Below are 52,245 nucleotides of genomic sequence, written 5' to 3' on the forward strand. Positions count from 1 at the left end.
CTGGCCCGCCGGGCGCTGGCCCGCCGGGCGCTGGCCCGCCGGGCGCTGGCCCGCCGGGCGCTGGCCCGCCGGGCGCTGGCCCGCCGGGCCGGCACCGCTCGGCCGGATCCCGGCCTCAGCCTACCGGCGTCGAGGCGACCACCTCCGCGGTCATCGGCAGTTGGCGGACGCGCTTGCCGGTCGCCGCGAACACGGCATTGCCGATCGCCCCGCCGATGGTGCCGATCGTGGGCTCGCCCGCGCCCCAGGCGGGCTCCTCGGGCCGGTCGATGAGGATCACCTCGATCGGCGGTACCTCGTCGAAGCGGATCACCGAGTACTGCGGACCGGGATGGAACGACGAGGTGTCCCACACGACACTGGTGACGCCGGTGTGCGCGGTACCGGCCACCGGCCCATAGGCGACCTGCTCCTTCAGCGTCCGGCTGATGCCCTGCACGACGTTGCCCTCGATCTGGTTGCGCAGCCCGTCGGGGTTGATGATCAGACCGCAGTCGTGGGCGACGACCACCCGGGTGACCGCGATCGCACCCGTGGCCTGGTCGACCCGAACCTCGACGTAGGTCGCCACGTAGGCGAACTCGACCTCGTACTGGTGGAACGCGATGCCGGCACCGACGCCGTTCCCGCCGGCCGGACGCGCGTTCCACGCGGGCTTCAGCGCGGCGACCACGGCCTGCGCGCGGGAATCGCTGGCCAGCGAGTCGAGCCTCAGCTGCAACGGATCCCGCCCGGTCGCCGCGGCCAACTCGTCGAGGAACGACTCGTTGGCGAACGAGTTGGAGAAGCCACCGAGCGAGCGCAGCGCGGTCGTGCGCAGGAACCGGTAGGTCAGCGGGGCGGTGGCCCGGCGCGGATTGGCCGGGTCGGTGTTGAAGCTGCGCACGAGCTTGGCGTCGGTCAGGCAGTTGGCGAAGTCGTAGGTCACCGGGGCGTTGCGGCCGGAGGAGTCGTGGGAGTTGTCCGGCAGGTCGGCGGGCAGGAACCCGGTCAGCGTCCCGGCCAGCACGGTACCCGGGTTGTTGCCGCTTGGGCGGCTGTTGGCGGTCAGCGCGTAGAGGCGGTGGTGCCAGGCCACGACCTGGCCCCCGGTGATGCCCGCCTCCAGATCGTGCGAGGCAGCCTCGCCCAGCGGCTCCCAGCCGTTCTCGTCCTGCCGCGTCCACTGCACCCGGACCGGTTTGCCCACCGCCTGGGAGAGCAGGGCCGCGTCGGCGGCGGCATCGTCCGCGCCGTTGTGTCCGTAGCAGCCGGAGCCCTCCTCGTACCTGACGTACACCCGCTGCACGTCGTCGGCGGAGCCGAACAGCAGCGCGGCGAGCACCCCCCGAAGGCCGTACACGTTCTGGCTGCCCGACCAGATGGTGGCCTGGATGCCGGTGATCGGGTCGGGTACGGCGCGTACGTCGGCGACCGCGCACGAGGCGCCCATCGCGGCGTGCATCTGGAACGGGCTGAAGTACCGGGCGGTGATCTGCCGCTCCGCCGCGGCGAAGGCCGTGCCGAAGTCCCCGACGTTCTGGTCGGTGTAGTCCAGGTAGTGGTTCTCCGGCTTGCGCAGCTCCGCGTCCAGAGTCTCCTGCGGGGCCAGCGGCGGTCCCGGTTCCCACTGCACGACGACGCCGGTCGCCGGCGCCGCGGCCACCGAGGCGGCGTACTCGGACGTGGCCACGACGCCCACGAAGTTGCCCTTCTGGACGAGCTGGACGAAGCCGGGGATGGCCCGGGCCCGGGCGAGCGAGTCGGGCGTGATCGAGGAGAACGTCGAGTTGCGCCCCGTCGGTCGGATCACCTTGCCGTGCAGCATGTGCGGGACCACCACATCGCTGACGAACGCGAACGTGGCGTGTGCCTTCGCGGGCAGGTCGGCACGCGCGACGGGTTGACCGACGATCCGGTAGTCGGCCGGGGCCACGACCGGAGCGGCGTCGTCCGCGGTGAGCAGGATGTGCGCCTTGCTCAGCAGGTGGTCGTAGGTGACCCGCCGTGGCGTACCGATGACCGTGAAGACGCCGTCCCGGGCCGCGAGCCGGCTCGGCGCGACCCGCAGGTCCTCGGCCGCCAACCCGAGCAGGGCCTGGTACGCGGTCGCCGCGGCCTGCCGGAGCAGCGGGCCCCCGGTCTGGATGGACTTGCTGCCGGTGGTCGACGCTGACGGGGTGTGGATGGTGTCGCCCTGGACGAAGTCCACCCCGTGCGTGCCGAGCCGCAGCTCTTCCAGCACGATCTGGGTGAGCGCCGTCTGCACGCCGGTGCCGAGTTCGACCCTGGCGCTGTAGATGGTCGTCTTGCCTGGGGCGAGGATCAGCCAGGAGTCGTCGGCCCCGGCGTGGGTGGCGGGGTCGACGCGCAGCTCACGGTCGCGGCTCGGCGCGGCGGCGGCGACATCGTGCAGGCCGAGAGCCGGTGCCAGGGCGAACCCCACGGCGAGAGAGCCGGCGCCCTTCAGGAAGCCCCGCCGGGACAGTGCGCCGGCGGTCATTTCACCATCTCCGTGGCACCCGAGTGGATCGCCTCGACGATGCGGGTGTGCGTCCCGCACCGGCAGAGGTAGTTGAACGTGGATTCGGGCAGCGCCCCCGAGAGGTAGTCGGCGATCTCCTTCCGGGACGGTACCGCGCGGTTGCCCTCGGCGATGCGCGACTCGATCCAACCCAGGGATCCCATGATCATCGCGTTGACGCAGAACGCGCACTGGCCGGCCTGCTCGGTGACGAAGGCTCGCTGCAATGGGTGCGGGCGCGCTTCGGAGCCGATGCCGTCCAGCGTCCGGATGGCCGCGCCCTCCGGCACCGCGTTCAGGTCCGTGACACACGAGCGGGTGACCTCGCCGTTGACCAGGACGGTGCATGCTCCACACTGGGCGACGCCGCAGCCGAATCTCGGCCCGCGCTGGTCGCACTGCTCGCGCAGCACGTACAGCAGGCGCTCGGTGTCGTCGGGCACGGTGACCCGTCGATGGTGGCCGTTCACGGTCAGGTTCCGGGTCAGCGGCGTCGGCACATCTAACTCCTTGAATCCGGGGCTCTGCCCGTGATCCACGCACCACCGCCGTGCGACCGTTCATCGCACACGGACGCCGTTATCAATGTGTGTCTTTTCGTCGCTGCGCGTGACGGATGCCCGGGCGCCTTACCCCGGCAGGGGTCGGCGGAATCTCCGCGATATCCGGCACACGCGCTGCCGCCACCGCGGACAAGCGTTTCGACGCCGGCAGAGGTCCGGCGGCGACCTCATCGTGAACGGTACTCGGACGCGATGGGCTGGCGTCGTGCCCGATGCCGGCCACCGCGCCGGTCTGGCGGCCGGTGACGTCGTCCCAGCGGCGCTGGCGTGACCGCTTCCTCTCCGACGGGCACCGGGGCTTGTCGGGTGGCGTTCGCGATCGCGATGATCATCCTCGGCCTGCTGCTGACCCGGCTCGCGCGTCCGCGGGCGTCTCGCGCCGATCGGCCCGCGCCGTGGGCTCTGTTGCCCAGTGCCTCAACGCCCTTCCCCTACGTCAACCGCCTCCCGTCGATCGCGGAACTTCGTGGCATGGCGGCCTCGCGCGAGTCCTGACAACGGTCGGAACCCAGGTCCGCGACCATCCGCACCCTTCGGCCGGCGGTGCGGGGCGAGGGGAAGGGTGCCTGCGCAGGCTCAGCGCTGGGGGAAGCGGAGGAGCCATGTGAAATAGCCGTCTTTGTCATTAATGTGCACCGGAGTACCACTAGCGGCTAGTCTCGGCCTGTCTCGCACTGATGCACACCTTCGGTGCATATATGGCCGATACGTGCCTGATGTGGCCTGCCGGGAAGTGGTGGGTCTCCGACAGCGCAGGCGGCGTGCAGCTGAGAGGAGGTCAGCCAATGAGGTCTCCCGTCACCCCGGTTGGTGCGGTCCGGACCCGTGCGGCGACGTCGACCGAGGAAGTTGGTCGGCCGCAGGTGTCTGATGCGACTGGCCTTCGCGCCCCAGAAGTCGAAACGGCCGCGCTGGAGGAGCAACAGTCGCGGCACTCGATGACCTCGCTGCACACAGCCCCGCTCTATGCCGCCCCGCGCCACGCCACTGCGCTCGATGCCGTTCCCCTGCACGCGGCCCCACTACACGGGGCTCCGTCACACGCCGCCCCGCTCCCCGCGGCGCGTGTACAAGCTGCCGGTCCAACCACGCGGGTCGGGTCTGGCGTCACGTCCGGCCGGTCGCGGCGCCAACGCTGGATACCCGCCATCGTCGAACTCCTGCGGAGGCTCCCGCGTGGCTAGCCGAGGCGCGGCCTGTGGCTGGGGTGTCGGGGATGTTCACGTGAACGCCCCGGTGGCGACCGCGATCGTGGTCACCCACAACTCGCAGGCGTACATCGCGGCGTCGCTGACCTCGCTGTGTCAGGCGGAGTTGGCCGTGCGCGTGGTCGACAACGCGTCCGTGGACCGGACGCTCGACATCATCGACCGCGAGTTCCCGGACGTGACGGTGGTCGCGAACCCGGTCAACGTCGGCTTCGCCGCGGCGGTCAACCACGCCGTCAGCTCTGTGGAGACCGACATCGTCCTGCTGGTGGACCCGGACTGTGTGGTGCCGCCCGCGACGGCGCACGAGCTGGTGCGGCTTCTGCGCGGTCGGCCGTCGGTCGGTATCGCCGGCCCGAGGCTGATCGGACCGGACGGGCGGGTTGCGATCAGCGCCCACCCCTTCGAGTCGCTGGGCAGCGGGCTGGCCTGGCGATTCTGCGGGAGCCTGTTGCCGCTGGCGTTGCGTCGGCTGCTGTGCGGCGCCCGTCGGCGCCGAGCCTACGATGCTTGCCGCAAACCGGGTGGTCCGGTCGAGGTCGACTGGATGTCGGGCGCCTGCCTGGCCGTGCGCACCGATCTGCTGGTCCGCCTCGGTGGTCTGGACGAACGCTACTTCCTTTACTACGAGGATGAGGAGCTGTGCCTTCGGGCCCGGGCCGAAGGCGCCAAGGCCGCGTATCTGCCCACGGTCGAGGCGTACCACGTGGGCGGCGCGAGCAGCCCCGATCCCGTTCGTAGCTGGCCCCACCTGTACCGCAGCATGCTCGTGTTCTTCGCCCGCCACCGGGCCGAACAGCTCCCCATGGTGCGAGCGGCTGTCCTGGTTCGGGCGCTCATCGGGATCGTCCTTGCCGGTACCAGGCTGCCTCTCGCACCCCGCTCCGGCGCGGCCCGCCTGCGGGCCTGGAGCGAAATAGCCGGGATCGCGTTCGCGGCCCGGACGGGTGCGCCGTTCGCCTCGCTGTGCCGCTATCCCGAGCGCACGGCGGCGGCCCCGGCAGATCAGAAAGACCTGAGCCATCCGTCCGGCGGTGGCTCTTCCTCGCAACGACCGGACCCCGCGCGGGCGACTCCGGCGAACTGAACGGCGATAACCTCATGAGCAGATCATTCGATGTCCGGGCGACGCTGCGCGCGGCCCGGCGCTACCTGGTCGTTCCGCTGCTTGGCGCGGGTATCGGACTCGTGGCCGCGCAACCGGTGACCCATCGCATGCCGGCGACGTACGAGGCGAGCGCGTCGCTGGTCATCACCGCCAGCACCGTTGACGCGACCACCAAGGCGAAGGTGGCCGACCTTGCCCTGGCTCAGAATCTCCTGCCGACCGTCGCGCAACTCGCCCAGTCGCGGGAAGTGGCCCTGTTCACCGCGACCTCGCTGGGGCTGCCTCCCAGTGCGGTGGCCGGCCATGTCAAGAGCTCCCACCAGCCGGGCACACAGATCGTCACGATCCGGGCCACCGCGGCCTCCGCGACCGACGCGGCGGCGATCGCCAACGCCGCCACACAAGCCACCGTGCGTCAGTTCGCCCTGCTGCAGATCGGCGTCGGTGGCAATGTCGCCACGCAGATCCTCGACGAGGCGAGTCCACCGGCCGCGCCGGTGTCGCCGAATCGACGGTTGAACGACGCTCTCGGCGCGCTCGTGGGGCTGCTGGCCGGACTCGGCGTCGGCTGGCTCGACGGTCGTGTCGACAATCGCCTGCGCAGGCCGGCCAAGCTGGCCGGCGAGCTTGGATTGCCACTGCTGGGCATCTTTCCACGCCTGCCCGGCCGATACGCACGGCACAACGCCCGCACTCTCTACACCCGCCGCGGCGTAGCCGACTCGGTGGCCGGCACGGTGGCCGCCCTGGCTGTGCTCACGAGTCCGCTACGGAGCCGCAGGTTGCTGGTGACCAGCGTGCACGACGACGACGGTAAAGGCTTGGTGTCCGCGCTCCTCTCGCTGGCGATGTCCGAGGGTCAGGACCGGGTCACCCTGATCGAGGGCGAGCCTCACCGACCGGGTATCGGTGGGCACTTCCCGGAGGCTGCCGAGTGCACGCTGGCGAAGGCGCTGGCCGACAACCGCGCGGTGGCACCGCTTCCGGGGTCCGCCACGCTGTCGGTCATCGCCGCCGCGCGCCGAAAGCGCACGGATCCGGCACCGAGCAACGCCCAGAAGATCGGGAGCAGGGAGATCGGCGGGCTGGTCAACGCCGCCGCCGACGGTGGCGGCATCGCCATCGTGCACGCACCGCCGGTACTCGCCGGCGCCGACCTCGCCGCGCTGACCCGGTACGCCGACGGGCTGCTGCTGGTTGTGCGGACCGGTGTGACACGCCGGGCCGAGGCACAGCGCGCCGCGATGCTCATCCGGCAGTTGGACCTGCCCGTGGTCGGCATCGTGGCCATCGACGCGGCCGGCCAGACGCGACCAGAGCGGTACCAGAGTCTGACCCTGCCGACCCGGCAGCCGGCGGCGGTGGAAGTGGCCGCGGCTTCGGCGCCCGCCCCGATGCCGGCCGCAGCAGCGCTGCCGGCGGTAGCCGCGCCAGCGCCCATCCAACCGCCGCTGCCGGCAGGGCAGCCAGTACTGGCGCCCGCGGCATCCGCCGCGCAGGCGGAAACACCCGCCGCTCATGCCGCACCACGGCACGCATTGACGAACGGCACTCCGGAAGCCCTACCGCGGACGGCTCCGGAAGTCGGCATATCCCTGGCCACTAGGCACCGGCGCCAGGAGACGGTGGACGCGCTGTCCGCCCCGTTCGCCGTCCTGACCGAGAGCCTTGAGCTTGCCGCTTTGGCCGACGAGGATACGGTCCATCCGGCCGCCGCGGCAAAGGGAAGCGGTGGCGACCAGACGGCCAGTCGGGGCTCCCACACGAATACCGGCCTCGACCAGCCGTGGCAGTTGTCCACCGGCAGGTCGGTGCCGGGATCCCGCTACGCCGAGACCTACCAGCCGCGGGAGTTCGCGTAAGGCCAGGCTTGCCGTCTCGGCCGATGGTCGACACCGATCATGACAAGTCAGTGACGGCACGACCTTCAGGCGCGGGCGGTCACGGTTGGTTCGACAGCCGCGTCGTGACCGTATCGTCGCGCACTGCGGCGAACAATGCCTTCGACTTCGCGTCGTCCAACTGGATCGCTGAGCCATACGGCGTCTGGAGTTCGATGGGGGAGTACGGCGCCGTCGCGAACTTCACGTTCGACGGGTCGATCTCCCGCAGGGCGAGCGCGAGCTTCGTCAGGTCGAGGCTCTCGTCGACGATGATTGCGTCGGCCACGGTGGCCAGCAGCTTGTTGAACTGCAACGGTTTGGTCAACAGGTTCTGCGTGCTGAGCTTCTTGACCAGCGCCTGGACGACCAGTTGCTGGTCGTGGATCCGGGACAGGTTCGCGTCCGGCAGGTCGTAGTGCCGGGCGAGGTCGTCCGCCTCGTCGCCGTTGAGGTGGTGGCGGCCCGCCGTCCAGATCCGGTGAGTGTCGGAAGATTCGACGGTGTACGGCAGGCACACGTCCACGCCGCCCACGGCGTCGACGATGCGCCGGGTCGCCTCGAACGTCGCGACGAGTGCTCCGTCGAGTGTTACGCCAGTGAGCTTGGTGAGCGTCTGTGCGGCCAGTGGGGCGCCGCCGAAGGCGAACGCGGCGTTGAGCTTGTTCATCCCGCCACCCCAGGTGCTGCCCGAGGCGGGGATGTAGACGTAGCTGTCGCGCGGGATCGAGATGATCGCGGCAGCCTCCCGGCTCGCGTCGATGTGAACGAGTATGACCACGTCGGACCGTTGCCCGGAGTGGTTGTCCCGGTTCGGCTCGCCCCGCCGGGAACCAGAGCCGAGCACCAGCAGGTTGAGTGGCCCGGAGTTCGGCTGTGTGGTGTCGCCCGAGGCGCGGGCCGCACCCAGCAGATCCTCCCGGTGCACCTGTCCAGTTTACTGACGGACCAGCAGAAATCCGGCTGTCGCGAGGGCACCGCAGACCAACAAGAGCACCGTGAGCATGGCTGCCAGCGTCCGATTCCACCGCTTGGAGGTGTCCGGGAAGTCGTCGCGATCGGCTCGGTGGCGCCCAGCGCGCTGCCGCTCGCCACGGGTCTCGAAGGGCCGGTCGCCTCCCAGGAAGATGCCGTCCATGGCCGCACGTCCTCCTTGCCATCGGATCCCGGGTGAGCCATCGCTCCACCTTCGCCGAAGATTACGCATAACCCATGAAAACTGGGCAAAAACGCCACACCGTACTCGGACCGGGGGACGGCTCGACTGTCTGGTACCTGGTGGACTGGAGCTGGACGTGCTGCTCAGCTGGGCCAAGGTCCGCGGTCTTTCGAGGCTTGCCACAACTGGCTGCCGAGCAGGACTTCTGCTGATCAGAACATGGGATGCCCGATGCGTCAGGGGCTCCGATCCCGCGAGTTAAGTCGGTTTACGCCCATGGGCTCCGATAGGTATCTATAAGATGACGGTGTCGTCTAAATCAGGATTTAAGGACAGAACAGATCATGCGTTTCCGAAAGATTTTGTTGCCCCTCGCCGCTGCCACTGTCGCTGCCATTGGGTTCGCGGCGGCGCCGGCGTCCGCGGCCCCTACGGGGGACACGTCGACAACCTTCGACGTCAACGCCGGAACCCTGGATATCACTGTGCCGGCCAACGCAACCATCGGCTCTGGTGCGCCGGGTACCACGATCACCGGTCAGCTCGGCGCGGTGACCGTCAGCGACACCCGGGCCACGGATCCAGCCGACTGGGAAGCCACCGTCACGTCAACGGACTTCACCACCGGCACAGCGACGGCCGCGGAGACCGTGGCGGCCACCGACGTCGACTATTCCTCGGGTCCAGCCACCGCGACCACGGGTAACGGGACCTTCACCCCGTCATTGACCCCCGCGCCGTTGGACAACACCACCCCGTTGACCGCGTTCACCCATACCGGCGGCACCGGCGTCAACTCAGCGACCTGGAATCCGACGCTCGCGATCAATGTTCCGCTGGCCAACGTCGCGGGCACCTACACCGGGACGGTGACGCATTCGGTCGCGTGAGCGACCTGCTCGTCTGGCGTCCTGGACGCTTCTGGCAACGCTGTGCCTGTCTGGCCTGGCCCTGGTGGCCCCGGCCAGACAGGCCGCTGCGCAGACCGATCAGAGTGGCAGCTTCGGAATCCAACTGCTCGACGCCCCGACGGACAATCGCTCCGACCCCCGCGCGCTGAAATACATCGTCGACCATCTGACGCCCGGAACTGTGATCCACCGGCGCGTCCTGGTGGTGAACAAGTCGACGGTCGAGCTGCACGTGGCGATCTATCCCGCTGCGGCCAGCGTCGACAAGGGGGGCTTCCAGTTCGCCGGTGGCCGCACCGCCAACGAACTCGTGTCCTGGATCAATGCTTCACCCAGCGAGCTTGATCTTGCCCCCGGGGCGCAGGCACCGTCGGAGGTGACGATCCAGGTACCCACGAAGGTCACCAACGGTGAACGCTACGCGGTGGTCTGGGCCTCGGTGACGTCTGGACACCAGCCATCGGCCAACGTCACCCAGGTCTACCGCGTCGGTGTCCGGGTGTATCTGGATGTCGGCCCCGGCGGTGACCCACCCTCGGACTTCGCGATCGGCCGGCTCGTCGCCGCCCGCAACAGCCACGGGCAACCATCGCTGAGCATCGCGGTGCACAACACCGGGCAACGCGCGCTGGACCTGTCCGGGCAGGTGACGCTCACCGATGGTCCGGCAGGTACCCGGGCCGGACCGTTCCGCGTGTCCCACGACACCACCTTGGGTATCGGCCAGTCCGGAACGGTGACCGCCGCGCTTCCCCGCAACCTGCCGGACGGGCCCTGGACCGTCCGGGTCGATCTGGCCAGCGGCTTGATCCAGCACAGCGTCACCCAGCGCCTGAGGCTCGGTTCCGCCGGGCACGACGGACCGTTCGCCTCCCTGGCCACGCACTCCGCCCTCGTCTGGTCCCTGGTGGTCGTCATCGTGATACTGGTCGCCGGCGCGGCACTGACCGGGCGGCACCTGCACAGGACACGTCGAATCCCGTAGTGGCCGGTCGCGGTGCCGCCGTCCGGCGGCCTCCGGCGAGCCCTCGCTACGAACCGGCCAGCGACGCCGCGGTGTCCGCCAACGCGGCCGCCTGGTCGCGCAGGCAGTCCAGGACCCGGCGCAGCCGGGGATGCCCGGCTGCGCCGGCCGCGGTCAGCGCCGAGACGGTACGCGTGACCGGATGCCGCAGCGGGTGCAGGCTGACGCCGCGGGTGTCGGCGGGCAGCGCCATACGCGGCACGGCGGCCACCCCCGCCCCGGCGGCGACCAGCGCGACGAGGACCGAGAAGTCACTGGCCACGGCGACCGGGCGGGGCACGAACCCGGCCGCGCCGCAGGCCCGCCCGACCAGCTCGTGGCAGGACGTCTCCGGTCCGGGCAGCAGCCAGTCCTCGCCGGCCAGCCGGGCCAGGTCGACGCCGCGTCCGGGGGCGATGCGCAGCCGGGCCGCGAGCGCCTCCGGCATCGCCAGCACCACCGGCTCGTCGAGCAGGTGGTGCTGCTCGCAACCGGGCGGCACGGCGCGGGGCAGGAGACTGTATGCGTGGACCACCGCGAGGTCGACCTCGCCGTGCCGCAGCGCGGCCGTCGCGGCGCCGGGCTCATGCTCGACGATGGACAGTTCGGGCGGCCGCTGCTGCCCCTGACCGAGGCGGCGCCGCAGGCCGGGCAGGAGCGCACGGGCCGCTGACGGGAACGCCGCCACCCGGACCCACCCGCGCCCGCCGTCGCGCAGCGCCCGCAGGTCGGCCTCGGCGGCGGCGAGCCCGGCCAGGACGACCTCGGCGTGCTCGACCAGCAGGCTGCCGGCGGCGGTCAGCCGCAGCGTCCGGCCACGCTTCTCCAGCAGTGACACCCCGGCGTCCTTCTCCAGCGCGGCCAACTGCTGGGAGACCGCCGGGGCGGTCAGGTGCAGGGCCTTGGCCGTCGCCGCCACGGTGCCGTGCACCGAGAGATCGCGAAGCAGTCGGAGGCGCCGTGCGTCCAACACCGGGGTGCCGTCCCTTCCGAGATGGATAAGCTCTTCTTAATGATCGGCAAGGAAAGAATAACTAGACCTTTCCCATTGTATGCGCCACAGTCGACCGGGTGAACGGCCGATTCCTCGCCCTCGCCGGAACCCTCGGCGGGACCGTCGTGCTCTGGGCCTCCGCCTTCCCGGCAATCCGGGTCGGGGTGGACGGTCTCGGGGTGGCCGGGCTGTCCCTGGCCCGGCTCGCCGTCGCGTCCGCCGCCCTGGCGCTTGCCGCCCCGGTGCTGAAGATCCGGCTGCCGCGCCGGCGCGACCTCCCGCTGATCGTCCTGTGTGGAGCGACCGGGATGGCCGCGTACCAGCTGCTGCTCAACTGGGGCGAGGTGCACGTCGCCGCGGGTACCGCGAGCCTGCTGGTGTCCGTCGCCCCGGTGTTCAGCGTCATCCTGGCCACCGTGCTGCTCGGTGAGCACCTCACCCGGTACACCGTGCTGGGCAGCCTGGTCGCCATCGCCGGCGCCGCCGTGATCACCCTGTCCGGCGACGGTCCGGTGCGGCTGTCGGCCAGCGCGGTGGCGGTGCTGGGCGCCGCACTGGTCCAGGGCGTGTACCACTTCGCCAGCAAGCCTCTGCTGCGCCGGTACAGCGGCCGTGAGGTCGCCAGCTACGCGATGTGGACCGGCACCCTGCTGCTCGTCCCGCTGGCGCCCGAGACGGCACGCGCGGTGGCGTCGGCAGCCGCGGCCGCGACGCTGGCGGCCGGGTACCTCGGCCTGCTGCCGTCCGCGCTCGGCTTCGTCAGCTGGGGGTACGCGGTCGCCCGGCTGCCGCTGGCGGCGTCGACCGCCGCGCTCTACCTGGTCCCACCGGTCGCGCTCGCGGTGGCCTACGTCTGGCTCGGCGAGGTGCCGCACCCCGCCGAACTGCTCGGCGGCGCCATCAGCATCTGCGGAGTCGTGCTGATCCACCGGCGGCGCCCCGTCCTCGACCGGTCCGGCTCGGCGCGCCTGCCGCCTCGCCATGGTCCGGACCAGTCGCCGGCCCGGGCCGCGCCGGCTCCCACGGTCGGCGTGCCGGCCGGTTTACCGGGGTCGATGCGCGGGCAATCAGAGGTATGAGCACGGTCTCCGATGCGCAACAGCCGGCCGGCGAGGGCGGGCGGATCGAGGTGGTCACGACCACCGAGCGGCAGGCGCCGGACGGGGTCGCCGGGTCGCTGTCGACGGCGGAGCTGATCAAGCGGGCATCCGATCAGCTGTCCACCCTGGTACGCGACGAACTGGCGCTGGCCCGGGCCGAGATGTCGGCGAAGGCCAAACGTGCCGGCGTCGGAGCCGGACTGCTCGGTACCGCCGGAGTGATCAGCCTCTATGGCGTCTTCGGGGTGCTGGCCGGCGTCGTGCTGCTGGTCGCCCGCGTCCTGCCGGACTGGGCCGCCGCGCTGGTGGTCGGGGCGGGGCTGCTGGTCGTCGCGGGGCTGTTCGGGCTCGTCGGCATCCGGCAGGTCAAGCGGATGTCCCCGCCGGTACCGGAGGGGGCGGTGGCCTCGATCCGGGAGGATGTCAGCGCGCTGAAGGCCGCTGCCCGGCGCAAGGGAGGTCACCGGTGAACCACTCCGCTCCCACCGAGGACGGTGCCGGCACCCGGGTCGAACCGGAGGCGCTGCGGCGCAGGATCGCGTACACGCGCGACGAGCTCGCCGATACGGTCGAGGCATTGACCGCGAAGGCCGACGTCAAGACCCGCGCCGCCCAGGCCGCCGTCGGCGCGGCCGGTACCGTCACGGGCGAGCTGCACGCCGCCGAGCGGGCGGTGGCGACCGGGTACCGCAGCCTCGCCGGCCGGACCGCACCCTGGGTGGTCGGGCTGCTGCTCGCCGGCGTCAGCGCGCTGTTCGCCGCGATCGCAGCCCGTCGTCGCCGCCGGTAGGCGCTCAGCCGCCCACCCTCACACTGCGGCGACGGCGATGCGAGACCGACCGCGGGAACGGTGGGTGTAGCCGACTGCGACCGGGGTAGGGAAAGCAAGTGAGGGCGGCGAAATTCTCCGTACGGGCGTTCACGCGTGCCCGATCGCGGCAACTTGCCCTGCTGTTCCTGCTGTGCGCGATACCCGCGGCAGTCGAGTCCTATCTGGTCCGTTACGTGGGCGGGCTGCACACCAGCCTCCAGGTCACCCCGCAGATCAGCGCGCTGTGGCCTTACGGATCGTTCCACGACCTGCGATGGGTGCTGGTGTACCACCGGACCTGGGCGCAGTTCGTCGCCTTCTCCGTCGCGGCCATCGTCTTGCGCGGCGTGTTCTGTGCGCTCCTGATCGCTGTGGCCTGGCCGCCGAAGGTCGCCCGGCCGCCAGTATCTGTGCTGATCCGTCGCAGCGTCGTCGCCGCCGCCGTGTTCGGCGCTGTGCTGACTCCGTGGGCGGCGCTGTCGGTCGCCCTGTCGGACGTCTCGCTCGGCCTGTTTCTCTTGGGCGAGGTCGCTCCGCTGCTGATCCTAGCGCCGTTCCTCCAACGGGCCGGGATGGTTCCCTCGTGGTGGCGGGGCCTACCGCCGGCTGCCACCGTCGGGATCTCTGTCGCCAACTTCGTCACTCTTACCGCGGGTGGCGGCCTGGTCGGTTATGTACCTGACGGCTGGGAGGTCGTGGCCGCGGCGGTCATCGGCGGCTGCAACGGTTTCCTGTGGGGCCTGGCGGTCCGTGTGGACGTGCGGTCTACCGCCGTGCGCTGGGCGCGGATCCCGGTCAGCCCGATCGCCGTTGCCGTCGTCGCCGCGCTGATGTTCGGGCTGGGCAGCGTCTCGCAACGCGGCGTCGACCGGGCCCATCGGGGCGAGCCGCCGACCCTGGCCGAGGTCGAGGCCCGTGCGGCCGAGCAACCGGTCATCTTCGTGGCCGGCTACAACTCCTCGTACGGCGGGGAGCCGAGCGGCTTCACGCCGCCGATCATCCGGTACTCCTATGAAGGGTTGGATGAGCGGGGCCGGCCGAAGCCGTACCACCCGACCGACACCCATCAGTCACTGGTCACCAGCGCACGGCTGCTGGCGACCCAGATCGCGAAGATCCACAAAGACACCGGGCATCGAGTGTCGATACTCGGCGAAAGCGAAGGCACGCTGATCACCCAGTACTATCTGAGGACCACGCCGCACCTCGAGGTCGATCTGGTCGCTCTGCTCAGTCCTCTGGTACGGGCCGGGCGGGTCTACTACCCACCACCGGGCGCGCACACCGGCTGGGGTATCGCCACCGGTTGGGAACTACGTGGCATCCTCGGTGCGCTCAGCCTCACCGCCGGGCTACCCAACAGCCCCGACGAACCGTTTCTGCGCTCCCTGCTGAACAACGCGCCGCTGTTCCGGGGCAAGCAACTGTTGTGCCCGGTCGCCGGCGTGGAAACCATCGCGCTACTGCCCACCCTCGACGCGTCGGCCAACCCGCCCGGGCTGAGCCCGCAGATCTCGGTGGTTGAGATACCCGCGCCGCACGGCCTGCTCATCGACAACCCGGGTGCGCGGCAACGCATCATCGACTTCTTCAACGCCAAGCAGGTGCAGCCCCGGCACCGCTGGGACTACGCGTTGATCCAGAGCGTCGGTGCCGCATGGCAGACTCCGGCACTGAAGGTGCAATTAAATCCGGTTTGGGACACCGTCGCTGGGGTTCCGACGCAGCGCCACCATCCGGACCGATGCCTGCCACGCTGAACGCCCGGTCGCCCGGTCGCCCGCTCCGTGTGGTTCGACGCTCGGCCTTCATCGTCCGTTTCGGGTGATGCCGTATCACCCGGCACGGTACGACCCTGTGAGGGTTGTAGGGAGGGGGCGGACGGATGGGGGATGCCACCGACGAGTTCTTCGCGGGACTCGCCCGTCGGCAGCATGAGCCCTTACTGACGATGGCGGACGGGTCCGTGCGCTTCGACATCCGGGACAATGGCCGCACGGAGTACTGGATCGTCAGGCTGAGCAACGGAGGCATCACAGTCGGCAGAGGGGCCGCCGACGCGGACTGCATCGTCATGGCCGACCGGGCGGTTTTCGACACGCTGGCATCCGGCCGCAGCAACGCTCTTGCCGCGGTGTTTCGCGGCACCGTCGTCATCGAGGGCAATCCGCTATTGCTGGCCCTATTCCAGCGACTGTTTCCGGCGCCGCAGGGGGTGAGCCCCCCCACGCCCCGCGACCGCCAACTGAGCCTCAGCGCGGACGAGGCGCCGATCAGCCGCGACGGCAACATCAAGATCCTCGATGGCGCAACCTTCGTGGTCTGCGATACCCGGGGCGACATCCACGCCTCGCCGGCCGACGCGACGGGGCTGTTCTCATACGACACCCGATACCTGTCGACCTGGATGCTGACCATCAACGGTCAGCGGCTCAGCCCGCTGTCCATCGACGACCTGCACTACTTTGAGAGCCGATTCTTCTTGGTGCCAGGCGCGGGCAGCCTGTACGTCGATGTCAAGCTCACGGTGATTCGCCAGCGGACCGTGTGTGACGGATTCTGCGAGGAACTCGTCATCCTCAACCATGCGGAGGAGCCGGCCGACCTCACCGTCCGCATCGACGCGGCATCCGACTTCGCACACCTGTTCGAAGTCAAGAACGCGATGGGCAAGGTGGGGCGAAGCTACGGCAGCGTGCAGGACGGTCGCCTGGTACTTCGCTACGAACGGGAGAGCTTCGAGCGCGAGACGACCATCACCGCGCCCGCCGACGCCCTGCTCGACGAGCAGGGCATCACCGTGAAGGTCCGCGTCGAGCCGCACGGCCGCTGGTCCACGAAATTCAACGTCGTACCGAGCACGCCGGTCACCGGGCGCATCGCCGGCATCGTCCGACGTGATCCGGTCGGACTCGAGCACGACCTGGTGCAGTGGCTGGAGCGCGCACCCCAGCTGCAGTCCGACTGGCCACCGCTGAGCGACACCTACCAGCGCAGCCTTGTCGACCTCGCCGCGCTGCGCTTCTCCCCACTCGTCGCGGCGAGCAGGACACTGCCGGCGGCCGGCCTGCCGTGGTTCATGACCATGTTCGGCCGCGACAGCATCCTTACCAGCCTGCAGGCGTTGCCATTCCAACCGGAGCTCGCGGCGACCACCCTGAAGACCATGGCGATCTGGCAGGGCAGTCGGGTCGATGACTTCCGTGACGAGGACCCCGGACGGATCCTGCACGAGCTGCGCTACGGCGAACTGATCGCCTTCGAAGAGCAGCCGCACTCACCGTACTTCGGCACCGCCGACGCGACCCCGCTGTTCGTGATCCTGCTCGACGAGTACGAGCGGTGGACAGGCGATGCCACACTGGTCCGCACCCTGGAGAAGGAGGCACGGGCGGCTCTGAACTGGATCGGGGAGTACGCCGACCTGATGGGTAACGGGTACATCTCCTACCAGACCCGCAACCAGCACTCAGGGCTGCAGAACCAGTGCTGGAAGGACTCGTGGGACTCCATCTGCTACCGCGACGGGCGGCTGCCCGGGTTTCCTCGGGCGACCTGTGAGCTGCAGGGCTACGCCTACGACGCAAAGATGCGGGCCGCCCGGCTGGCTCGGGAGTTCTGGGACGACCCGGGCCTCGCGAAGCGCTTGGAGGAGGAGGCGGCGAACCTCAAGCAACACTTCAACCGCGACTTCTGGATCGGCGACCGGGGCTACTACGCGCTGGCCATGGACCACGACGGAAGCTTGGTCGACGCGCTGTCCTCGAACATCGGTCACCTGCTGTGGAGCGGCATCGTCGACAAGGACAAGGCGGACGACGTCGTCGGGCACCTGCTGGGACCGCAGCTTTTCTCCGGCTGGGGAATCCGCACCCTAGGTAGCCAGGAGCAACGCTACAACCCCATTGGCTACCACGTGGGGACGGTCTGGCCGTTCGACAATTCGTTCATCGCCTGGGGGCTGCGCCGGTACGGGTACGCCGACGAGGCGGCGCGGGTGGCCAGCGGCATCCTCGACGCGGCCAACTTCTTCTCCGGCCGCCTGCCCGAGGCGTTCGGCGGCTACGAGCGGTCAGAGACGAGGTATCCAGTGGAGTACCCGACCGCGTGCAGCCCGCAGGCGTGGTCGACCGGCGCACCGCTGCTGCTGCTGCGCACGATGCTTGGCCTGGAACCATACCCGGACCACCTCGCCGTCAGCCCGGCACTGCCCAGCGGCATCGGCCGCATCGAGCTGCTCGACATTCCCTGGCGAGGGGGCCGGTTCGACGCATTCGGGCGGGGCCGGGTACAGGTCAACGTGGTGCAGGGACAGCGACCACAGCTCGGACTGGGCCCCAAACCCAGCCGTACCTGAGCGGGCGTGGGTGCCATGCCGACGCCGGTCACCGAGGCCCATTGCTGGGAACCGCGACCTGCCCGCCGAGGAGCGTCGCGCGATGGCCGGAGGACACATAGAAGATCGGGTCCGGGGTACATCTTTTCGACTGATCGCGCGAGTGCGTGCAGCGGACCGGTGCTACCGAAACGGGTATCGCTCGCCTGCGTACGTGCTTCGTGCGCCGCTGCGCGGATCGGACCGTGCTGGTACAGCGAGGGGTGCACCAAGCCATGGCGAGCAACCGGGACGCACCGATCCTGATCAAGAATGCGACCGTGGTGACCGGCGACGCCGACCTGGGCGTGATCGATGGGGGCGATGTGCTCGTCGTGGGTGAGTGTATCGACCAGGTGGCGCCCGGCATCGTGGTTGACGGTGCCGCCGTCATCGACGCGACCGACATGATCGCCATGCCGGGCTTCGTCGACAGTCACCGCCACACCTGGGAGGCGTCGTTTCGCGCGCTGGGCGCCGACTGGGACGTTCAGCAGTACCTGACGGGAATCCTGGGGCTGACCAGGTACATGCGTCCGTACGACACCTACAACGGGATACTGCTCGGGGCGCTGGAGGCGCTGGATGCCGGCGTCACCACACTGCTGGATTGGTCGCACTGTGTGGAGACGCCCGAGCACACCGATGCCGCGGTCCAAGCGCTACGGGATTCGGGTCTGCGTGCGGTCTTCGCTCACGGCGGTGGGCACTCGATGTGGAACTTTCCCAGCGATGTGCCGCACACGGGGGACGTGCGACGGGTGCGGACGCAGCACTTCTCGGACAACAACGGCGCCCGAAACCTGGTCACGATGGCACTGGCCGTGCGGGGGCCCGAGTTTTCCACGATGCCGGTGGCGGAGGGCGACTGGCTGTTGGCGGCGGAGCTCGATCTTCCCATCACGGTCCATCTCGGCGCCATGGAACAGGGGCGCGGCCGGCCAGTCGCCGCTTTGCATGAGCGGGGAATGACCGGCCCGGGCGTGACCTACGTGCACGGCAACCTGCTCGGCGACGACGAGCTGACCATAATCGCCGACACCGGTGGTAGCACGTCGGTCGCCGCCACCGTGGAGATGGAACTACATCTGGGCTTCCCGGCGACGGGCCGAATGCTGCGTCACGGCATCCGGCCGAGTCTGTCGGTCGACGTCCCAGCGGCGGCCTCCGGGGACATGTTCAACGTCATGCGTACGACGTACCAGATCGAGCGCGCCCTGCAGTTCCAGCCGGACGAGTTTCCGCGTGCACCGGTGTCGGTCAAGGACGTCTTCGACTTCGCCACCGCAAACGGCGCGTACACACTCGGCCTCGAGCACGTGACCGGAAGCCTGACGCCGGGCAAGAAGGCGGACCTCGTGCTGCTCGATGCGCACGACCTCGCACTGAGTCCGATCAACAATGCGCTCGGTGCCATCGTGCAGAACGCGCACGCCGGCCACGTCGACAGCGTTTTCGTGAACGGACGGGCGATCAAGCGCGGCGGAAGACTGCTGCATCCCGACATCGACGCCGTGCGGCGGCGGGCCAGCCAGACCCGCGACGACGTCTTCGAGCGGGCCGCGGCGGACCCCACGCTCGGCACCCCGAGGATCGGGGGAGACTGGCGCCCGCTGCAACAGGACACGGATCCCGACTGAGAGTCGATACGGGCCCGCCGCTGTCCACCAAGGAGAGGCTGATGAGCAACCCGACTGTCGAGTTCTTCGCGGATCTGGCCGAGCGTGGCCACGACGACCGGTTCACGAACGTCCGCGGCACGCTGCGTTTCGACGTCCAGGACGAGGATCGGGTGCGCCGCTGGCTTGTTGAGATCCACGATGGAGACCTCAGCGTCAGCGAGGACAGCGAGCACGAGGCCCAGACGCGGGTCTGCACCGACCAGACGACCTTCGACCGGATCGTCACGGGTGAGGGCAGCCCGGTCTCGGCATGGCTGCGCGGCCGGTTCACGATCGAGGGCAGCCTGCCCCTGATGCGAGTGTTCGAGCGGATGTTCCCAGGTCGACCGGGATCCCGCGACCCGCGGCAGGTCGGGCATACGAGGATGGTGGTGCCGGAAGGACCGCCGGTCACCGAGGCGGCGGCAGCCGACACCGGGCGGCGCATCCTGGACGGCAACATCTTCGCGGTCACCGACGATCGAGGGGACATGGCGCCGACGCCGATCCTGCCGACCGGACTGTTCGCGTTCGACACGCGCTTCTTGTCGCTGTGGCACCTGACCGTCGATGGACAGGGCATGCACCCCTTGTCCGTGGACGATCTGCAGTATTACGAAACACGCTACTTCCTCGTCCCGGGCACACCGTTGCACCAAGTCAGCCCGACGATGTCCGTGGTGAGGCAGCAGTCGATCACTGGCAGCCTCGTCGAGGAGCTGACCGTGCTCAACCACCGGGACGAGCCGGCCGACGTTCACATCCGGATAGACATCGGCTGCGACTTCACCGACGTCTGCGCGATCAGAGACCGGAACGACAGAAAAGGCAACTACTACGCCCAGGTTGAATTCGGGCAACTTCGCCTCGGTTACCAGCGGGAGACGTTCTGTCGGGAGACCGTCATCTCCTCCACCGAGCCGGCCCAGATCGACGAGGGCGGCATGGCGTTCGACGTCCGGATCGAACCACACCAGAACTGGTCGACCACGCTGCACGTGGAGACGCTGGGCCAGGACGGCCGGGACATCAGGAGGACCCTGCAGGGCAGGCACAGCCGAGCCAAGCATCAGATGCGACAGGAACTGGACAGTTGGCTCGCCCAGGCGCCGAAGCTGCGATCCGAATGGCAGACGCTCTCGGCGACCTACCAACGCAGCCTGGTCGACCTCGCCGCCCTGCGGTACCAGGTGTTGGGCATGCAGACCCACCTGCCCGCCGCCGGCTTGCCATGGTTCATGACGATCTTCAACCGGGACACGATCCTGACCAGCTTCCAAACCCTGCCGTTCACGCCCGAGTTCGCGGTCACCACCCTGATGCTGGGCAACCAGCGCGGAAAGAAGTTGAACGACTTCCAGGACGAGGAGCCCGGGAAGATCTGGCACGAGGCCCGGCTGGGCGAGTTGTCCGCATTCGACGAGCAGCCGTTGCCGCTGTTCAGCGCCGCCGACACGACGCCTCTGTGGCTGATCCTGCTGGACGAGTACGAACGCTGGACCGGCGACGCCGCCCTCGTTCGGCAACTGGAGCCGGTGGCGCGGTTGTGCCTGGCATGGATCGATACCTACGCCGACGCGTTGGGTACCGGTTACATCTGGTACCAGTCACGCAATCCCGCCAAGACCTTTGAGAACCAGTGCTGGAAGAGCTCCTGGGACGCCATCTCCTACCAGGACGGCCGGCTGCCCAACCTTCCTCGGGCCACCTGTGAACTGCAGGGGTATGCGTACGACGCCAAGGTTCGTTGCGCGCGCCTGGCCCGCACGTTCTGGAACGATCCCGTCTACGCCGACGAGTTGGAGCGGGGAGCGGCCGACCTCAGGGATCGCTTCAACCGCGACTTCTGGATCGAGGACCGCGGATACTATGCGCTCGCTCTGGACCCCGACGGGGGACAGGTTGACGCCCTGACCTCGAACATCGGGCACCTGCTCTGGAGCGGCATCGTTCCCGCCGATCGGGCACAACGGCTGGCGCAACATCTGACCGGGAACCGGCTCTTCTCCGGTTGGGGCATACGCACTCTGGCCACCGACGCCCGTCGATACAACCCAGTCGGCTACCACACCGGTTCGGTCTGGCCGTTCGACAACGCGCTCATCGCCTGGGGCCTGCGCACCTACGGACTGGCGCGGGAAGCCGCCCTCATCGCCGACGCCATCATCGACGCCTCCCAGTACTTCCAGAACCGACTGCCCGAAGCGTTCGCTGGCTACGATCGCGAACAGACCAAATACCCCGTCGAGTACCCCCACGCGTGCCGGCCGCACGCAATGTCCGCAGGCTCTACACTGCTTCTGCTGCGGGCGCTGCTTGGTCTCGATCCTCGCGGTGACCACCTGAAGGTCGAGCCCGCCCTCCCCAGTCACATCGGCCGACTTGAGCTACTCGACATCCCAGGCAAGTGGGGCCGCATCGACGCGTTCGGGCGCGGTCGCATCGACATCGCCCCCCCGGAAAGACAAGCGTGAGCACCGTCGGCCACTGGCAACGATACGAGGGCGGGAGCGCCTATCGGCGGATCCCGGTCAAGGTTTCCACCTGGCGGCTCCGTTCGCGTCGCAGCTGGTGGTGCACAAGAAGGCCCGCGCACGCGGTTTCGCTGCCCTCGCGAGCCGCGATTCTCGAAGAGACCGCGCGGCGTAGCTTCTTGGCGAAGCGGCCAGTCTCGATACTGACGCCGCTATTCGGGGTCCGGGTCATCGGTGAGATGTGAGCCTCAGACGCCGGACTTGGAGGACCTGCTCGCGCCGGGCCGCAGGCACGATTTCAGCCACTTTCAGGCTGGGTACGTGGTGATCGTGAGTATCGGACGCGTTGATGACTTACGGCTGCCCAGCGGCCGGCTGGTGGCCGCCGAGCCGCCGGACAACTTCCGGCGCTGCGGTACGCATTCGCCCAGGCCGTACCGCCCGGCGACTACCCGGTGGAGATCGTCCTGGCCGACTACGCGGAACCGGGCGGCACGCCGGACCACGTGGCCTACACCGAGGCCGCCGCAGCGCGCGTGGTTATACGCCCCGAGCCGGCGGTCCACGATGGGGAGAGTGGGCGAGGCGATGCGAACTCGATGCGCACCGTCGGTGCTGCCACGTTGCGGCCCGCATCAGCGACTATGCGGGCCTGGGCACACGTCGAGCGGTTAACCACGTCGGCCACCGATGACGAATAACAGCACGTGCTTGCGGATGTGTGATCGAACATGGTCGGCCGACGACACTGCGGTGGTCGCGTGCGGTGGTCGATGCGAGCCAGCGACCGGTTCGGTCACGGCGAGGATGTGCCGGATCAAGTTCAGATCGCTGTCGTCGGCGGCCGAGACCAGTTGGGGACCGTGCTGGTCGTAGCCGTCGCTGAACCGATCAGCGGTCAGGACGACGCAGGTGACGCCATCGCGGGCGAGCAGCGTTCGGCAAGCGGCGAACATGTCCTGGAGCGCGGCCAGCTCAAACACGCCATCCGGCTCGCCGGATGGCCAGGGCAGGACGACAAGGGCGACCCGCCCGGCGATGTACCCCAGGTCGGCCAACTCCTTTGCCGTGGCCACGGTCCGGTAGTCGCAGCCGAAGGCGCCGGCCGCGCCGGCCAGCGCCGGGTCGTGGCCAAGGGCCACGATCGTGCTGTCGGGTCGGGCGAAGGCGGCCACGATCATTCCGGCCAGGACGGTGTCGAACGCGTCACCATCAGCGCTTTGGCCGGCGCCTGCTGCGGCGACGTGCCACACGGTGACCGGGACCGGTCGGGTGTTGAATCCAGCGTCGTCTGTGGCGAGGGGTTCGAGGACCCCGTACCGATCGATCGACGCGCTCTGTTGCCTGCCGTCGCCGACCGGACTATCCGGGGGTTGTTCTTGATGAGAAGAGGGTGTCATGGGTGGGTGCGGCTTCCGCGCGCGGCTGATCGTGTTCACACCCACTCATGGCCCAACTCGCCCCCTGCGCGTCGCCGCCGATGAAGCACCAGCGGCAACTGACCTAACTGGTTGGACGCCGGTCGAGACGCTGACCCAACCGGACGCACCCAACTGGACCGCGTATCCGCCAGTGGGGTGCGCAGCGTGCCACCAGTTGACCCAGTTGGGCTCCCAGTCAGGCGAGGGCGACCCAACTCGTGTAGCGGCCTGGCGCTGACCATCCAACCGTTGCCTGAGCAGTACGCGCCCACACGGAGCTCCCAATGGCCGTTGACACACCCTGAAGACCGGGTAGGTCCGGCGCTCCGTGGCATGCGGCGGTAAACGCGGGTGGCATCGAGGGGACGGTGTGGCCGGGCCGACCGGAGGTAACCATTCGGGTGCCGGGACTGGGCGGGTGTACCGGTCCCGGACGTCCGGTCCCCATTTCTTCTGCCACCGGTGCCCGCCCGGTACTGCTAACCACGGTAAGTACCGGGCGACGGTGTACCGGTACGGCTCCCGGTGCCGGGACGGGTGCCGGTCAGCGGTTGGCACGTATCGGTACGCACCCGGGCGGCCCTGCCGACAGGAACGCCTGCGCGGGTGGGTGTTGCGTGGCCGTATCGCCGGTACCGGGTCTGGTTTGGGTGCGCTACCGGCGGGTCGTTGCTCCGATGGCGGGCGGGACCGGTGCCACCGGTGCAGCTGCGTGCGAACCGGTACCCCCCACGGCAGGATTGCTGCGGTACCGCTCGACTCAGCGCCCGTCCGCGCACGCGGGCGGCACCGGCTCCCCGGTACCGCACCGGTTCCCGGTACCGCCCAGAAGCCGGTACCGGGAAGTCGTACCGGTACCAGTACCGGCTGTGGCCGGACCGGTTGGTCTGTGGCGCTGACGCCGACGGTCCAGCGCACCGGCGCCGGGAACCTGATACGCGGATCACGCGCGAGGCTGCGGTGAGACTCGCGGCCTCAATGGGGTGAGTCTGACCCAACTGGCCAAACTGGTCCAACTGATGGCGGGAGCTGCGCGCGGCGGTCCGGCATTCGCCGGTGGCGCTCGGCGGATTTCACGGATGGGTGAGCAGCGCCGACGGCCCAACCGGACACCGACGGCGTCGGGATTGACGCCCGCGCGGGCCCGAGTCTGCTGTCGACTCAACTGGTTGGGTCGGTGTGGCGTGCTGGGACAGTCCTGGTGCGCCGCCGAGTGGACGTTCTCTGGCGGACGTGCGAATCCTGACCTGAAGGAGCATGATCGTGACGACCGTCGTTGACGAGCGTGCGGTGCGGCGCATTCCGTGGCCGACGACCGCGTTGGCCGCCGCCGAGCGCGCGTTCGAGTTGCTGACCTGTCAGCCGGACCCGCTGGTCCTGGACTGCCGCGGCGTGCCTGATCTCCCCCAGCGGGAAATCCCGGTGGGGGAGCTGCGCGACCTGTTGGTGTGCGATCAGACGGGCCCGCAGACGCGCGACGCGGTGTGGCGGCGGCTGGTTGAGCTGGCACGCAGCGGCGCGCCGGCGTGGCGGATCGCCGCGGTCGGTATGGCGATGCCAGGTCTGCGGCGGGCGGCTGGTCTGCTGGCCCGGGGCTGGCACGGCGACTCCTGCGATCGGGACTCGGAGATGGTCGCCGGGTTTTTGAATCGGCTGGCAGACATCGACCTGGCCCATGACCGGATCGCCGGCAAGCTGGTGGACGCTGCGGCCCGGTCGGTCAAGGACGCGATGCAGCGCGAGGCGTCCGCGCCGGTCGTCACCGTGCATGCGACGTGGTCGCTGCCGCCCCGGCCGCCGGCCGACCATCCGGAGTGGGTGCTGGTCCGGGCGGTCGCCGCCGGGGTGCTGTCGCCGGAGGACTGGTACCTGATCAGTCGTACCCGGCTGGAGAACGAGACCGTGCAGACGGCCGGTGCGCGGCTCGGGATATCCGCAGCTGTCGCCGGCGCCTGGCGGCGTCAGGCGGAGCGGCGACTGGTGACGGCGATCGCGGGCGGCGAGCTGGACCGGGTATCCATCATCGAAGCTGCGGCCCGCGCGGTGCGCAAGCGTGCCACCCGCCGGCGAGTTGCCCCGCGCGCCGCAGCGACCAGCCGAGCGGTTGCCGTACCCGGTACGCCGGCTGCCTAGGGGAGTTAGGGACGGACCCGCGAACGGCAGGGCGGCGACCTCGGGGAGGTTGTCGCCCTGCCACTTCTTGGGTCCCTCCACGGCTGTTGCGACGGGGCCGGGAGAACCCACCGCGGTCGCCTGCTTCCGATGCCGGTTGGGTTGGTTGGGTGGCCAGCGCGGTTCGCGGGCTGGGTTGGGCATCCAACTGCGGCCATGAGTGGGCAAGGAAGCGCTCCGACGACCGGCCATAAACCCCTAGGTCGAGAAAGCGGCTTCCCCGCGCCACTACCGGCCTCAGCCGCGGGTCCGGGGCCGGCCGGACGGTCGTGTTCACCCTCAACCGCACTCGGATGTAAAGGAGCAAGGCTCCCGCGGCCCCGGACCCGCCGGCTGGTTCCGGCAGTGGCTCCCATCCCTTCTTCGACTGCCCCGCTTCGTCGGGCCGGAGGTGTTTTCGTCCATGTCTCGCATTCTCGTGCGGGTGGTCACCACCGTCGTCGTGGCCACCTCGGTCATCCTTCTCGCGTCCGGGTTGGCGTTCGCCGGCCCGCCCACGCCGCCGCCGGCCACCTACGACCTGCCCACGGTCATCGACCACCTGCGCTGGTGGGTGTGCGGCATCGTCGGCGGGGTGGCCACCCTGTTCCTGACCGTGGGCGGGGTGCGTTACCTGATGGCAAGCGGCGACCCATCAGAGATCGAGCGCGCCAAAGGCGCGTTCAAGTCAGCCGGGATCGGTTATGCGCTGGCGCTGCTCGCGCCGGTGCTGATGACGGTCTTGCGCAGCATCGTGCAGGTCTAGAATGGTCGACTATCTGTTCAGCGGTGCGGTGATGTGGCTGCTGTCGCACATCGCCCCTGGGTTCCAGCAGATGTGGAATCTGTTGTCGTCGACCTTGTTGCGCAGCCCGGATGTTACCGGGTTGCCGCAGGTGCACACGCTGTCCAGCAACGCGCTGGCGATCGTGGACGCGGGCTTCGTGTTGGCACTGCTAGCCGCCGGGATTCTGGTGATGACGCAACACACCGTCCAGAGCCGGTACGGAGTCAACGAGTTGGTGCCACGTCTGGTCATCGGCTTCATCGCGGCGAACTTCGCCACACCGCTGTGTTCGCAGCTGATCCAGCTCGGCAACGCGGTGACCGCGGCGGTCACCGGTCGGCAGATCGACACCAGCGGGGCGTTTAGCCGGATGCTGGACATTGTCAATGGCGCGGTGTTGAACCCGACTGAGCCGCTGCTGGTGATGATCCTCGTGCTGATGGCCGCGGTGTTGACCGGAATGCTGCTGGCGACCTGCTGCGTGCGGCTGGGGCTGCTGGTCGTGCTGTGTGGCATCGCCCCGCTGGCGCTGGCCTGCCACGCCACGCCTTTCACCGACGGCGTCGCCAGGCTGTGGTGGCGGAGCTTTCTGGGGCTGTTGGGCACGGTCACCCTGCAGGCGCTGGCACTGCAGACCACAATGATCATTTTCTTGGATCCGCAGTCGAACCTGCCCGTGGTCGGTATTCCCAATGATCCGTTCGGCGTGTTCAACCTGTTCATCGTCATCTGCCTGCTGTGGGTGACGATCAAGATTCCCGGCCTGATGCGCCGGTACGTCACCAAGAGTGGCAGCGGCCGCAACGCGACCGGGCTGGTGGTGCGGATGGTCGTGATGCGGCAGCTGACCGGTCTGCTGCGCGTGCCGCTTAGGGCTGGCAGGGCGGCGGTCGCGGGGCGCCGCGGCCCCGGCCGCGGCGCCGCTGGTGGCCCGGATGCATCCGCCATGGCCTTGACGCACCACAGGCCGCGGATGCCGCGGCCGACCATGGCCCGAGCGCTGCGCGGGTCGTCGGCTGCCCCGTCCCCCGGTACGCCGGCCGGTCCGGCCGGCCCGCGTCCCCCGACGGGCAGGAATCCGACCACCGAAGTACGCCGCGGCCGGCCGGGATGGCAGGCACCGTGGCCGCACTCCGGCTCCGGCGGGTCCCCGCCACCGCGCCGACCGGGGCCGTGAACGGTCCCGCTCGTGCGACGCGCACCGCTACGCGTCCGGCCCACATGCGCCCCACGTGGGTGCGGGGTCAGGCGGTAGGCGCCTTTCGTTCTTCCGACTCCGACAAGGACAGCATTGTGGACACTGATGTCGAGGTCCGGGCCAGGATTGCCGCGGACATCGAGGCACCGGACAAAGTCTTCTACCAGTTGACCGCGCGGCAGGTCGCCGTGCTGAGCGCTGGCGCGGCTGCAGGCTACCTGGTTTTCCGCACGACCAGCCGGCTGCTGCCGCTGCCGCTGGTCCTGGCTCTGGTCTGCCCGGTCATCGGCGCGGCGATAGCGGTCGCCGTGGCTCGTCGTGATGGGCTACCGATGGACGCGTGGTTGTGGGCGGCGCTGCGGTTCCGTCGCGCACCGGCCCGGGCCGCAGCCGCCTGCCAGTCGCTGGCTCGGGTACCCCAGTGGGCGCCGGCCACCACCGGCGCGCAGCCCGCCCCGTCGGTGCTGCGGCTGCCCGCGACGGCGATCGCTGACAACGGCGTCATCGACCTCGGCGACGGGGCTGCCACCGCACTGGTCGCCGCGACCACCATCAACGTGGGACTGCGCACGGCGGCCGAGCAGGCGGCCGCCGCCGGCGCCTACGCCCGCTGGCTCAACAGCCTGACCGGGCCGGTGCAGATCGTGGTGTCCGCGCAGCGGGTGGACCTGACCGGTCACGCCCAACGGGTTGCCGACGGTGCCCAGACGCTGCCGCATCCCGCGCTGGCGGATGCCGCGGTGGACTACGCCCAGTTTCTGCTCGAGGTTAGCCAGCAGCGGGATCCGCTATGGCGCACGGTGACCATCGCCTGCACCGCCAGCGGCGACCGGGGCAGTGCCGGGGAGGCGCTGCGCCGTGCCGAACACACCGCCGGGGCACTCGCCGCGCTGGGCTGCCAGACCCGGGTCCTGGACGGGCAGACCGCGACCGCGGTGCTGACCGCCGCGACCGACCCGTACCAGTACGGCGATGCCAGCTGGGCCCGGGCCCTACCCCAGCATCCGGTCCGGGCCGTCAGCCCGTTCGAGCAGGTCGAGCGATGAGCGCCCCGACCCGGCGGCCGAGGCGCTCGTGGGGCCGCCGCACGCAATCGAACGTGGCGCAGGCCCAGCAGCAGGCCGCGCTGAGCGCCGTCGTCGGCCCGTCCGCGATCGAGGCCACCCCACGGTTGCTGCAGGTGGGCGATGGCTACCTGGCCACCCTGATCGTGACCGGGTATCCGCCTGATGTCGGAATGGCCTGGCTAGATGCGCTGCTGGCCTGGCCCGGGCGGCTGGACGTGGTGGAGCACATCGAACCGATTCCCTCGGCGATCGCCGCCCGCCGGCTGCGCCAGCAGCGGGCCCGGCTGGAATCTGTGCGCCGCGCCGACGCGGACAAGGGTCGCCTGGCCGATCCGGTCACCGAGGCTGCCGCTGAGGACGCCGCCGATCTGGCCGAGCGGGTGGCTCGGGGCGCCTGCCGGATGCACCGGGTCGGGCACTACCTGTGCGTGCACGCCCCGACCGAGGACGAGCTGGCCGAGGCGGTCGCGCAGGTCCGGGCCGCCGCGGCGTCGGTGCTGCTGGACACGCAGCCGGCCACCTGGCGACAGATGCAGGCGTGGCTGTCCACCCTGCCGGTCGGCACCGATCTGCTGCGGATGCGCCGGGTGTTCGACTCCGACGCCCTGGCCGCGGCTTTCCCGCTCGCGTCGGCGGACCTTCCGGCACCGCTGCCGGGCGAGTCGATGCCCGCCGGCGGCGTGCTCTATGGGCTCAACACCGCCTCCAACGGCGTGGTGTGGTGGAACCGGTGGGCCCAGGACAACCACAACTCCGTGGTGCTGGCCCGCTCCGGCGCCGGTAAGTCCTACCTGGTCAAGCTGGAGGTGCTGCGCTCGCTTTACGACGGTGTCCAGGTCGCCATCGTCGACCCGGAAGATGAGTATCTGCGGCTGTGCGACGCGGTCGGTGGCACTGCCATCCAGCTGGGTGCCGCCGGCATCCGGGTCAACCCGTTGGAGATCCCGACCAACGAGGCACGCCCGGACGGGTTGCAGCGCCGCGCGATGTTCCTGCACACCCTGATCTCGGTGCTGCTCGGGGAGCAGCCCCCGCCCGCGGAGCGCTCCGCGCTGGACCGGGCCATCAACACCACCTACCTACAGGCCGGGATCACCAACGATCCGGCCAGCTGGCGGCGCCCGGCGCCGCTGCTGCGCGACCTGGCCGGCGTCCTGGCCGCCGGCGACCAGGACGCCGCGCACAGCCTGGCGGCCCGCCTGTCGCCCTGGGTGGAGGGCTCGTTCAAGGACATGTTCGACGGGCCGACGACCTTCCGGCCACGCGGCCACCTCGTCGTGTGGTCCACCCGGCAGCTTCCGGACGAGCTGCGCGCGCCCGGGATGCTGCTCGCGTTGGACGCGATCTGGCGTGACGTCGACGTCCCCACCGCCGGGCGCACCCCCGGCGTGGGCGCGCGCCGCCTGGTGGTCGTCGACGAAGCCTGGACGCTGCTGCGCGACGGCGAAGGCGCAAGATTCCTCTACCGGCTGGCCAAGGCCGCCCGCAAGCGGCGAGCCGGGGTCGCGGTGGTCACCCAGGACGCCGCCGACCTGCTGGGCTCCGAACTCGGCCAAGCGGTCATCGCCAACGCCGCCACCCAGGTGCTGATGCGCCAGGCTCCGCAGGCCATCGACCTGATCGCCGACACGTTCGCGCTGACCGCGGGGGAGGCACGCATGCTGCTTGCCGCAGGCCGCGGGCAGGCCCTGCTTCTGGCCGGGGCCCACCGCGTCGCGTTCCAGGTCGTGGCGTCCTCCCGCGAGCACACATTGGCCGCAGGCTCGGCCGACCTGTCCGATTCCGACCTCTGACCGACCCACAACCTCCAGGAGCACAATGCCGCTGCACAGTCCACAACCTCAACACGGCCTGGCCTGCATGCTCGCGCCCCGGCATGCGCCGGGACCGCCGAGGCCACCCGCCCTTTCCGGGCTGCCTCAGCTGACCTGGATGATCACATGGGCCGGTCACCACCCGTGGTGGCCGGCCCTGCTGCTGGTCATCGCCACCGTGGCGACGCTGACCAGCACCGCGGCCGCCAACGCCGGGCACCGGCGGCGTGCCAGGCACGCCCGCATGGTGCGCATCACCCCACCGCCGCAGGTGGATCCCGCCGGCGCGGCGGCCTGGTGGGCCAACCTGTCCGCACTGCTGAACCCCGGGCAACCGTGGTGGCGACCGCGGCGCGTTGCGCACATCGGCATGGAGTACCGCTGGGCCGGCCGGCAGTTGACCGTGATGGTCTGGCTGCCCGGCACGGTCTCCGTCGGCCCGGTCGCCGCCGCAGCCCAAGCAGCGTGGCCAGGGGCGGCCACCGAGGTGTTGGAGGCCGACCCGCCGTTCCCGGTCGACGCGTGCGCTGTCGGTGGCGTACTCGCCCCGGCGATGCCGGCCTGGTACCCCCTGGACACCGACCACGACACCGACCCGATGCGGGCCCTGGTCGCAGTCGGCGCCGGCCTGCACGCCAGCGAGGCCGCCTGCGTGCAGATCCTGGCCCGGCCGGCCACCGGCCGCCGCGTCGCGGCGGCCCGTCGCGCCGCATCCGCGCTGCGCACCGGCACCTCACCCAGTGGCGGACTGCTCAACCCGGCCACCTACCTGCGCGGCGCACTGACCTTCACCACCGACCTGCTCACCCCCACACCACCAGCCGCGCGCGGCTACCAACGACAGGGGCCGGCCGATCCCATCCGGGAGCGCGACGCGCGCACGGCCATCGACACCGTGATCGGCCCACAGTGGGAAGTCGCCATCCGCTACGCCGCCGCTGACACCCTCCGCCGGGGCGGCCCGAGGCAGACCAAGGCGATCCGGCGGCGGCTTGCCACGCTGGCGTTCGGCATCGCCTGCGCCTACGGCATCTATGCCGGACGCAACCGGCTGCGCCGCCGCGGGATCGCCGCCCCTGGACGGGTGCTGGCCGGCCGCCGGCTCAGTCGAGGATTTCTCCTCTCGGCCGGGGAACTGGCCGCACTGGCCGCGCTGCCCACCGACGTCGCGGTCGCCGGGCTGGACCGGGCCCGCGCCAGAGCCGTCCCAGCGCCCGTGGCAGTACCGTCGGGCGGTCGCGGGGTGCGGGTGCTCGGCAGGGCCGAGGTCGGCGACCACTCCGTCGGGGTGTCCCTCGTGGATGCCCGCCAGCATTTCCATGTGCTGGGCTCCACCGGCTCGGGTAAGTCCACCCAGATGTGCCACATGGCCATCGACGACGTCAAAGCCGGCCGCGGGCTCGTGGTCATCGACCCCAAGGGCGACCTGGCCCTGGACATCCTGGACCGGCTACCCGCCACGGTCGCCGACCGGATCGTGCTCATCGACCCGGATCAGCCCGGCGGCGCCACCCTCAACCCGCTGTCGGGTCCCGACGACGATCTCGTGGCCGACAACGTCGTGAGCATCTTCTCCAAAATCTTCCAACGGCACTGGGGCCCGCGCATCGACGACGTGCTGCGGGTGGCCTGCCTGACCCTGATGAGGCATGCCAACGCCAACCTCACTCTGGTGCCGCCGCTACTCAACGACAAGCAGTTCCGGGCACCGCTGACCGCCGGACTCGATGACCCCGAAGGTCTCAAAGGGTTCTGGGAGTGGTACGAGTCCACCCCCGCCGCGTTGCGCGCCCAGGTGATCGGCCCGGTCCTGGCCCGGCTGCGCTCATTCTTGCTGCGGGATTTCGTGCGTGCCACGCTCGGCGTTCCCGCCTCCAGCTTCGACATGGCACGTGTGCTGGACGGTGGCATCCTCATCGCCCGCCTGCCCAAGGGCCAACTCGGTGAGGAGACCGCGAAGTTGATGGGGTCCTTCGTGTTCGCCAGCGTCTGGCAGGCGGCCACGGCGCGCGTCCGGCTGCCGGAGGCAGCCCGGCACGACGCGGTGTGCTACATCGACGAGTCACACAACATCCTCAATCTCGCCGGCTCAGTCACGGACATGCTCGCCGAAGCCCGCGGCTACCACCTATCGCTGGTGCTGGCCCACCAGAACCTCAGCCAACTGCCGCGCGAGACCCAACTCGCGTTGAGCGCCAACGCCCGCAACAAGATCTACTTTTCGTGCTCGCCGGAGGACGCGCACCAACTGGCCCGACACACCCACCCGGAGTTGGACGAGCACGACGTGTCCCACTTGGACGCCTACACCGCCGCGGTCCGCCTCGTGGTCAACGCACGGCAGACCGCAGCATTCACCATGCGGACCCGGGCGCCACTGCCGAGCGTCGGGGAAACCACCGCGATCCGTCGGGCCGTGGCCCGCCCCGCAGACGATCCGGCCCCCGCGCTGCAGCAACTGGCCCGCCGCTCCGCGCTGCGTGCGCACGGCCCCAGGGCGGTGCCGAAAACCGAAGGGGTCGAATCTGAATCCTGATCAGCAGGCCGGGCGACCGCCTGGACGCATCCGCGGTCGGCGTGCCCAGCCCACCACCGGCCATGGAGGAAGAAGTGCTCATGACTGACAGTCCTGCCGTGATACCGCCACCGGTCCAGCCGGTGCGAGGCGGGAGGTCACTGGACTGCCACGCGCTGAGGCTGCGCGGCTTTCGGAGCACCGCCGGGCCACGGACGGGGCCCGGGGGCAGGGGTAGGCGACGACCTGGGTATCGCCCCAGGCCGGACCCCAGGGCAGCGTGTCCAGCTAGCCCAACACCTAACCGGGCTGGTCAGCGGCCATGACCCGGCCACCCGAGCAACCCCGAAATATCCCTACGGGGGATATCTCCCGACCGGGGGTGCAGATCAGGGGCCGTTCCGAGCCCAGTCGCCGAGTCTCACCATCGGAGTCTCTGCGGTCCATTTCCTTCCGGCTCGAACCCCGCGACTACACCTTGGCCCAGCTGCTGCACGATCACCGCACCCTGACCACCGCGCAGATCACCACCATCCTGTTCACCTCCGCCCGCACCTGCCGCAACCGGCTGGAGGGGTTACGGACGCTGGGGTGGATCGACTCGTTCATCCCGGTCCGGCCCGGCGGCCGGCTGCCGCTGCACTGGCTGCCCGGGCCGCTGTCGGCCCGCTACGTCGCCCTGGCCGCCGGTGCCAGGCCGCCCACCGCCAAGGCCCTGCGGGAGCAGCAGGATCGGCTGGTCGCGGCCGGCGCGCATCTGGCGCACATCGACGCCACCAACCAGTTCTTCATCGACCTGATCGCTGCCGCCCGCACCACCCCGGGTGCCCGGCTGGCCCGGTGGTGGCCCGCTGCCACGATCGCCTCGGCCACCGGTCGCCGGGTGCACCCGGACGGGCATGGTGTCTGGGAAGACGGCGACACGCAGGTGGGGTGGTTCCTGGAGATGGACCTCGGGACCGAGAGCCTGCCCGTGTTGGCCGGCAAAATGCCGGCGTACCGGCGGCTGCGTGAGGCCGGAGGCCCCGATTGGCCGGTGCTGATCCTGCTGCCCAGCCCGGCCCGGGAAACCCACCTGCACCAGCATCTCGCCAGCGCTGGTCGGCTGGGGGTGTGGCTTGCCACCGCCACCCACACCCAGACGCGTAGCGACCCGGCCGGCCCGATCTGGCGCCTGGCGGGTAACGGCCGACGCCGTCACCGCCTGGTCGACCTGCCCGGCCACCTCGGCGCTACCGGCCCCTTCCACCCCGGAGCACCCACGCCGGTGCAGGACCCGCTGTATCTGCTTGGCCCGATGGGTGGCCAGCGCCACGGCGAGGCTTGACCGGCCGGCAGCAGCACCTACCCACATTCATCCCTCTGCCCGCCCCGGGTGGTGCCACGAGATGGCACCGGCCGGGGCGGGTTTGTCGTATCCACCAACCGCAGGAGGCCCATGTCCACCACACCCCTCTCACCCGCGGCATCCGCCGCGCCGCGCCCCCGGCGACTGCTGACCCAGAACCGGCAACTACGCGCCATCGGCGTGTGGAACTGGTCGCTGCCCGCCTGGGCCGGCCGCCTGCCGGACGGGCGTACGTACAACACCTGCCCATCGGCGGGAATCTGCCGCCACGTCTGTTACGCCCGCAACGGCACCTACCGCTTCCCCGCGGTCAAAGCCAAGCATGAGGCCAACCTGGCATTCGTGCTCGACGACCTGCCCGGGTGGGAGACGGCCATGCTCAATGAGTTGGCCGCCTCGGCGTTGACCGGCCGGTGGGTCCGTATCCACGACAGCGGTGACTTCTTCTGCGACGCGTACCTGGCCGCGTGGCTGCGCATCTGCCACGCTCGACCGACAAGCTTCTTCTACGCCTACACCAAGGAGGTCGACCGGTTCCGGCGGATGGTCGAGCCTGATCCACCGGGCAACCTCCGCTGGGTGTACTCCTACGGCGGTACCCAGGACCAAGCGTTGGATCCCGAGACGGATCGGGTTGCCGATGTGTTCCCCGACCAGGCCGCGATCGCCGCGGCCGGCTGGTCCTCGCAGGAGGACTGCGACCTGCTCGCGGTGCTCGGTCCGCCGCAGGTAGGGATTGCGGCCAACCGCATACCGGGGTTCCTGCACCGGCAGGGCGAGCGCCGCTTCAGTCACTGGCAGGCCGAGGACACCGCCCGTGCTGCTGGCCGCCGAGGCCGGCAGGGTCAGCACCGGCCGGCGGTCTGACCTTCGGTCTCCTCGAGGCCGCTGCGCTGGGTGGGCGACGGGCAACTGACCCAACCAGTCGGCAAACCCTGCCGCCCGACTGGGCCGCGGGCACTCCAACTGCCCAACTCGGGGCCCGATCCGCGGTTCCACCCCGCCGGTCGGGCTCAGTTGGGTGCCCGGGTTAACGTCGAGGCTCACCTTGTGACACACCAGAACGCACCGCCCCGGGCCCTGCCGCCGAGGAACAGACGCATCCCGCCCACCCGCCATTGCCGGCCGGTCGGCCGCGATCCTGCCACTTGAGCTCAGCGTCCACCCCGCACCACTGCGGCACCGCCGCCCACCCGGCACCATCGGTTCCACCACGAACCACACCCGACATGCTGCACTGCTGGCACACGCCGCGGCCGTTGTCGGCTCGCCCGGCCGTCGGTTGAGACCGGCATCTCGACCGGACCTGGTCATCCCACAGCCACGGGCACATCCGCGCTTACGCCCCATGGGGCCTGTTCGGTCCATGACCTCGACCGAGCGCTTCTTGACCTGCGCCGCGGTGAACTTCCCGTGCGCTTCTCACAGGTTCGCATCCGACCTACCCACGGAAGGAGACCGATGTCGCGCGCCACACCGTCCAACCCGTCACGGCCCCGTGACCACCTGCACACCTTCATCGTCACTCTGCCGAGCGCCGTTGCCCCGTCGTTGCTCGCCGCGTTGGCCACCGCGCGACTACGCCGTGGTGGCTACCGCCCTCGCGGTCCGGTCCCGGTCTTCCCGACCAGCACTCGCCGTTCCGGTCGGCTCATCGACCGCTGGCGTGGCTACACCTCCGGCGGTCCGATCGGGCTGCTGGACCTCGACGGTATGCGACGTGCCGCGGTCATCGCCGCCACGCACACCTGGCATCGCTGGAGCTACGTCGTGGCCGGAACCCCGGCCGCCAAGCCGTTCTGGCACTTCGCAGACCGCTACGGCGGTGACCGTTACCCGCTGGCCCGGGCCCGCAGGGACTACCTGAGTCAGCCACGGATCAGTGCGATACGCGCGTTCAATGCCGCACCGTACAACCCCGGCCACCTGCCCGTCGACCACCTGGAGGCGCTGCAGGTCGGCCTGTCGACCTACGTCACCATCGCCGAACTGTCCGCGGTCGTTGGCGACGGGGTGGTCACCGCTGAGGGGTATTTCTTCGTCCCGGAAAGCGGCCGGGTGGAGGACCAGCTGACCTTCCTGCACCATGCCAACCGCTATCTGGCCGGCCTGCCCCGCGAGACCCCGATCGCCGCGATCGCTGTCGGCGACAACCTGCGACCGGCCCGGAAGCGGTAGTCCGCCGCGCCAGGTGGCACGGGCAACGGCGCATCCCCAGGGTGACAACCGGCGCGAACACACCGTTGCGCGGCTCCAGGGGCAGCGATTGCCGGCGTCGGTTAGCACTGCGCCCGGCTGCTGGCCGACGGCGGCATCGAATTGGCCCTCGTGGCGTGCTGCCACGCGCCGATCGCTGGGACCGGCACCAGATCGTCCATGCCCCCATACGGAAAAGGAGATCCCCTCGATGGCGTTCATGCACAATCTGCTCGAGCTCTCGCCGCGGCACCTACCGCCGCAGCTGGTCGAAACGCTGACCGACCTGCCCGGCATGGATGCGCGGTGCACCGCGTTCGGCACCCTAATCGGGGTGCCCGCCGCGCCGGTGTCCCGGCTGGCGACCGGGCTACCCGAACAGTTGCTCGCGGTGCTGTCCTACGCCCGCGACCTGGACTGCGATTACCTGCTCGTCGACTCCGGTTTCGACATCGACGAGAACCTGCCGGTCTGGGACACCTGACCACGATGGGTCGGCTGCCTGCCTGCCCACATCCGAACCTGCTCGACCGCCGCGCCCGGTGCCGGCGGTCTTCGTGTTTGCCCAACCCGGAGGCGGGTCGCATCCGCCTGTCAGCCGCGGCCCGCCTCCGGCATCCCCTGAGATAGGAGTAAGCCCAGTGTCCATCTTCTCGTCCCGCGGCGACAGCCTCGTGCCACCGTGGTCGCTGCGACGCGCCCTGGCCACCGCCGGGCTCAGCGGCGCCCTGGTCGTCGTCGGCCTGTACCTGCACACCCCGCCCCTTGTCCTGGCCGGTCCGGGCGTGTTCATGGCCGCCGTGATACACAACACTTCACGCATGCACCGGTGGCAGCAACAGATCTACGCGGTGGCGCTGCGCGAGGCGCATCGCGACCCGCTGACCGGTCTGCCGACCCGTCGGGCCATCGATCATCTGCTGGATGAGATCACCCGCACCGGTGGCCCGATCACGGTGGCCCTGGCCGACATCGACGGCCTCCACACGGTCAACACCAACCTCGGCCACGCCGGTGGCGACCGGTACCTGACCGAGGTCGCCCGACGGCTGGCCTCAGCGGTTGCCGGTGCCGCCACCCTGGCCCGGATGGGCGGAGACGAGTTCGCTGTCGTCGCCGAGGGCACGGATGCCTCCGGGCTGGCCACGGCGTTGGGTGCCGCCCTGGCCGCCTCAGCCACCATCGCCGGAGCGCGGATCCAACCGCGGGCCAGCATCGGCGTCGCCACCTCGGGCAATGGCACCGCATGGCATGCGCTCGCCTGCGCGGACGCCGCCATGTACACGGCGAAGGAGGCCGGCGGAAACCGCGTGCTGGTCTACGACCCCGACCGCGACGGGGTGCCCGCCCTCGACGGCACCCGCCCGCCGGTCCGCCGCCGCGATGTCAACCCCACCCGCGGCACCGGTGCCGCCTGGGTTCCGACCGGACCCGGCGACCCGATTCCGGTCATGGTCACCAGCGACGAACTGCGACTGCTGCACGAGGCGGTGACTGAGGCCCGGATGAGGGGGGACCAGCGCGCCACCCAGGCGCAGACCGCGGCCGACCAGCCGCCGGCGGCCCCTGCCGATGAACCGGCCGCGCCGAGGCTGATGGACATCCGATCCATGCTCGCCGGCCGGCGGGCCATGGCGGCCCGGTTGCGCGCCGACGGCGACCGGTACGCGAGGCTCGCCGATCGGCTCACCCTCGTGCTGGCCACGGTCTCCGACGCCGACAGCGGCACGGGTATCCGACCCGTCGGGGTGGTGCTGCGCGGCATCGCGGCCGCGTTCACCGCCGACGAACTCGACGCACTGGTGGTCACTGCCGCGCAGGCGGTCTGCGCCGACCTGAATGTGCTCAGTGACCGGCAGCGGCACCTGGCATACCGCGCCTACCGGTTGCTCTCCGACACCGACCGACACTAGCCACTGGGCGGTGTGCCCACCGCGTGATTCGCCCGCCTGACCCATCGGGCAAGCCCCACCGTCACCCGTTCCCGTCAAGCGGCCAGTGGCCGGTGGTGGTCGGCGTCGCCGCCGATGGCCGCAGGGTGCGCCGGCCGCGGAAAGCGAGCAGCATGACCAGCCACAGCCCGTTACCGCCCACGCTGGCCGCGTGGGCCCGAAACCAGGCGCGCACCAACCATCGTTATGTCAGCGGCCGTACGCTCTGGACCGCGGCGGACGCCGCCCATCCCGGGCTGCTGCCGCCCGACCCGCAGCGACTGAGTCAGCACTGGCCGATTCACCGGCAGTTGCTGGGCGCCTACGTCGCGGGCCTGCCCCGGATCGAGGTCGGTGACCTGGTCACAGTCACTCGTCACGACATGGACGAGCCGCGCCGGGCCACGCTCACTGCCATTGACGACGCGCTGCTGGTCCGAGTGGCCTTCGACGGCGACGACGGGCCTGGTACCGACGTTGCCCGCATCGCCGTGGACGCGGTGCCGGTCATCTACTACACCGCGACGATCACGACGTTCGACGGATCTGACATGGACGCGTACGGCCAGCCCCGCGAGCCCGGCCACGGCTACCGCGCGCAGTTCGGCTGGTGGGATCCGGTCCACCGCTATTGGCAGGTTCACGAGCAGCGCCAAAGCGTCACCCCGGACGTCTGCCCCGAGGGGGCGGACCCGGTCAGCTGGCTCGCCGACCGGCTCACCGCCCGGCTGGGCAGACTGGCAAGCTACGACGGCGACACGTTTCGCGGCGCACGCGAGGCGGTCTTCCCAGGCCGGTTGACCGGGATCGCGGCCCGGCAGCCCGACGCGGTACCGGGCGCGGGCATCCGGCTGGAGGACGCGGCGGCCGCCGGGCAGCTGCACCGGCCGACAGCCGGGCAGCGCACACTGACGGCGGCCGGCCACCCCCGTGGTCTGCGCGACGGGGACGTGCTCGCCGCTGCCGTCCACCTCGGGCTGCTGTCCGCTGTGCCGTCACCGACCGGTGCGCCGACCGGCCAGGACTCGAGGCAGACCTGAGCAGCCGGGCGCGCGAACGCGCCTCCGCCTGCTCGCAGGCCGAACACGACCCGCTTGCTGGTGCGGCCGGCGCACGCACCGGGCCACCGGTGACCCCATGGAGCCGGCCCACCCGTCCGCACGACACGCGGCTGCGACATCTGATCAGCAGCACCGAGGTTCGAATCGCCGATTCGACAAGCACAGCTTGAGTAGCACACCAGCGTCCTGACGGGCGCTGTTGGCCGTTGCCCGGCCGCACGCGTACACGCGAATCCGGGTGCGGCCGCGAGGGCTCGTGCCCGGGTTGCCTACCGAAGGGAACCTGTCATGAGCCACACCGCACCGTCCGATCCCGCCGCCGCTGCGACCGGCACCCCGCCACCATCGGCCGTGAGCCGGCCGCGGGTGGCGATCGTCGGGGGATCGGTGACCGGACCGGCAGCCGCACTGCTGCTGTTGCACGCCGGCTTCGACGTGTCCGTCTACGAAGCGGCCGGCGACAGCGCGCCCCAGGGTGGGGGACTGATCGGGCTGGAGCACGCGTCGCTGGACGTGCTCGACCAGTTGGGCATCGAGCAGTCCGAGTTCGTCAAGTACGACTCGGAGGTGGTCGCGCACATAGCCGTGCGTGAGCGCCGCCCGGCTCGGGCCCGCCGCCACCGGTATGCCGGGCGCAACACCACCTGGCCGCTGCTGCACGCCGCCCTTGCCCGCAGGCTTCCCGCCGGGGTCCTGCACACCGGTGCCACGGTCACAGGCCTGTCCGACTACCACGGACAGCCGCTGCTGCACTTCGCCGACGGGCAAAGGCGCCCGGTCGACTTGGTGGTCTTCGCCGACGGCCGCGCCTCCGTCGGCCGCCAGTTGCTGGACGGCGGGCGCCGGCTGCGGTATGCCGGCTACGTCGCCCACCGCGGGCAGGTCGCGGGACCCGTGTCGGGGCTGCGCGACTTCCTGCGCTTCCAACCCGTTCCGGAGGCCGGGGTGCAGTTGACCGTCGCGCCGATCCCCGGCGGCGCCGACTGGACGTTCTACCTGGGCGCCACCGCCGCCCAGTACACCCGCTGGTTCGGGGCCCCACCCACCCGGCGGCTGTTCGCCCTGCCGCACCACGTCGGAGCTGCGGCCCGGGCCCGAGTCGACGAGGCCGCCCGACGCTACCTGCCCGAGCCGCAGGCCACCCTGGTGGCGGGCACCACGGACCGGATGGCCGCGCCGGTGATGGATATCGACCCGCCGACCCGGATGGTCTGGCCCCTGCGCGGCGGGCACGCGGTGCTGCTGGGCGACGCGCTGGCCCCGGTTCGCCCCCACACCGCCCGCGGCGCCAACAACGGCATCGAGCAGGCCGCGGGCCTTGTCGCCGCGCTGACCCAGCACCGCAAGTACGGCGCCGACCTGGCCACCGCGCTGGAGGGCTGGCAACGCCGCCACCTGCCGGCCGCGCTGGCTGCGGTGGCCGCCGGCCCTGTGCTCGGCCGCCACATCGGCTTCGCCGACGCATAGCAGGCACGCTCACCGACTGGGCGTCGATCCGCGGGCAGTTGGGGCCCGGCCGCGAGGACGCCAGCGGGTATGTCGTCGGCCTGATGGCCACCCGGGGGCGGATGCGCCCGCCTATCGGAGCGTGACAGCTGTCGCGCCCGTTGCGGCCGATCGGCAAGCACGGCATCACCACCGGCCCGATTCCCCACGGGGAGTGCGCCGGTGACCCGATAACCCGACCTGTCACCACGCCCGCGTCGCATCGCCTCGCGAGCGGTGGTCACCACACCGCAGATTCCCGGGCGTGGTGACCGCCCGGGGCTGCATCCTCAGACTGGAGTAGCACCGATGACCGACACACCGCGCGTGGAAGATCGCAACGCGCAGTTCACCGCGCAGCGCCGCGAGCAGCTGCGCTCGGCCGCCGACCGGCGCGCCGACATCCAGGCCCGCATCGACGCCGGCAGGCTGGTACCGATCGGCGGCGGCCGCTACCGCGTCGATGACCCGGGCAACTGGGACAACGGCGAGGTCTGGGTCCTGACCGAGGGGGAAGTGCTTCCCCAGCATGGCCTGGACACCAGCACGGGGCGCGCCGCCCTCTACACCCGGGTGCCGGCCTGGCACGAACTGGGCACCGTGGTCCCGGAAGGCGAAAGCGACATCGACCGGGTGCTGCAGCTCGGCGGCATCGACTTCGAGGTGGCCCGCCGCCCGGTGCTCTACCAGAACACCCTGGCCGGTGCGACCAACGTGCTGGCCGACCAGTTCGTCACTGTCCGGCAGGACACCGGCGCCGGGCTGGGTGTGGTCGGCGCCCGCTACGAGGTGTTCCAGAACCGGGACATCTTCGAGTTCCTGCAGGACCTGGTCGCCAACCACGACGTGGTGTGGGAGTCGGCCGGGGCGCTGCGCGAGGGCCGGCGGGTGTTCGTCTGCCTGCGCCTGCCGCAGACCGTGGTCATCGACGCGGCCGGCATCAACGACCAGATCGTGCCGTATGTCGCCGCGGTCAACAGCCACGACGGGTCCAGCCAGGCCCAGGTGGTCCTCACCCCGTGGCGCATCGAGTGCGGCAACACCGAGCGGTTCGCCCTGCGGGATGCGGCCGCCCGCTGGGGGGTGCGGCACACCCGCAACGCCCTTGACCGCATCGCCGAGGCCCGGCGCACCCTGGGCCTGTCGGTGCGCTACTTCCAGACCTTCGCCGCCGAGCAGGAACTGCTGGCGCGCACCGAGGTGAGCATCGCGGCCTTCCATCAGCTGGTCGAGCAGTTGTGGCCGGCGCCGCAACCGGGCGCCTCCGAGCGCACCCGCATCAACCACCGCACCCGCCTGGAGACGCTGGACCGGTTGTACGCGAGCAACACCGTCCGGCTGGGGCGCAGCGCCTACGCGGCCGAACGGGCGATCACCGAGTACGCGGACTGGAAATCGCCGATCCGCCCGACCGGGTCGCTGCGCGGGCGCAACCTCGCCGCGCGGGCCACCGCGGTGATGGAGGGCAGCAACGACGAGGTCAAGAGCCGGGCGCACCGGCAGCTGCTGAGCCTGACCCGCCGGTAGCCCCTCACACGTGCGGCGCCGGTGCGCCGGACGACTCGAAAGACCCCCGCCCGGGGCGGTGCTCCACAGTGGAGCACCGCCCGGGCCGGGTGCTCACCCCACCGCGCGCCCGGCCGGCACCAGGCCGGCCAGGCGCTGCGCGGCGCATGTTGCTCGAAGGAGGAAATCCATGTACTGGACCGTGATCGGGGTCTGGCACGAGGACCGGCCCGTCGTCGTCGGGGTCGTGCCGGGCCGCTACGAGGTCTATGGAGGCGACGAGGAGGTCTTCCCCGACGGGCTGTGGTACCTCCACATCTCCGCCGCCGACATCCGCGAGGCCGAAATGCTGGCCAAGGCCGAAATCATCGCCAACGGCCTCTGACGCTGTCGTCACCACCGCGCCCACCGGCCCCGTGCGGGGCCGGCGGGCAACCACCCATTTGACATCCGCCACCCGCCCGAGCCAATCGGTCGCACCTCACCGACCCGGCGCGGGCGGTGAGGTGGCGTCCGGTTGCCCGTGACCGATGGCACGCCACCGAAGGGGAACAACTATGGAGTCCAACCAACGACCGGTCATCCGCATCCGCGACACCGACGACCTGCTGGCCGTGGTGCCGTTCCTGCTGGGATTTCACCCCGGGGCGGACCTGATCCTTCTGGCCGTCGACACGAGCGGCGCTATCGTGCTGGCCGCCCGACTGGATCTGCCTGCCACCGATGGCCCAGCCCAGCCGCTTGCCGCCGGGCTGAACATGGTGATCACCAAGATCAAGGACCGGTTCGAGGTGTCCGTTGCTCTGGTCGGCTACGGCGAGCCCGAGCAGGTCGCGCCGGCGGTGGCCGTCGCACGCGACGCGCTTGGCCAGGCCGGCATCGCGGTTCGCGAGGCGCTGCGGGTGCGCCGCGGCCGGTTCTGGCGGCTGGACTGCGACCGGCCCGAGGCGTCCTGCCCGGCCGAGGGGGTGGCCTTCGAACCGTCGACCAGTCCGGTGACCGCGGCGGCGATCTACGCCGGCCTTGCCGTCCTATCCGGCCGCGACGCGCTGGCCCAGATGCTGGCGCCGGTGACCGGGCCTGCGGCCGAGGCCATGGCCGAGGCGAGCGCCACCGCCCGGCTGTTCCTGGTCGACCTGGCCGAAGCCACCGCACGCGAAGCGGCCGGGGCCGGCCTCAGCGACCAGGCGCGACGCGAGCGGCTGACCCGGGCCATCACAGACGCGGCCGACGACGAGCTTCGCCACGCCCAACACCGCTATCGGGCCGGGCAGGCCGTCGAGGACACGCACGCGGCGCGGCTGGGCGTGCTGCTGGCGCTGCCCGCCGTACGGGATGCCGCGGCGCGCAGCACCGGCCGGCAGGAATGGCAGATCCAGATGTACAGCGACCTGGTCCGCCGGGCCGACCCCGATTTCGTGGCAGCTCCCGCCACCCTGCTAGCCCTGTGCGCACTGCAGGCCGGCAACGGCGCCCTGGCCAGCATCGCCGTGGACCGGGCGCTTGAGGCCGAACCCGACAACCGGTTCGCGCAGCTTCTCGCGCAGGCGGTCGCGGTCGGAATCGACCCCGACACTGTCGCTACGCTGCTGACCTACTGACGGCAAGACATCGTCCGGGCGGGTAGCAGGGCACTGCTGCCCGCCCGCGAATCGAATTGCCGCCGGGTGCAAGCATCCGGCCGCAGGTCAGCCAGCCGATGACCGGCATCGGTCGAGGTTCACGTCGCCGCCAATGCGCGAGGGTATGCCGATCCGAAGCGAAACCCGACGACGTGGGTATCGCTGGGAAACCGGGGCCGCCATCGCAATCCTTGAAAGCTCATCGACGTCTGCCGTCGTCGCTCTGCCATGCCGCACGAGGTGTGCCGCTCTCGTCGTTGTTGAGTGTCTGCTTGGCCGTCACCGGGTCCGCCGCACCGTCTTTCCTTCCATCCCTTGTACCTGGGCGCACACCGCGCCCTTTCTGCGTTTCTGGAGGCTTACGTGCTCGAACAACACCGCCGGCCCGGGACATCCTGGCGCCAGCGACCATCGCGTGTCGAGGTGGCCTGGTGACGACTGGCAAGCTACTGGGCGGCATCGTCGCTGCGATCCTTGGCATGGTGGTCGTGTGTGGCCTTGGCGCAGCCACCCTTGTCGATGGTGGCTCCACCGGCTGCGCCGTGCCCATGATCAGTCAGGCCGCGGTGGCCGCGCCCGCTGGCGGCTGGCCTCAGGTCGGAAACTATCGCCCCGACCAGGTAGCTCTGGCCGCCGTCATCGTGTCCGTCGGTGAGCAGATGGGAATTCCGGTTCGCGGCCCGGTCATTGCCGTGGCCACCGCGATTCAGGAGTCCGACCTGACCAACCCGGCCGGCGGGGACCGGGACTCGGTGGGCCTGTTCCAACAGCGACCCAGCCAGGGTTGGGGCACACCCGACCAGCTGCACGACCCGGTGTACGCCAGTCGCATGTTCTACGCCAGGCTGCAGGCCATCCCCGGCTGGCAGGACATGTCCCTGACCGGGGCGGCGCAGGCCGTGCAGCGCAGCGCCTACCCCGACGCCTACGCCAGATGGGAGCCTGACGCGACCATGCTGGTCGACGCCGTAGGTTCCTCGAATTGGCGAACAATCCCGGGAGATCTTGAAAAGTGTCCGGTCGATTGTCCGCGGTTGGTGAACCCTAATGAACAGTCCAGTCCATCCCCAGGTTGTATGGACGGTTCCGCGGTGCTGACGCGGGCAGCGACGTGGGTGAGCGCGTGGAAGGGCGGTCCGGTGCCGTACCTGTCCAGCTCAGAGCCGGCGTCCTGGTTCCACGGGTACCGTCGCGATTGTTCCGGATACGTCTCGATGGCGTTGGGTCTGGCCGGGCCAGGTCTGGACACTGCAGGGCTGGCCGCACGGTCCGCGCCGATTTCGAAGACCGACCTTCGCGCAGGTGATCTGCTGATCAACCCGACACCTGACCTCGCCGGGCACGTCGTGATTTTCGATCACTGGACGGATCCCACGATGACGAGCTATCTGGGTTACGAGCAATCCGGGGACGGTGGAACCCACCATCGAGTCATCCCGTATCCATACTTCGCCGACTACCAGATGAGTCCGTACCGGTTCCTCAATCGTTAGCTATTGCATCTGTTGCAACATACGCGGAGCTTCGATCGCGCTCGATTGTAGATCATCAAGTGCGCTGATTTGGGCGTCGACCAGGCGAGCCGTATCCGATTCAACATTGATGCGTTGGATGCAACGTGACGGTTGCCGATCTTCCGGGTGCTGCGCCGCTGATGCTGACCGACGGGATGTCTTGCTTGGATCCGGCGACGGCGGTGTTCGAGACGATGCTGGAGGGCTGAGCCCGTCAGCAAAGCACCCGGGGCTGTCGGGGGATACCGTGCGTGCGCGGTTAGCGCTGATCTGCCGGTTGGCCGAGTTCACCAATCAGTACCCGTGGCAGTGGACGTGCGCCGAGTTGGAGGCGTTTTTCGACATGCTGCGCTCGGGGCCTCGGCCGGCAGCGTTGTCGACGTTGCGCGGTTACCAGACCACGATGCGGTTGTTTCAGGACTTCGTGACCGACACCCGGTACGCGTGGCCGCAGGCGTGTCGCGACCGGTTCGGGCAGGCACCGGCGGTGGTGTTGCACGAGTGGAACTCCATGGTGCACGTCGGGGAGTACGAGGGCCGGCCGGGGCGGCGGCCGTTGACCTACGACGAGGTGCAGGTCTTGTTCGACACCGCCGACCAGCGGGTGGACGACATCCGGTCGCGAGGGCGCAAGGGCGCGCTGGTCGTGGGTCCGGGATGCCGCGGTTCTCAAGAAGGTCTTCGCCATAGGCCATCGGGGGACAGAGGCTCCACCCGCGGCAGACGACCTCGCCGTCCAGTTCCGTGTGGAGGGTGCAGACGCGGTGATGGGAGCTGAGACTGGATGCGTGGGGGAACGACTACGACTGCGGCCGAAGAACCCACGCGGTGCGTCAACATCGTGCCTGTAGCCGAGGGCCTGCTCGAAGTTGACCGTCTGCGGCCGGTTCGCCGAAACGGCCCGCTCGTCGCAGAGGCGCGAATGTCGCTGGGGAGCGGGTCGGCAGCTGGCCTGTGCTCCGGTAGGTCGCGGCTCACAGACGAGCTAAGGTTCCCGGCCGTGGACATCTCGGAGCGCCTTGGGCTGCCCATGGTGCGTTCACGCCACGTCGTCCCCGCTACCCGCTCGGATGCTTGCTCTCAGCCGGCGCGAACTGTGTCTTGTGTAGTACTGACCCGGATGGGTGCTGCCTCGGCGTCCGGCAACGCGCGGGTCGGCTGGACGACGAATTTGTACCCGACGTGGCGGACGGTGCCGATCATCGACTCGTACTCCGAGCCCAGTTTGGCGCGCAGTCGCCGGACGTGGACGTCCACCGTGCGGGTACCGCCGAAGTAGTCGTAGCCCCAGACCTCGCGCAGCAGTTGGTCGCGGCTGAAGACTCGACCGGGGTGTTGGGCGAGGAGCTTGAGCAGCTCGAATTCTTTGTATGTCAGGGCGAGTGGCTGGCCTCTCAGCTTTGCGGTATAGCTGTCAGGGTCGATGGCCAGCTCGCCGCCGCGTATAACGGCGCCATCGTTGGCCTGGGGCGCGGCGAACCGGTCGACGGCCAGACGCAGCCGGGCTTCGATCTCGGCGGGTCCGGCCGAGGTGAGGATTACGTCATCGATGCCCCAAGCGGCGGACAGCGCGACCAGACCTGACTCGCGAACTACGGATAGCAGCGGCACGCCCAAGCCCGTGGCGTGCAGCATCCGGCAGGTGGCCCGGGCGTCGGCGAGTTCGGTGCGCGCGTCGAGGAGAACGACGTCCGGCGACATGTCGGACACCAGGGCTCGGACATCGCGAGGTGCGGTGTGTACCGAGTGTGGAAGCAGTTCCAGGGCGGGCAGCACCCTGTCGGGCGCGCCCGCATCGACGCCCGTTAACAACAGAATGTCCAAGTGTCGCCTCCGTCTCAACGGCGGTTCCCAGCGGCGTTGGCAGGCAGGTTGAGAGCCGAGCCTACCGATCGGTCGGCTGAATCTGGTAGGTGACATTGCACACCTCATGCATCGAGCTGTTGAGTGCTCAGGCCGCCGCGGGCAACTCCTCGCGGGCGGTACGAGCCGAGACTGGTCCCACGCGATCGGCCAGCTACGTCACTCTGAAGTGCGGTCATCGGACTGTCCGTCCTTCAAGATCCTCTTCGTCTCGAAGGATCTATGAGTGTGTGGTGGCCGCTCCTGACGGTGTGCTGCCGGGATCGAAACCGTTGGTCGCGGGTGCGCTCGCGTACTGCCGATGGTGCTGTTCGGTCCACTGGCCGGGGCGCTGGCCGACCGCTACGACCGGCGCCGGCCGATGATCGCCTCCGATGTGATCCGGGCTGCGATCATGATGCTTCTGGCCGCCGTAGCAATGGCGGACCTGCCAGTGTTCCTGGCGTCGGTGCTCGCCGCGGCCTCCACGGTCGCCTCGGTGGTATACCCGCCATGCGTCGCCGCGACCACGTCCCGGATCCTGACCGCCGCCGACCTGCCCGCGGCCACTGCCACGCGGTCGGCCATCGGGGCCGCATCGGTGGTCGCCGGTGCCTTGCTGCTGCTCCTACATTCCCCGGCGTGGGCGTTTGTGATCAAAGCCAGTACGTTCGCGGTATCGGCACTTTTCTGGTCGGCCTCGGCGCCCAGCTCGCGCCGCCGGCGCGGGACCTGCGGCCCACCACGGACCTGGGTGCGCGACACGAACTTCGCGAGGGATTCGCGGCATTGCGGGGCGACGCGATTGCAGTCCGCATCATCGGCGCCGACGTCATGCGCTGCCTTGCGTACGGAGCTCACACCGTCCTGTTGCTGATGCTCAGCCGACGGGCTAGGCAGCGGCTACGGCTACCTGCTGGCCGCCATCGGCATCGGCGGGTTGATCGGCGCGGCGGTCGCGGCGCGGTTGCGCGTTCGTGATCCGCTCCGGCTGGTCGGGGTCACGCTGTTGGTGATCGCCGTGCCCGCGGCATTGCTGGCAGTGGCGCCGTCCGTGCCCATAGCCGTGATGCTGGTCGCCACGATCGGGGCTGGCCGCGTGACGGTCGAGGTTGTGGTGGACACATCCCTCGCGCGGCGCCTGGGCGAGACCGTTCTGGCCCGGGCGTACGGCCTGGCGTATCCGGCCGGAATCGCGGCCGGCTCCCTGATCACGGCACCGCCGACCGGATGGCTCGGCTTGGCTGGCGCGCTCGTCGTGGTGGGAGCCCTGGTCGAGGCCGACGCCCTCGGGATCCTGCTCCCGGCGATGACGTGGTGGCCGGTACGTCCGGTCCGGCTCGTCGCGTCGGGCCCGAGCGGGAAGGAGCGAATTCAGCGTGGCCGATGGCCCGATGGTCGAGCGCATCCCCGCAACGTACCGTTTCGGCGTGAATCGTGAGCTGGTCAGCCCCGTCCTGGTCGGCCGTCGCACCGAGCTGGGCCGGCTGTGCTCCCTGCTGGACCAGGCCGTCGCCGAGCAACCGCACGTCGCACTCCTAGCCGGCGAGGCGGGCGTGGGAAAGAGCCGCCTGGTCCAGGAGGTCGCCCGCATCGCGCGTGATTCGGGTGCGCGCGTGCTCGTCGGCGGATGCGTGGAGCTAGGTGGTGAGGGGCTGCCGCTGGCGCCCCTGACAGGCATGCTGCGTGCGGTCGTCCGGTCGAGCTCGAGCGAGGAACTCGACCAGTGCCTCGGGGCGGCGCGTCTGCCGTTGGCGCGGCTGCTGCCCGAGCTCAGCCCGGGCAGCAGCGGCCACGCGCACGAAGGTTTGCCGACTCAGCTGTTGGAGTCTGTGCTGGGCCTGATCACCCGGCCGGCGGCGACCCGACCGCTGCTCATCGCCGTCGAGGATCTGTACTGGGTAGACCGATCGACGCTGGATCTCTTGAACACCCCGAGAGGTGTCGACACGTCTCTGTATCACTGATACATTCTGTATCCGTGATACAGAGGACTGACACCCGGCAGACGTTGCTGGATGCGGCGACCGCAGTCGTTTCACAACAAGGAATCGACGGCACGTCACTACGTGCAATCTGTGCACGGGCCGGGGTGCAGCTACCAACGCTCTACCACTTCTTCGGTGACAAACAGCGGCTGCTTGATGCCGTGGTCGCGGCCAGTCTGGACCAGTACCTCGAACACAAGCAGGGACTGCAATCAACGGGTGATCCGCGGGCCGACCTGCGCCGCGGCTGGGATCTGCACGTCGGCTTTGCTCGGCAAAATCCGGCGATCTACCCGCTGATGTTTCCTCTGCGTCCTAGCCCCGAGCCGCAGGCCGCGACGCTGAGCCGCGAGATGCTACGGGCGGGCTTCCACCAGCTGGCTCGGGCTGGAGCGCTGCGATCCGGCGTCACAGCGGAGCTGGCAACTCGCTCGCTCAGCGCCGCCTTACGCGGCGTGGCAACCACGATCTGCGAGAACCCACACCACCGCGACAACTCCCGACTCTCGGCGACTGTACGCGATGCGGTCATCGACGCCCTGCTTCATGAGGAGAGTCCCACAACGTGATTCCCTGCCAGGTAGGAGAAGGCATGCTGGCCGGCAAGGTCGTGCTGGTGACCGGCGCCAGCAGCGGGATCGGAGCCGAGGCCGCACGAGTGTTCGCCCGAGAGGGCGCCCGCGTGGTGCTAACCGCGCGTACGACCGAACGGCTGGCCGAGGTCACCCGCCAGATCACCACCGAAGGTGGCGCTGCCAGCTACGTCGCCGGCGACATCAGCGCCGCCGACGACGTCGAGCGGATCATCGACGCCGTGCTCAACCGGCATGGCCGTCTGGACGGCGCGTTCAACAACGCCGGTATCAGCCAGGGCGGTACGGCGCTTGCCGACATCGAGGAAGAACGCTTCGATCGCGTGTTCGCAGTCAACGTCAGAGGCGTCTGGCTGTCTATGCGTGCGGAGATCCGGGCCCTGCTCGCGGCCGGCTCGCCAGGCTCGATCGTCAACACCAGCAGCGTCGGTGGCTTGCGTGGAGGTGCCCAGCTCAGCGCGTACTCGGCGAGCAAGCATGCGGTGATCGGACTGACCCGCTCAGCGGCTCAGGAATACGGTGAACACGGTATCCGGGTTAACGTGATCGCCCCCGGGACCACCGATACCCCAATGATTGCCGCCTGGAAACGACGCGAGCCTGACATCACCCAACGCCTGAACGCGGCTACCCCCCTCGGCCGAGGCGCCCACCCAGCCGAGGTGTCACAGGCTGCCACCTGGCTGCTCAGCGACCGCGCATCCTACGTATCCGGTGCGACTCTCGCTGTTGACGGCGGCATGACAGCCTGACGTACAGGCGAGCCCGGCCGTCGCTCGTTCGTACAAGCGTTCAATGAGAACGAGAAAGTCGAGCGAGTGAGTGTGCCCGCGGTGCGAAAATTGCTTCGGCTCGTTCTCCCGTCCGGATGCCGGGCGGCCGAGGGCGTCATGCGTCCTGCCGGATGGCTCGTCATGGTCGTCTTACGTCCTCTGCCGTTTTCACTAGAAACACGACTCATGCTGACGGTATGATCCACATCACTATGAGTAGTCTGTGGCGGAACAACCTCGCCCCAAGGCGGGCGACTTGTTGTCGTGGGGGATTGGATAAAGGTGCGGCCCCTGTCTGTCAGGGTGAGTTGAGGCCAGCGGCCACACATAGCAAGTCCGTTTGACGGGGCGAGATCAGGATCGAGAAGCGTTGAGCATCTCCGTTGTCGACGTTGTGGACCAGGATGGGCCCATGAGTCGGAAGAAGGGGCCACGTCAAGAGGGGCCTCGCGTGCGTCGGTCGTTCCCTGTCTGCTCCCGATGGTGAGCCTGCCGCCTGCCGCAAGCACCCAAATCGGCATAGGCACCGATCGTGGCAAACCTCAGGACTGGGCGTCTGCGTCGTTGCGTCGGTCGAGTGAGGCCACCGATCTGAGGAACTCATGGGATCCTGGCGAGCGCCTCCTGGAAGTCGTCGTAATCGATCGACTTGGCGACGTGAGGCCAACCGCTAGTGGAGGAAATCAGCCAGTGCCGTGAGCCACTGGTCAGGTTGGTCGATGTGAGCCATGTGTCCGGCCTCGTCAAGGATGACCGCTCGGGCTACTGGGATCTGCGCAGCTGTCTGAACTGCCAGCTGCGCGGGGAAGGTCATGTCGTAACGGCCGTGTAGCAGCAGGATCGGGATACCGAGCGCAGCCAGTCGCTGGAGCGCGTTCTCGGGGCGCGCGCTGGGCAGCACGCCTGCTTGCCATAGATCGGCCCAGTCTCCGGAGAAGCGCACCGCGTCGAGCCGTTGCAGGTGATCAGGCAGTGCTTCCGGTCGCCACACGTCTACGGGCGCTGACGTCCGCGCCCAGGCTCGTACGAGGTCGGGGCCGGACAGGCCAGTTGGATCCGGTCCGAGGTCTGCGCCGGCGGCGTACCGGTTGTCTCGCTCCTGCCAGGCCGCGAAGGCGTCCGCCGGTACGGGGAGCACGCTGCTGGAGGCGATGACCAACCGACGAATGCGGTGCGGGGCAGCGAGGGCGAGCCGCTGGGCGATGAGGCCGCCCGTGGAGAAGCCCAGCACGTCCGTGACCGATGTGCCTGTCGCGTCCAGCAACGCGACCAGATCGGCCACCATCGCGTCCCAGGTGTATTCCTCCTTGGAAAGGTCGCGGGTCGAGCGGCCACAGCCACGCAGATCAGGTAGCAGGATCCGACATCGGTCGCCCCACTGCGACAGCGGCTCTCGCAGGTAGGAATGGTCCCAATCCGGGCCACCGTGGATGACCAGGAGAGCGCGTTCGGCGGGGCCGGCAGTGCTGGCCACGAACAACATGACCAACGGATCATGGCAAACCCGCACCATGGTCTCGTTGAACATTGCGCCAGTCTGCCATGTCGAACCATCTGGGATGAGCCGTTAGCTCGCCGGCGAAGGAGCGCTCCTCGGCCCGGCAACGCCCGCATCGTCGCTTAGCTGTCAGGTACTGGTAGGCGGGGGACAAGGCGGCGGTGACGGGCGTTGAGCGGGTTCGA

At 69.8% G+C, this 52,245-nt stretch carries 42 protein-coding genes and 1 pseudogene; 35 read left to right on the plus strand and 8 right to left on the minus strand.

Features of this window, described 5'->3' with window-relative positions; all coding sequences use genetic code 11:
* Positions 1 to 115 precede the first annotated feature (115 nt).
* On the minus strand, positions 116 to 2,482 hold the full coding sequence (locus Raf01_RS22265; RefSeq protein ID WP_203919910.1) for a xanthine dehydrogenase family protein molybdopterin-binding subunit: 2,367 nt from the start codon (positions 2,480 to 2,482) through the stop codon (positions 116 to 118).
* Positions 2,479 to 3,003, minus strand: a complete 525-nt coding sequence (locus Raf01_RS22270; protein WP_203919911.1) for a (2Fe-2S)-binding protein — start codon at positions 3,001 to 3,003, stop codon at positions 2,479 to 2,481. Before Raf01_RS22270 ends, Raf01_RS22265 begins: the two co-directional genes overlap by 4 nt.
* 369 nt (positions 3,004 to 3,372) lie before the next feature.
* Here Raf01_RS22270 and Raf01_RS22275 point away from each other — a divergent pair, with 369 nt between their 5' ends.
* From Raf01_RS22275 to Raf01_RS22285, 3 genes are all read left to right on the plus strand, one after another.
* Positions 3,373 to 3,561: a hypothetical protein gene (locus Raf01_RS22275; RefSeq protein ID WP_203919912.1), complete on the plus strand. Its 189-nt coding sequence runs from the start codon at positions 3,373 to 3,375 to the stop codon at positions 3,559 to 3,561.
* Positions 3,562 to 4,290: 729 nt separating this feature from the next.
* On the plus strand, positions 4,291 to 5,361 hold the full coding sequence (locus Raf01_RS22280) for a glycosyltransferase family 2 protein (protein ID WP_203919913.1): 1,071 nt from the start codon (positions 4,291 to 4,293) through the stop codon (positions 5,359 to 5,361).
* Positions 5,362 to 5,375: 14 nt separating this feature from the next.
* A complete protein-coding gene (locus tag Raf01_RS22285; RefSeq protein WP_203919914.1) occupies positions 5,376 to 7,244 on the plus strand; it encodes a hypothetical protein in 1,869 nt (622 codons plus the stop codon).
* A 79-nt stretch (positions 7,245 to 7,323) separates the two neighbouring features.
* On the opposite strand, the gene Raf01_RS22290 is transcribed toward Raf01_RS22285, so the two are convergent.
* Both Raf01_RS22290 and Raf01_RS22295 read right to left on the minus strand, forming a co-directional pair.
* The gene (locus tag Raf01_RS22290; protein WP_203919915.1) at positions 7,324 to 8,190 is read right to left on the minus strand and encodes an LCP family protein; all 867 of its coding nucleotides are present in this window, start codon (positions 8,188 to 8,190) and stop codon (positions 7,324 to 7,326) included.
* Positions 8,191 to 8,199: 9 nt separating this feature from the next.
* Positions 8,200 to 8,400: a hypothetical protein gene (locus Raf01_RS22295; RefSeq protein WP_203919916.1), complete on the minus strand. Its 201-nt coding sequence runs from the start codon at positions 8,398 to 8,400 to the stop codon at positions 8,200 to 8,202.
* A 506-nt stretch (positions 8,401 to 8,906) separates the two neighbouring features.
* On the opposite strand from Raf01_RS22295, the gene Raf01_RS22300 reads away from it, so the two are divergent.
* Complete coding sequence (locus tag Raf01_RS22300; RefSeq protein ID WP_239133811.1) at positions 8,907 to 9,311, plus strand: hypothetical protein; 405 nt, start codon at positions 8,907 to 8,909, stop codon at positions 9,309 to 9,311.
* A gap of 64 nt (positions 9,312 to 9,375) precedes the next feature.
* The gene (locus tag Raf01_RS22305; protein ID WP_203919918.1) at positions 9,376 to 10,317 is read left to right on the plus strand and encodes a hypothetical protein; all 942 of its coding nucleotides are present in this window, start codon (positions 9,376 to 9,378) and stop codon (positions 10,315 to 10,317) included.
* Positions 10,318 to 10,363: 46 nt separating this feature from the next.
* Here the strand turns inward: Raf01_RS22305 and Raf01_RS22310 are convergent, their stop codons facing one another.
* Positions 10,364 to 11,308: a LysR family transcriptional regulator gene (locus tag Raf01_RS22310; RefSeq protein ID WP_275413022.1), complete on the minus strand. Its 945-nt coding sequence runs from the start codon at positions 11,306 to 11,308 to the stop codon at positions 10,364 to 10,366.
* A 98-nt stretch (positions 11,309 to 11,406) separates the two neighbouring features.
* Between Raf01_RS22310 and Raf01_RS22315 the strand changes: the two genes are divergently transcribed.
* The 7 genes from Raf01_RS22315 to Raf01_RS22345 all read left to right on the plus strand — a co-directional run bounded on the left by Raf01_RS22315 (position 11,407) and on the right by Raf01_RS22345 (position 21,750).
* Positions 11,407 to 12,408, plus strand: coding sequence for a DMT family transporter (locus tag Raf01_RS22315; RefSeq protein WP_203919920.1), 1,002 nt, complete (start codon positions 11,407 to 11,409; stop codon positions 12,406 to 12,408).
* Positions 12,405 to 12,899, plus strand: a complete 495-nt coding sequence (locus Raf01_RS22320) for a phage holin family protein (RefSeq protein ID WP_203919921.1) — start codon at positions 12,405 to 12,407, stop codon at positions 12,897 to 12,899. The genes Raf01_RS22315 and Raf01_RS22320 overlap by 4 nt, the downstream gene beginning before the upstream one ends.
* Complete coding sequence (locus tag Raf01_RS22325) at positions 12,896 to 13,219, plus strand: DUF3618 domain-containing protein (protein WP_203919922.1); 324 nt, start codon at positions 12,896 to 12,898, stop codon at positions 13,217 to 13,219. The genes Raf01_RS22320 and Raf01_RS22325 overlap by 4 nt, the downstream gene beginning before the upstream one ends.
* Positions 13,220 to 13,317: 98 nt before the next feature.
* Positions 13,318 to 15,000, plus strand: coding sequence for a lipase family protein (locus tag Raf01_RS22330; RefSeq protein ID WP_203919923.1), 1,683 nt, complete (start codon positions 13,318 to 13,320; stop codon positions 14,998 to 15,000).
* A gap of 125 nt (positions 15,001 to 15,125) precedes the next feature.
* On the plus strand, positions 15,126 to 17,597 hold the full coding sequence (locus Raf01_RS22335; protein WP_203919924.1) for a glycogen debranching N-terminal domain-containing protein: 2,472 nt from the start codon (positions 15,126 to 15,128) through the stop codon (positions 17,595 to 17,597).
* Positions 17,598 to 17,821: 224 nt separating this feature from the next.
* Positions 17,822 to 19,255 carry an amidohydrolase family protein gene (locus tag Raf01_RS22340; protein WP_203919925.1) on the plus strand — a complete coding sequence of 478 codons (1,434 nt, stop codon included), beginning with the start codon at positions 17,822 to 17,824 and terminating at the stop codon, positions 19,253 to 19,255.
* Positions 19,256 to 19,296: 41 nt separating this feature from the next.
* Positions 19,297 to 21,750 (plus strand): glycogen debranching N-terminal domain-containing protein, encoded by a 2,454-nt coding sequence (locus Raf01_RS22345; RefSeq protein WP_203919926.1) that lies wholly within the window; start codon positions 19,297 to 19,299, stop codon positions 21,748 to 21,750.
* Between the two features lie 671 nt (positions 21,751 to 22,421).
* On the opposite strand, the gene Raf01_RS22350 is transcribed toward Raf01_RS22345, so the two are convergent.
* Complete coding sequence (locus Raf01_RS22350; RefSeq protein ID WP_203919927.1) at positions 22,422 to 22,931, minus strand: hypothetical protein; 510 nt, start codon at positions 22,929 to 22,931, stop codon at positions 22,422 to 22,424.
* A 1,503-nt stretch (positions 22,932 to 24,434) separates the two neighbouring features.
* Here Raf01_RS22350 and Raf01_RS22355 point away from each other — a divergent pair.
* From Raf01_RS22355 to Raf01_RS22440, 18 genes are all read left to right on the plus strand, one after another.
* The gene (locus Raf01_RS22355) at positions 24,435 to 25,304 is read left to right on the plus strand and encodes a hypothetical protein (RefSeq protein WP_203919928.1); all 870 of its coding nucleotides are present in this window, start codon (positions 24,435 to 24,437) and stop codon (positions 25,302 to 25,304) included.
* Positions 25,305 to 25,746: 442 nt separating this feature from the next.
* A complete protein-coding gene (locus Raf01_RS22360; RefSeq protein WP_239133812.1) occupies positions 25,747 to 26,088 on the plus strand; it encodes a pilin in 342 nt (113 codons plus the stop codon).
* A 1-nt stretch (position 26,089) separates the two neighbouring features.
* Positions 26,090 to 27,286 (plus strand): TrbL/VirB6 family protein, encoded by a 1,197-nt coding sequence (locus Raf01_RS22365; RefSeq protein WP_203919929.1) that lies wholly within the window; start codon positions 26,090 to 26,092, stop codon positions 27,284 to 27,286.
* 116 nt (positions 27,287 to 27,402) lie between these two features.
* Positions 27,403 to 28,353, plus strand: a complete 951-nt coding sequence (locus Raf01_RS22370) for a PrgI family protein (RefSeq protein ID WP_203919930.1) — start codon at positions 27,403 to 27,405, stop codon at positions 28,351 to 28,353.
* The gene (locus tag Raf01_RS22375; RefSeq protein WP_203919931.1) at positions 28,350 to 30,167 is read left to right on the plus strand and encodes a VirB4 family type IV secretion system protein; all 1,818 of its coding nucleotides are present in this window, start codon (positions 28,350 to 28,352) and stop codon (positions 30,165 to 30,167) included. The genes Raf01_RS22370 and Raf01_RS22375 overlap by 4 nt, the downstream gene beginning before the upstream one ends.
* Positions 30,168 to 30,306: 139 nt before the next feature.
* Positions 30,307 to 32,724: a type IV secretory system conjugative DNA transfer family protein gene (locus tag Raf01_RS22380; RefSeq protein WP_239133813.1), complete on the plus strand. Its 2,418-nt coding sequence runs from the start codon at positions 30,307 to 30,309 to the stop codon at positions 32,722 to 32,724.
* A 457-nt stretch (positions 32,725 to 33,181) separates the two neighbouring features.
* Positions 33,182 to 34,030, plus strand: coding sequence for a replication-relaxation family protein (locus Raf01_RS22385; RefSeq protein WP_203919932.1), 849 nt, complete (start codon positions 33,182 to 33,184; stop codon positions 34,028 to 34,030).
* A 111-nt stretch (positions 34,031 to 34,141) separates the two neighbouring features.
* Complete coding sequence (locus tag Raf01_RS22390; protein ID WP_203919933.1) at positions 34,142 to 34,918, plus strand: GP88 family protein; 777 nt, start codon at positions 34,142 to 34,144, stop codon at positions 34,916 to 34,918.
* A 594-nt stretch (positions 34,919 to 35,512) separates the two neighbouring features.
* Complete coding sequence (locus Raf01_RS22395) at positions 35,513 to 36,229, plus strand: hypothetical protein (protein WP_203919934.1); 717 nt, start codon at positions 35,513 to 35,515, stop codon at positions 36,227 to 36,229.
* Between the two features lie 229 nt (positions 36,230 to 36,458).
* Positions 36,459 to 36,731, plus strand: coding sequence for a DUF5983 family protein (locus tag Raf01_RS22400; protein ID WP_203919935.1), 273 nt, complete (start codon positions 36,459 to 36,461; stop codon positions 36,729 to 36,731).
* Between the two features lie 157 nt (positions 36,732 to 36,888).
* Positions 36,889 to 38,160 (plus strand): GGDEF domain-containing protein, encoded by a 1,272-nt coding sequence (locus Raf01_RS22405; RefSeq protein ID WP_203919936.1) that lies wholly within the window; start codon positions 36,889 to 36,891, stop codon positions 38,158 to 38,160.
* A gap of 152 nt (positions 38,161 to 38,312) precedes the next feature.
* Positions 38,313 to 39,218: a hypothetical protein gene (locus tag Raf01_RS22410; protein WP_203919937.1), complete on the plus strand. Its 906-nt coding sequence runs from the start codon at positions 38,313 to 38,315 to the stop codon at positions 39,216 to 39,218.
* A gap of 309 nt (positions 39,219 to 39,527) precedes the next feature.
* Positions 39,528 to 40,706, plus strand: coding sequence for an FAD-dependent monooxygenase (locus Raf01_RS22415; RefSeq protein ID WP_203919938.1), 1,179 nt, complete (start codon positions 39,528 to 39,530; stop codon positions 40,704 to 40,706).
* A 327-nt stretch (positions 40,707 to 41,033) separates the two neighbouring features.
* Positions 41,034 to 42,251, plus strand: a complete 1,218-nt coding sequence (locus tag Raf01_RS22420; protein ID WP_203919939.1) for a DUF932 domain-containing protein — start codon at positions 41,034 to 41,036, stop codon at positions 42,249 to 42,251.
* A 169-nt stretch (positions 42,252 to 42,420) separates the two neighbouring features.
* Positions 42,421 to 42,615 carry a hypothetical protein gene (locus tag Raf01_RS22425; RefSeq protein ID WP_203919940.1) on the plus strand — a complete coding sequence of 65 codons (195 nt, stop codon included), beginning with the start codon at positions 42,421 to 42,423 and terminating at the stop codon, positions 42,613 to 42,615.
* A 172-nt stretch (positions 42,616 to 42,787) separates the two neighbouring features.
* Positions 42,788 to 43,831: a DUF4192 domain-containing protein gene (locus tag Raf01_RS22430; RefSeq protein WP_203919941.1), complete on the plus strand. Its 1,044-nt coding sequence runs from the start codon at positions 42,788 to 42,790 to the stop codon at positions 43,829 to 43,831.
* Positions 43,832 to 44,124: 293 nt separating this feature from the next.
* Positions 44,125 to 45,345, plus strand: a complete 1,221-nt coding sequence (locus Raf01_RS49725) for an NlpC/P60 family protein (protein ID WP_239133814.1) — start codon at positions 44,125 to 44,127, stop codon at positions 45,343 to 45,345.
* A 268-nt stretch (positions 45,346 to 45,613) separates the two neighbouring features.
* Positions 45,614 to 46,144 carry a hypothetical protein gene (locus Raf01_RS22440; protein WP_203919942.1) on the plus strand — a complete coding sequence of 177 codons (531 nt, stop codon included), beginning with the start codon at positions 45,614 to 45,616 and terminating at the stop codon, positions 46,142 to 46,144.
* 302 nt (positions 46,145 to 46,446) lie between these two features.
* On the opposite strand, the gene Raf01_RS22445 is transcribed toward Raf01_RS22440, so the two are convergent.
* On the minus strand, positions 46,447 to 47,190 hold the full coding sequence (locus Raf01_RS22445; RefSeq protein ID WP_239133815.1) for a winged helix-turn-helix transcriptional regulator: 744 nt from the start codon (positions 47,188 to 47,190) through the stop codon (positions 46,447 to 46,449).
* A gap of 340 nt (positions 47,191 to 47,530) precedes the next feature.
* Between Raf01_RS22445 and Raf01_RS50910 the strand changes: the two genes are divergently transcribed.
* The 5 genes and pseudogenes from Raf01_RS50910 to Raf01_RS22470 all read left to right on the plus strand — a co-directional run bounded on the left by Raf01_RS50910 (position 47,531) and on the right by Raf01_RS22470 (position 50,541).
* Positions 47,531 to 48,085 carry an MFS transporter gene (locus Raf01_RS50910; RefSeq protein ID WP_203919944.1) on the plus strand — a complete coding sequence of 185 codons (555 nt, stop codon included), beginning with the start codon at positions 47,531 to 47,533 and terminating at the stop codon, positions 48,083 to 48,085.
* A 30-nt stretch (positions 48,086 to 48,115) separates the two neighbouring features.
* Positions 48,116 to 48,649 (plus strand): annotated as a pseudogene (locus Raf01_RS22455) (hypothetical protein); the annotation flags it as partial.
* Positions 48,639 to 49,175, plus strand: coding sequence for an AAA family ATPase (locus tag Raf01_RS22460; RefSeq protein ID WP_203919945.1), 537 nt, complete (start codon positions 48,639 to 48,641; stop codon positions 49,173 to 49,175). The pseudogene Raf01_RS22455 and the gene Raf01_RS22460, both read left to right, overlap by 11 nt.
* Positions 49,176 to 49,219: 44 nt before the next feature.
* Complete coding sequence (locus tag Raf01_RS22465) at positions 49,220 to 49,765, plus strand: TetR/AcrR family transcriptional regulator (RefSeq protein ID WP_203919946.1); 546 nt, start codon at positions 49,220 to 49,222, stop codon at positions 49,763 to 49,765.
* Positions 49,766 to 49,788: 23 nt separating this feature from the next.
* Positions 49,789 to 50,541, plus strand: a complete 753-nt coding sequence (locus tag Raf01_RS22470; RefSeq protein ID WP_203919947.1) for an SDR family NAD(P)-dependent oxidoreductase — start codon at positions 49,789 to 49,791, stop codon at positions 50,539 to 50,541.
* 691 nt (positions 50,542 to 51,232) lie between these two features.
* Here the strand turns inward: Raf01_RS22470 and Raf01_RS22475 are convergent.
* Positions 51,233 to 52,090, minus strand: a complete 858-nt coding sequence (locus tag Raf01_RS22475) for an alpha/beta fold hydrolase (RefSeq protein WP_203919948.1) — start codon at positions 52,088 to 52,090, stop codon at positions 51,233 to 51,235.
* Positions 52,091 to 52,245: the final 155 nt, after the last annotated feature.

Origin of the sequence: Rugosimonospora africana, assembly GCF_016862975.1 — a bacterium.
GTDB lineage: Bacteria > Actinomycetota > Actinomycetes > Mycobacteriales > Micromonosporaceae > Rugosimonospora > Rugosimonospora africana.

Bases quoted from the DNA above. Each gene is read 5' to 3' on its own strand.
- Raf01_RS22365 (WP_203919929.1), top strand. From the start codon at position 26,090: ATGGTCGACTATCTGTTCAGCGGTGCGGTGATGTGGCTGCTGTCGCAC.
- Raf01_RS22420 (WP_203919939.1), top strand. From the start codon at position 41,034: ATGACCGACACACCGCGCGTGGAAGATCGCAACGCGCAGTTCACCGCG.
- Raf01_RS22475 (WP_203919948.1), bottom strand. From the start codon at position 52,090: ATGTTCAACGAGACCATGGTGCGGGTTTGCCATGATCCGTTGGTCATG.
- Raf01_RS22350 (WP_203919927.1), bottom strand. From the start codon at position 22,931: ATGATCGTGGCCGCCTTCGCCCGACCCGACAGCACGATCGTGGCCCTT.
- Raf01_RS22285 (WP_203919914.1), top strand. From the start codon at position 5,376: ATGAGCAGATCATTCGATGTCCGGGCGACGCTGCGCGCGGCCCGGCGC.
- Raf01_RS22380 (WP_239133813.1), top strand. From the start codon at position 30,307: ATGATCACATGGGCCGGTCACCACCCGTGGTGGCCGGCCCTGCTGCTG.
- Raf01_RS22425 (WP_203919940.1), top strand. From the start codon at position 42,421: ATGTACTGGACCGTGATCGGGGTCTGGCACGAGGACCGGCCCGTCGTC.
- Raf01_RS22410 (WP_203919937.1), top strand. From the start codon at position 38,313: ATGACCAGCCACAGCCCGTTACCGCCCACGCTGGCCGCGTGGGCCCGA.
- Raf01_RS22415 (WP_203919938.1), top strand. From the start codon at position 39,528: ATGAGCCACACCGCACCGTCCGATCCCGCCGCCGCTGCGACCGGCACC.
- Raf01_RS22265 (WP_203919910.1), bottom strand. From the start codon at position 2,482: ATGACCGCCGGCGCACTGTCCCGGCGGGGCTTCCTGAAGGGCGCCGGC.
- Raf01_RS22320 (WP_203919921.1), top strand. From the start codon at position 12,405: ATGAGCACGGTCTCCGATGCGCAACAGCCGGCCGGCGAGGGCGGGCGG.
- Raf01_RS22375 (WP_203919931.1), top strand. From the start codon at position 28,350: ATGAGCGCCCCGACCCGGCGGCCGAGGCGCTCGTGGGGCCGCCGCACG.
- Raf01_RS50910 (WP_203919944.1), top strand. From the start codon at position 47,531: ATGGTGCTGTTCGGTCCACTGGCCGGGGCGCTGGCCGACCGCTACGAC.
- Raf01_RS22430 (WP_203919941.1), top strand. From the start codon at position 42,788: ATGGAGTCCAACCAACGACCGGTCATCCGCATCCGCGACACCGACGAC.
- Raf01_RS22360 (WP_239133812.1), top strand. From the start codon at position 25,747: ATGTCTCGCATTCTCGTGCGGGTGGTCACCACCGTCGTCGTGGCCACC.
- Raf01_RS22395 (WP_203919934.1), top strand. From the start codon at position 35,513: ATGTCGCGCGCCACACCGTCCAACCCGTCACGGCCCCGTGACCACCTG.
- Raf01_RS22400 (WP_203919935.1), top strand. From the start codon at position 36,459: ATGGCGTTCATGCACAATCTGCTCGAGCTCTCGCCGCGGCACCTACCG.
- Raf01_RS22470 (WP_203919947.1), top strand. From the start codon at position 49,789: ATGCTGGCCGGCAAGGTCGTGCTGGTGACCGGCGCCAGCAGCGGGATC.
- Raf01_RS22335 (WP_203919924.1), top strand. From the start codon at position 15,126: ATGGGGGATGCCACCGACGAGTTCTTCGCGGGACTCGCCCGTCGGCAG.
- Raf01_RS22390 (WP_203919933.1), top strand. From the start codon at position 34,142: ATGTCCACCACACCCCTCTCACCCGCGGCATCCGCCGCGCCGCGCCCC.
- Raf01_RS22295 (WP_203919916.1), bottom strand. From the start codon at position 8,400: ATGGACGGCATCTTCCTGGGAGGCGACCGGCCCTTCGAGACCCGTGGC.
- Raf01_RS22345 (WP_203919926.1), top strand. From the start codon at position 19,297: ATGAGCAACCCGACTGTCGAGTTCTTCGCGGATCTGGCCGAGCGTGGC.